At 65.8% G+C, this 54,955-nt stretch carries 57 protein-coding genes, 1 tRNA gene, 1 other RNA gene and 1 pseudogene (2 of these 60 cut by a window edge); 31 read left to right on the forward strand and 29 right to left on the reverse strand.

The window, feature by feature from the left end:
* A protein-coding gene (locus ACVMB0_RS03070; protein WP_461345278.1) for a glutathione binding-like protein crosses the window boundary here: on the forward strand, positions 1–60 show its 3' portion. 585 nt of this gene lie to the left of the window's left edge; only the last 60 of its 645 coding nucleotides appear in the window; its start codon lies off the left edge, out of view; its stop codon occupies positions 58–60.
* A gap of 187 nt (positions 61–247) precedes the next feature.
* Here ACVMB0_RS03070 and ACVMB0_RS03075 read toward each other — a convergent pair whose 3' ends face one another.
* The 7 genes from ACVMB0_RS03075 to ACVMB0_RS03105 form a co-directional block, all read right to left on the reverse strand.
* Positions 248–715, reverse strand: coding sequence for a nuclear transport factor 2 family protein (locus tag ACVMB0_RS03075; RefSeq protein ID WP_461345279.1), 468 nt, complete (start codon positions 713–715; stop codon positions 248–250).
* 83 nt (positions 716–798) lie between these two features.
* The gene (gene ybgC, locus ACVMB0_RS03080) at positions 799–1,248 is read right to left on the reverse strand and encodes a tol-pal system-associated acyl-CoA thioesterase (protein ID WP_461345280.1); all 450 of its coding nucleotides are present in this window, start codon (positions 1,246–1,248) and stop codon (positions 799–801) included.
* A gap of 122 nt (positions 1,249–1,370) precedes the next feature.
* Positions 1,371–2,288, reverse strand: a complete 918-nt coding sequence (locus ACVMB0_RS03085) for a metallophosphoesterase (protein ID WP_461345281.1) — start codon at positions 2,286–2,288, stop codon at positions 1,371–1,373.
* Between the two features lie 169 nt (positions 2,289–2,457).
* The gene (gene ruvB, locus ACVMB0_RS03090) at positions 2,458–3,507 is read right to left on the reverse strand and encodes a Holliday junction branch migration DNA helicase RuvB (protein WP_456752265.1); all 1,050 of its coding nucleotides are present in this window, start codon (positions 3,505–3,507) and stop codon (positions 2,458–2,460) included.
* Positions 3,504–4,121, reverse strand: a complete 618-nt coding sequence (ruvA, locus tag ACVMB0_RS03095; protein WP_456752264.1) for a Holliday junction branch migration protein RuvA — start codon at positions 4,119–4,121, stop codon at positions 3,504–3,506. Before ruvA ends, ruvB begins: the two co-directional genes overlap by 4 nt.
* 277 nt (positions 4,122–4,398) lie before the next feature.
* Positions 4,399–4,926 (reverse strand): crossover junction endodeoxyribonuclease RuvC, encoded by a 528-nt coding sequence (gene ruvC, locus ACVMB0_RS03100; protein ID WP_461345282.1) that lies wholly within the window; start codon positions 4,924–4,926, stop codon positions 4,399–4,401.
* Between the two features lie 217 nt (positions 4,927–5,143).
* On the reverse strand, positions 5,144–5,890 hold the full coding sequence (locus tag ACVMB0_RS03105) for a YebC/PmpR family DNA-binding transcriptional regulator (RefSeq protein ID WP_456752262.1): 747 nt from the start codon (positions 5,888–5,890) through the stop codon (positions 5,144–5,146).
* Between the two features lie 217 nt (positions 5,891–6,107).
* Between ACVMB0_RS03105 and ACVMB0_RS03110 the strand changes: the two genes are divergently transcribed.
* Both ACVMB0_RS03110 and ACVMB0_RS03115 read left to right on the forward strand, forming a co-directional pair.
* Entirely contained in the window at positions 6,108–7,883 is a 1,776-nt protein-coding gene (locus tag ACVMB0_RS03110) for a methyl-accepting chemotaxis protein (protein ID WP_461345283.1), read from the forward strand.
* 101 nt (positions 7,884–7,984) lie between these two features.
* Positions 7,985–9,409, forward strand: a complete 1,425-nt coding sequence (locus ACVMB0_RS03115) for a methyl-accepting chemotaxis protein (RefSeq protein ID WP_456752260.1) — start codon at positions 7,985–7,987, stop codon at positions 9,407–9,409.
* A gap of 127 nt (positions 9,410–9,536) precedes the next feature.
* Here the strand turns inward: ACVMB0_RS03115 and ACVMB0_RS03120 are convergent, their stop codons facing one another.
* The 5 genes from ACVMB0_RS03120 to ACVMB0_RS03140 all read right to left on the reverse strand — a co-directional run bounded on the left by ACVMB0_RS03120 (position 9,537) and on the right by ACVMB0_RS03140 (position 12,268).
* A complete protein-coding gene (locus tag ACVMB0_RS03120; RefSeq protein WP_456752259.1) occupies positions 9,537–10,361 on the reverse strand; it encodes a TIGR00282 family metallophosphoesterase in 825 nt (274 codons plus the stop codon).
* A gap of 2 nt (positions 10,362–10,363) precedes the next feature.
* Complete coding sequence (locus ACVMB0_RS03125; RefSeq protein WP_461345284.1) at positions 10,364–10,942, reverse strand: 5-formyltetrahydrofolate cyclo-ligase; 579 nt, start codon at positions 10,940–10,942, stop codon at positions 10,364–10,366.
* A 199-nt stretch (positions 10,943–11,141) separates the two neighbouring features.
* A non-coding RNA gene (gene ssrS / locus ACVMB0_RS03130) (6S RNA) lies at positions 11,142–11,302 on the reverse strand.
* 265 nt (positions 11,303–11,567) lie between these two features.
* Positions 11,568–11,951 (reverse strand): cell division protein ZapA, encoded by a 384-nt coding sequence (locus ACVMB0_RS03135; protein ID WP_050405741.1) that lies wholly within the window; start codon positions 11,949–11,951, stop codon positions 11,568–11,570.
* Positions 11,948–12,268 carry a DUF4164 domain-containing protein gene (locus ACVMB0_RS03140; protein ID WP_456756410.1) on the reverse strand — a complete coding sequence of 107 codons (321 nt, stop codon included), beginning with the start codon at positions 12,266–12,268 and terminating at the stop codon, positions 11,948–11,950. Before ACVMB0_RS03140 ends, ACVMB0_RS03135 begins: the two co-directional genes overlap by 4 nt.
* Before the next feature lie 322 nt (positions 12,269–12,590).
* Between ACVMB0_RS03140 and tkt the strand changes: the two genes are divergently transcribed.
* From tkt to ACVMB0_RS03180, 8 genes are all read left to right on the forward strand, one after another.
* Positions 12,591–14,573 carry a transketolase gene (gene tkt, locus ACVMB0_RS03145; RefSeq protein ID WP_456752257.1) on the forward strand — a complete coding sequence of 661 codons (1,983 nt, stop codon included), beginning with the start codon at positions 12,591–12,593 and terminating at the stop codon, positions 14,571–14,573.
* 160 nt (positions 14,574–14,733) lie between these two features.
* Positions 14,734–15,741, forward strand: a complete 1,008-nt coding sequence (gene gap, locus ACVMB0_RS03150) for a type I glyceraldehyde-3-phosphate dehydrogenase (RefSeq protein WP_461345285.1) — start codon at positions 14,734–14,736, stop codon at positions 15,739–15,741.
* 143 nt (positions 15,742–15,884) lie between these two features.
* Entirely contained in the window at positions 15,885–17,081 is a 1,197-nt protein-coding gene (locus ACVMB0_RS03155; protein WP_461345286.1) for a phosphoglycerate kinase, read from the forward strand.
* A 40-nt stretch (positions 17,082–17,121) separates the two neighbouring features.
* Positions 17,122–18,189 (forward strand): class II fructose-bisphosphate aldolase, encoded by a 1,068-nt coding sequence (gene fba, locus ACVMB0_RS03160; protein ID WP_461345287.1) that lies wholly within the window; start codon positions 17,122–17,124, stop codon positions 18,187–18,189.
* A gap of 191 nt (positions 18,190–18,380) precedes the next feature.
* Positions 18,381–19,406 (forward strand): class I fructose-bisphosphate aldolase, encoded by a 1,026-nt coding sequence (locus ACVMB0_RS03165; RefSeq protein ID WP_461345288.1) that lies wholly within the window; start codon positions 18,381–18,383, stop codon positions 19,404–19,406.
* On the forward strand, positions 19,407–20,096 hold the full coding sequence (locus ACVMB0_RS03170) for a thiamine phosphate synthase (protein ID WP_461345289.1): 690 nt from the start codon (positions 19,407–19,409) through the stop codon (positions 20,094–20,096).
* Positions 20,097–20,103: 7 nt separating this feature from the next.
* The gene (locus ACVMB0_RS03175; RefSeq protein WP_461345290.1) at positions 20,104–21,201 is read left to right on the forward strand and encodes a tetratricopeptide repeat protein; all 1,098 of its coding nucleotides are present in this window, start codon (positions 20,104–20,106) and stop codon (positions 21,199–21,201) included.
* Between the two features lie 223 nt (positions 21,202–21,424).
* The gene (locus ACVMB0_RS03180) at positions 21,425–22,219 is read left to right on the forward strand and encodes an inositol monophosphatase family protein (RefSeq protein ID WP_456752250.1); all 795 of its coding nucleotides are present in this window, start codon (positions 21,425–21,427) and stop codon (positions 22,217–22,219) included.
* 15 nt (positions 22,220–22,234) lie between these two features.
* Here the strand turns inward: ACVMB0_RS03180 and ACVMB0_RS03185 are convergent, their stop codons facing one another.
* The 3 genes from ACVMB0_RS03185 to ACVMB0_RS03195 form a co-directional block, all read right to left on the reverse strand.
* Positions 22,235–23,380 carry an AAA family ATPase gene (locus tag ACVMB0_RS03185; RefSeq protein WP_461345291.1) on the reverse strand — a complete coding sequence of 382 codons (1,146 nt, stop codon included), beginning with the start codon at positions 23,378–23,380 and terminating at the stop codon, positions 22,235–22,237.
* Between the two features lie 108 nt (positions 23,381–23,488).
* Positions 23,489–26,644 (reverse strand): multidrug efflux RND transporter permease subunit, encoded by a 3,156-nt coding sequence (locus ACVMB0_RS03190; RefSeq protein WP_461345292.1) that lies wholly within the window; start codon positions 26,642–26,644, stop codon positions 23,489–23,491.
* A gap of 6 nt (positions 26,645–26,650) precedes the next feature.
* Positions 26,651–27,856, reverse strand: a complete 1,206-nt coding sequence (locus ACVMB0_RS03195; RefSeq protein ID WP_461345293.1) for an efflux RND transporter periplasmic adaptor subunit — start codon at positions 27,854–27,856, stop codon at positions 26,651–26,653.
* Positions 27,857–28,376: 520 nt separating this feature from the next.
* On the opposite strand from ACVMB0_RS03195, the gene ACVMB0_RS03200 reads away from it, so the two are divergent.
* The 3 genes from ACVMB0_RS03200 to ACVMB0_RS03210 are packed head-to-tail and all read left to right on the forward strand — an operon-like array spanning position 28,377 to position 30,812.
* Entirely contained in the window at positions 28,377–29,375 is a 999-nt protein-coding gene (locus tag ACVMB0_RS03200) for a flagellar motor protein MotA (RefSeq protein WP_461345294.1), read from the forward strand.
* 15 nt (positions 29,376–29,390) lie between these two features.
* Positions 29,391–29,759 (forward strand): VOC family protein, encoded by a 369-nt coding sequence (locus ACVMB0_RS03205; RefSeq protein ID WP_461345295.1) that lies wholly within the window; start codon positions 29,391–29,393, stop codon positions 29,757–29,759.
* Positions 29,760–29,780: 21 nt separating this feature from the next.
* Positions 29,781–30,812 (forward strand): peptidoglycan -binding protein, encoded by a 1,032-nt coding sequence (locus ACVMB0_RS03210; protein WP_461345296.1) that lies wholly within the window; start codon positions 29,781–29,783, stop codon positions 30,810–30,812.
* A 244-nt stretch (positions 30,813–31,056) separates the two neighbouring features.
* Here the strand turns inward: ACVMB0_RS03210 and ACVMB0_RS03215 are convergent, their stop codons facing one another.
* Positions 31,057–32,049 carry an aldo/keto reductase gene (locus ACVMB0_RS03215; protein WP_461345297.1) on the reverse strand — a complete coding sequence of 331 codons (993 nt, stop codon included), beginning with the start codon at positions 32,047–32,049 and terminating at the stop codon, positions 31,057–31,059.
* Positions 32,050–32,158: 109 nt separating this feature from the next.
* Between ACVMB0_RS03215 and ACVMB0_RS03220 the strand changes: the two genes are divergently transcribed.
* The 3 genes from ACVMB0_RS03220 to ACVMB0_RS03230 all read left to right on the forward strand — a co-directional run bounded on the left by ACVMB0_RS03220 (position 32,159) and on the right by ACVMB0_RS03230 (position 35,608).
* On the forward strand, positions 32,159–33,052 hold the full coding sequence (locus ACVMB0_RS03220) for a LysR family transcriptional regulator (protein WP_456797179.1): 894 nt from the start codon (positions 32,159–32,161) through the stop codon (positions 33,050–33,052).
* 157 nt (positions 33,053–33,209) lie between these two features.
* Complete coding sequence (locus tag ACVMB0_RS03225; protein ID WP_461345298.1) at positions 33,210–33,494, forward strand: hypothetical protein; 285 nt, start codon at positions 33,210–33,212, stop codon at positions 33,492–33,494.
* 482 nt (positions 33,495–33,976) lie between these two features.
* A complete protein-coding gene (locus ACVMB0_RS03230) occupies positions 33,977–35,608 on the forward strand; it encodes a hypothetical protein (RefSeq protein WP_461345299.1) in 1,632 nt (543 codons plus the stop codon).
* Here ACVMB0_RS03230 and ACVMB0_RS03235 read toward each other — a convergent pair.
* Positions 35,536–35,856, reverse strand: a complete 321-nt coding sequence (locus ACVMB0_RS03235) for a PilZ domain-containing protein (protein WP_456752239.1) — start codon at positions 35,854–35,856, stop codon at positions 35,536–35,538. The genes ACVMB0_RS03230 and ACVMB0_RS03235 overlap by 73 nt on opposite strands.
* A gap of 365 nt (positions 35,857–36,221) precedes the next feature.
* Between ACVMB0_RS03235 and ACVMB0_RS03240 the strand changes: the two genes are divergently transcribed.
* The 4 genes and pseudogenes from ACVMB0_RS03240 (at position 36,222) to ACVMB0_RS03255 (ending at position 40,549) form a co-directional block, all read left to right on the forward strand.
* The gene (locus ACVMB0_RS03240) at positions 36,222–37,739 is read left to right on the forward strand and encodes an AMP-binding protein (protein WP_456752238.1); all 1,518 of its coding nucleotides are present in this window, start codon (positions 36,222–36,224) and stop codon (positions 37,737–37,739) included.
* Positions 37,740–37,883: 144 nt separating this feature from the next.
* Positions 37,884–38,857 (forward strand): annotated as a pseudogene (locus tag ACVMB0_RS03245) (S1C family serine protease).
* A gap of 23 nt (positions 38,858–38,880) precedes the next feature.
* Positions 38,881–39,948 (forward strand): carboxylesterase family protein, encoded by a 1,068-nt coding sequence (locus ACVMB0_RS03250; RefSeq protein WP_456752236.1) that lies wholly within the window; start codon positions 38,881–38,883, stop codon positions 39,946–39,948.
* 394 nt (positions 39,949–40,342) lie between these two features.
* A complete protein-coding gene (locus ACVMB0_RS03255) occupies positions 40,343–40,549 on the forward strand; it encodes a hypothetical protein (protein ID WP_456752235.1) in 207 nt (68 codons plus the stop codon).
* 9 nt (positions 40,550–40,558) lie between these two features.
* Here the strand turns inward: ACVMB0_RS03255 and ACVMB0_RS03260 are convergent, their stop codons facing one another.
* Positions 40,559–40,861 carry an AzlD domain-containing protein gene (locus ACVMB0_RS03260; protein ID WP_456752234.1) on the reverse strand — a complete coding sequence of 101 codons (303 nt, stop codon included), beginning with the start codon at positions 40,859–40,861 and terminating at the stop codon, positions 40,559–40,561.
* The gene (locus tag ACVMB0_RS03265) at positions 40,854–41,579 is read right to left on the reverse strand and encodes an AzlC family ABC transporter permease (protein ID WP_461345300.1); all 726 of its coding nucleotides are present in this window, start codon (positions 41,577–41,579) and stop codon (positions 40,854–40,856) included. The genes ACVMB0_RS03260 and ACVMB0_RS03265 overlap by 8 nt, the downstream gene beginning before the upstream one ends.
* A gap of 26 nt (positions 41,580–41,605) precedes the next feature.
* Between ACVMB0_RS03265 and ACVMB0_RS03270 the strand changes: the two genes are divergently transcribed.
* Entirely contained in the window at positions 41,606–42,208 is a 603-nt protein-coding gene (locus tag ACVMB0_RS03270; protein ID WP_461345301.1) for a CGNR zinc finger domain-containing protein, read from the forward strand.
* A gap of 16 nt (positions 42,209–42,224) precedes the next feature.
* Here the strand turns inward: ACVMB0_RS03270 and ACVMB0_RS03275 are convergent, their stop codons facing one another.
* From ACVMB0_RS03275 to ACVMB0_RS03300, 6 genes are all read right to left on the reverse strand, one after another.
* A complete protein-coding gene (locus ACVMB0_RS03275; RefSeq protein WP_456752231.1) occupies positions 42,225–42,902 on the reverse strand; it encodes a DsbA family protein in 678 nt (225 codons plus the stop codon).
* Positions 42,903–42,938: 36 nt separating this feature from the next.
* Positions 42,939–43,676 (reverse strand): sulfite exporter TauE/SafE family protein, encoded by a 738-nt coding sequence (locus ACVMB0_RS03280; RefSeq protein WP_456756409.1) that lies wholly within the window; start codon positions 43,674–43,676, stop codon positions 42,939–42,941.
* Between the two features lie 134 nt (positions 43,677–43,810).
* Positions 43,811–44,533: an LrgB family protein gene (locus tag ACVMB0_RS03285; protein ID WP_461345302.1), complete on the reverse strand. Its 723-nt coding sequence runs from the start codon at positions 44,531–44,533 to the stop codon at positions 43,811–43,813.
* Positions 44,530–44,916, reverse strand: coding sequence for a CidA/LrgA family protein (locus ACVMB0_RS03290; RefSeq protein WP_461345303.1), 387 nt, complete (start codon positions 44,914–44,916; stop codon positions 44,530–44,532). Before ACVMB0_RS03290 ends, ACVMB0_RS03285 begins: the two co-directional genes overlap by 4 nt.
* A gap of 269 nt (positions 44,917–45,185) precedes the next feature.
* The gene (locus ACVMB0_RS03295) at positions 45,186–45,632 is read right to left on the reverse strand and encodes a PaaI family thioesterase (protein WP_456756408.1); all 447 of its coding nucleotides are present in this window, start codon (positions 45,630–45,632) and stop codon (positions 45,186–45,188) included.
* A gap of 5 nt (positions 45,633–45,637) precedes the next feature.
* Positions 45,638–46,072 (reverse strand): acyl-CoA thioesterase, encoded by a 435-nt coding sequence (locus ACVMB0_RS03300; protein WP_461345304.1) that lies wholly within the window; start codon positions 46,070–46,072, stop codon positions 45,638–45,640.
* 94 nt (positions 46,073–46,166) lie between these two features.
* Between ACVMB0_RS03300 and ACVMB0_RS03305 the strand changes: the two genes are divergently transcribed.
* On the forward strand, positions 46,167–46,724 hold the full coding sequence (locus tag ACVMB0_RS03305; protein ID WP_461345305.1) for a TetR/AcrR family transcriptional regulator: 558 nt from the start codon (positions 46,167–46,169) through the stop codon (positions 46,722–46,724).
* 66 nt (positions 46,725–46,790) lie between these two features.
* On the opposite strand, the gene ACVMB0_RS03310 is transcribed toward ACVMB0_RS03305, so the two are convergent.
* Positions 46,791–47,282 (reverse strand): hypothetical protein, encoded by a 492-nt coding sequence (locus ACVMB0_RS03310; protein ID WP_456752226.1) that lies wholly within the window; start codon positions 47,280–47,282, stop codon positions 46,791–46,793.
* A gap of 219 nt (positions 47,283–47,501) precedes the next feature.
* Between ACVMB0_RS03310 and ACVMB0_RS03315 the strand changes: the two genes are divergently transcribed.
* Together ACVMB0_RS03315 and ACVMB0_RS03320 are read left to right on the forward strand one after the other, a co-directional pair.
* Entirely contained in the window at positions 47,502–47,786 is a 285-nt protein-coding gene (locus ACVMB0_RS03315) for a PsiF family protein (RefSeq protein ID WP_456752225.1), read from the forward strand.
* 149 nt (positions 47,787–47,935) lie between these two features.
* Positions 47,936–49,021 carry an AbrB family transcriptional regulator gene (locus ACVMB0_RS03320; protein ID WP_461345306.1) on the forward strand — a complete coding sequence of 362 codons (1,086 nt, stop codon included), beginning with the start codon at positions 47,936–47,938 and terminating at the stop codon, positions 49,019–49,021.
* A 136-nt stretch (positions 49,022–49,157) separates the two neighbouring features.
* Here the strand turns inward: ACVMB0_RS03320 and ACVMB0_RS03325 are convergent, their stop codons facing one another.
* Complete coding sequence (locus ACVMB0_RS03325; protein ID WP_461345307.1) at positions 49,158–49,730, reverse strand: disulfide bond formation protein B; 573 nt, start codon at positions 49,728–49,730, stop codon at positions 49,158–49,160.
* 157 nt (positions 49,731–49,887) lie between these two features.
* Here ACVMB0_RS03325 and ACVMB0_RS03330 point away from each other — a divergent pair.
* A tRNA-Leu gene (locus tag ACVMB0_RS03330) sits at positions 49,888–49,972 on the forward strand.
* 107 nt (positions 49,973–50,079) lie between these two features.
* On the opposite strand, the gene ACVMB0_RS03335 is transcribed toward ACVMB0_RS03330, so the two are convergent.
* Positions 50,080–50,349: a hypothetical protein gene (locus tag ACVMB0_RS03335; protein WP_461345308.1), complete on the reverse strand. Its 270-nt coding sequence runs from the start codon at positions 50,347–50,349 to the stop codon at positions 50,080–50,082.
* 123 nt (positions 50,350–50,472) lie between these two features.
* On the opposite strand from ACVMB0_RS03335, the gene ACVMB0_RS03340 reads away from it, so the two are divergent.
* From ACVMB0_RS03340 to ACVMB0_RS03360, 5 genes are all read left to right on the forward strand, one after another.
* Positions 50,473–50,988: an inorganic diphosphatase gene (locus ACVMB0_RS03340; RefSeq protein WP_456752179.1), complete on the forward strand. Its 516-nt coding sequence runs from the start codon at positions 50,473–50,475 to the stop codon at positions 50,986–50,988.
* A gap of 286 nt (positions 50,989–51,274) precedes the next feature.
* The gene (locus tag ACVMB0_RS03345) at positions 51,275–51,604 is read left to right on the forward strand and encodes a hypothetical protein (RefSeq protein WP_461345309.1); all 330 of its coding nucleotides are present in this window, start codon (positions 51,275–51,277) and stop codon (positions 51,602–51,604) included.
* 92 nt (positions 51,605–51,696) lie between these two features.
* The gene (locus ACVMB0_RS03350) at positions 51,697–52,602 is read left to right on the forward strand and encodes a DUF6328 family protein (RefSeq protein ID WP_461345310.1); all 906 of its coding nucleotides are present in this window, start codon (positions 51,697–51,699) and stop codon (positions 52,600–52,602) included.
* A complete protein-coding gene (locus tag ACVMB0_RS03355) occupies positions 52,589–53,191 on the forward strand; it encodes a cysteine hydrolase family protein (RefSeq protein ID WP_461345311.1) in 603 nt (200 codons plus the stop codon). The genes ACVMB0_RS03350 and ACVMB0_RS03355 overlap by 14 nt, the downstream gene beginning before the upstream one ends.
* Positions 53,192–53,273: 82 nt before the next feature.
* Positions 53,274–53,630: a PRC-barrel domain-containing protein gene (locus tag ACVMB0_RS03360; protein ID WP_456752175.1), complete on the forward strand. Its 357-nt coding sequence runs from the start codon at positions 53,274–53,276 to the stop codon at positions 53,628–53,630.
* Between the two features lie 83 nt (positions 53,631–53,713).
* On the opposite strand, the gene ACVMB0_RS03365 is transcribed toward ACVMB0_RS03360, so the two are convergent.
* Positions 53,714–54,955 carry the 3' portion of an excinuclease ABC subunit UvrA gene (locus tag ACVMB0_RS03365; protein ID WP_461345312.1) on the reverse strand. Its footprint extends 1,287 nt past the window's final position, so 1,242 of the gene's 2,529 nt are visible here — the last part of the coding sequence; its start codon lies beyond the right edge, outside the window; its stop codon occupies positions 53,714–53,716.

A 54,955-nucleotide genomic window follows, 5' to 3' on the forward strand; every position in this document is an offset into this window, starting at 1 on the left:
GTCGCGGAAGAGTTCGAGCTCTACAAGGCCGAGATCGCGCGGCACAAGGCGGCGGCGTAAGGCACATTCTCGTTTCGAACGTGACGGCCTCCGAGCGGGGCCGTCCATCCTTCGAGGCTCGCTCCGCTCGCACCTCAGGATGACGAAACTGCTCGCAGCAAATCTAGCACCTTGCGAATATCAATCACCCGTCATGCTGAGGAGCGCGGAACGCGCGTCTCGAAGCACGACGGCCCACCTCTCGCCGTCAGAACGGCTCCTGCCCCAACCCCGGCACATCGGCCGGACGCGGGCCCGGCGCAGGCCAGTGGAAGCGGCGGTCCTTTTCTGCAATCGCGATATCGTTGATCGAGGCCTCCCGGCGGCGCATCAGGCCGTGCTCGTCGAACTCCCACTGCTCGTTGCCGTAGGAGCGAAACCAGTTGCCACTGGCATCATGCCATTCGTACTGGAAGCGCACCGCGATGCGGTTGCCGTCGAACGCCCAGAGATCCTTGATCAGGCGGTAGTCCTGCTCCTTCTCCCATTTGCGGGTGAGGAAGGCGACAATCGCCTCGCGGCCCTGAAATACCTCGGAACGATTGCGCCAGCGGCTGTCCTCGGTATAGGCGCCGGCGACCCGAACGGGGTCGCGCGAATTCCAGGCATCTTCGGCCATGCGCGCCTTCTGCGCGGCGGTCTCGCGGGTGAAGGGCGGCAGCGGCGGACGTGACATCGGCGATCCCTCGCGGTTGTTGGTCACGCAAATCTATCGCCGCGGGATCGAGAGTCGATGGGGCGTTTCCTATTGCCCGATAATTATGCCAGATCGGCCTTCATCAGCATGCGGATGGATTTCGGGATCGGCTGCGCGCGGCCGCCGCTGACGAAGGCGACGCGCACCTGCGCCTTCACAAGCACGTCATCGCCGCGCCTGACCTCCTGCGCCAGCATGATGGAGGCGCCCTTCACCGCGACCGGCCAGGTCACGACGTCGAGCATGTCGTCCATCCGCGCGGGCTTGAGGAAGTCGAGCGTCATCGAGCGCACCACAAAGGCGAAGCCGCCGGTCTCGGCCTCGGCCTCCTCGAACAGCGCGTTCTGCTCGGCGCCCATCAGGCGGAGATGATTGGTGCGCCCGCGCTCCATGAAGCGCAGGTAGTTGGCGTGGTAGACGATGCCGGAAAAGTCGGTGTCCTCGTAATAGACGCGGACCTGCATATGGTGGCGGCCGTCGCGGATCGCGCCGTCGATATGGGGGAAGGTCAATTGCGGCCCCTCGATTGAGGTCGTTTGAGCATGATCTCTTCGGAAAACCGCTGCGCACTCTTCCGGATCATGCTTTGGAACAACAATCGTGTTGCGCAAATTGCGCGATCACGCAAGCGCGGTCAGGACACCACCGGCCCTTTTCCGCCGAGCGTGACCTGCACGATCTCGGGCGGCACGCCGAGGCGGAACGGCATGATGCTGCAGCCGAGGCCGCCGGAGACGACCACGTCGCATTTCAGCTTGATGTGGCCGTAGGCGAGCCGCATGCCGTGCTTGACCGGCACCGCCGGCGACCAGCCGAGCAACCGGACCTGGCCGCCATGGGTGTGGCCGGAGAGTTGCAGCGCGACACGCGAGGGCACGCGGAGCGCAACGTCGGGCTCGTGCGCGAGCAGGATCACCGGCGCGTCGTCGGTGACCTTTGCGAGCGTCCCGTTGAGATCGTCGACGCCGATCCGCCTGATCTCGCGGTAGCGCCGCGCCGCCATGAAGGCGAGCTGGTCGCCGAGACCGGCGAGCCAGAACGGGCGACTATCTTTGACGAGCCGCACCGCGTCGTTCTCGTAGACCGGGATGCCCGCGCGCTCCAGCGCGCGGCGTGCGACCGGCACGCCCTGCCCTTGCCGCTGCACCGTCTTGTCGTCCCAATAGTCGTGATTGCCGAGCACCGCATGCACGCCGAGCGGCGCCTTCAGGCCCTTGAGCACCGCGGCCCATTCGGACGCCGGAATGAAGCGCGTGACGTGACGCAGTCCCGCGACATAATCGCCGAGCAGCACGATGATGTCGGGGTTGAGCGCATTGGCGCGCTCGACGATCTCGGCGATGCGATCGAGCGACATCCAGGGATCGCAAGCATGAATGTCGGCGAGCGCGACAATCCTGAGCGGAAAGTCCGCCGGCCATTGCCGCGGCGACAGATCGTAGCGCGTCAGCGTGAGGCGGACGACCGGCTCGCTCAGGCCATAGGCCGCGGTCGAAGCGGAGGCGGCGGTCAATCCGCCGGCGGTGCGCAGAAAGTTTCGACGGGAAATCATGGACGTGTGATCGGTGATGCCTGAGCCAGGATAGGCCCTTGATTGGAGCGAAATTTGGCCCCGTTTGTGCAGACGGCCTGCAGAGCTGCAGCGATGGTTAGCGCGCAAGGTTACCGGCAGCGCAATGCGCTGCACCAACACGCCTGTTCACGTCTTCGAGAGCTTAGCCTTAGTCCTCGTCGCCATTGCCGCCGAACAGGCCGAACTGCGAAGGGTCGCGGTTCGGCTCGGCGAGGCCGAGATGGCGGAAGGCGTGCGAGGTCAGCAGCCTGCCGCGCGGAGTGCGCTGCAGATAACCGCACTGGATCAGATAAGGCTCGATGATGTCCTCGATCGCATCGCGCGGCTCCGACAGTGCCGCCGCCATGGTCTCGACGCCCACCGGCCCGCCGCCATAGTTCAGCGCGATGGTGGTGAGATAGCGCCGGTCCATCGCATCGAGCCCGGCGCTGTCGACCTCGAGCGCGCTCAGCGCGCGATCGGCGATGCCGCGATCGACGGAATCGGCGTCGGCAGCGGAGGCGAAATCGCGCACCCGGCGCAGCAGGCGGCCGGCGATGCGCGGCGTGCCGCGGGCGCGGCGCGCGATCTCGTTGGCGCCATCGGGGCTCATGCCGATGTTGAGCACGCGGGCGCCGCGGGTGACGATCTTCTCCAGCTCCTCAACGGTGTAGAAATTGAGCCGGATCGGAATGCCGAAGCGGTCGCGCAAGGGATTGGTGAGCAGGCCGGCGCGGGTCGTCGCGCCGACCAGGGTGAATTTCGACAGCTCGATCTTGACCGAGCGCGCCGCGGGGCCTTCGCCGATGATCAGGTCGAGCTGAAAATCCTCCATAGCCGGATAGAGCACTTCCTCGACCGCCGGGCTGAGACGATGGATCTCGTCGATGAACAGCACGTCGCGCTCTTCGAGATTGGTGAGCAGCGCCGCGAGATCGCCGGCTTTCGCGATCACCGGGCCCGAGGTGGCGCGGAAGCCGACACCGAGCTCGCGCGCCACGATCTGCGCCAGCGTGGTCTTGCCGAGGCCGGGGGGACCGACGAACAGCACGTGATCGAGCGCCTCGCCGCGCTTCTTGGCGGCCTCGATGAAGATCGAGAGATTCTTGCGCGCCTGCGCCTGCCCGACGAACTCGGTCAGCGACTGCGGACGCAGCGCGGTGTCGCCGACATCGTCGGAGCGGCGTTCAGGCGAGACCATGCGCGAGGGCGGGTTCACTTCGACAATTCCTTCAAGCCCAGCCGGATCAGCTGCGCGGTCTCGGCTTTCTCGCCGGCGCTGCGCGAGGCGGCGGCGATGGCGGCGGCGGCCTGCGGCTGGCCGTATCCGAGATTGACCAGCGCGGAGATCGCATCCGTCACCGGGCGCGGCGCGCGGTTGTTGTCGATCGCGCCTGACAGCTGCACCACCGCGGGATCGACATCGGCAAAGCCCGGCGCCTTGTCCTTCAATTCGCTGACGATGCGCTCGGCGACCTTCGGCCCGACCCCCGGGGTGCGCGCCACCGCCGCCCTGTCGCGCAGCGCGATGGCGTTGGCGAGGTCGGTCGGCGGCAGCGTGCCGAGCACCGCAAGCGCGACCTTGGCGCCGACGCCCTGCACGGTCTGCAGCAGGCGAAACCATTCGCGCTCGTGATCTGACCGAAAGCCGAACAGCTTGATCGCGTCCTCGCGGACATAGGTCTCGATCGACAGCACCGCCGCGCCACCCGGCGACGGCAATGCCTGCAGCGTGCGGCTCGCGCAATGCACCTGATAGCCGACGCCGCCGACGTCGAGGATCACGTAGTCCTCGCCGTAGGAATCGATCAGCCCCTTCAGCTTGCCGATCATCGCACGCCCCCGCTTTCGCATCCGTCGGTAAGGGACGCACCGGCGGACGGGTTCCCTCCCCCCTTGCGGGGGAGGGTTAGGGAGAGGGGTGCCGCTGGCTCCGTTGTCCGACGCTTCGCGCGAACAACGTTTGCACCGCGCTCAATTGGCTCGCGAACTTCATTGATACATCGTCGTCGCACATCACTGGTCGGAGCGCGGGGCTTACCCCTCTCCCCAACCTTCCCCCGCAAGGGGGGAGGGAGCCTGAACAGCGTGCCCTCCTCACATTGCAGGATCATAGGTTCGCCACCCTGAGCCGCAGCGCGGTGCTCTGGCGGTGATGGGCGTGGGTGATCGCGATCGCGAGCGCGTCGGCGGCATCGGCGGATCGCGGCTCGGCCTTCGGCAGCAGGATCTTCAGCATCACCTGGATCTGGTTCTTCTCGGCGTGGCCGGCGCCGACCACGGTCTTCTTGACCTGGTTCGGCGCGTATTCGGCGACCGAGATACCGAACATTGCGGGCGCCAGCATGGCGACGCCGCGCGCCTGGCCGAGCTTCAGCGTGGCGACGCCGTCCTTGTTGACGAAGGTCTGCTCGACCGCGGCCTCCGCCGGCCTGAAGTCGCCGAGCACGGCGGCGAGCCCCTCATGGATCGCCAGCAGACGGCTCGCCAGCGGCAGATCGTCCGGCGGCTCGACCGAGCCGCAGCCGACATAGACCAGACGGTTGCCTTCGGTCTCGATCACGCCCCAGCCGGTGCGGCGGAGGCCGGGATCGATACCGATGATGCGGACAGGAGAGCGAATCGGCTGCGATGTCATGCGGTAGTGATACCGCCTGGCCTGCGAGAACGAAACACAAACGGCAGTCCATCCCCGGCTCTGTCGCGGCCGGCCCGCTGATCATTCCGCCTCTGCTCGTCATCCCCCGCGAAAGCGGGGGATCCAGTACGCCGCGGCTTATCGGCTCAAGTACTACGGCCTCTGGAATACTGGATCGCCCGGTCGAGGCCGGGCGATGACAGCGGAGAAAGCGGCCTCAGCCGCCCATCTTCGCGAGCAGCGCGTCGGACACCTCGAAATTGGCGTACACGTTCTGGACGTCGTCGTGCTCGTTGAGCAGGTCCATCAGCTTCAGCAGCTTCTCGCCGGTCTCGTCGTCGACCGCGACGGTGTTCTGCGGCTTCCACGTCAGCGCCGCCTTGCGCGGCTCGCCGAACTTGGCTTCCAGCGCTTTTGCCACGTCGCGGAAAGAGTCCTGCGAGGCGTAGACCTCGTGGCCGGCCTCGCTGGAGACCACGTCGTCGGCGCCGGCCTCGATCGCGGCATCCAGCATGGCGTCGTCGGAGGCGACCTTGGCGTCGTACTCGATGATGCCGGTGCGGTCGAACATGAAGGCGACCGAGCCGGTTTCGCCGAGATTGCCGCCCGATTTGGTGAAGAACGAGCGGATGTCGGAGGCGGCGCGGTTGCGGTTGTCGGTCAGCGCCTCGACGATCACGGCGACACCGCCGGGGCCATAGCCCTCGTAGCGGATCTCGTCATAATTCTCGCCCTCATTGCCCGCTGCCTTCTTGATGGCGCGGTCGATATTGTCCTTGGGCATGTTCTCGGCGCGGGCCGCGACCACGGCGGCGCGCAGCCGCGGGTTCATCGCCGGGTCCGGGGTGCCGAGCTTGGCCGCCACGGTGATTTCGCGGGCCAGCTTGCCGAAAAGCTTCGACTTCTGGGCATCCTGCCGGCCCTTGCGGTGCATGATGTTCTTGAATTGGGAATGGCCGGCCATGCGACGTCTCTTCGGAGCTTAGGGTCTGAACGGGGATGGAAAACGCGGCCTTATAGGCCCCTCACGGTCAAAATCAAAGGATCGGCGAGGCCATCCGGCGGAGGAATACTACCGCATGCCGGAATATGAGGCACTTGTTAACCATGACTTCATGCCCGGATGCGAGGATCGCGCCCGTCCCCGCCGCAACTTTCCAATAGCCCGCAAAAGAGCTCCCATGGCGTTCGGTTTGTTTCGCAAGCAAGTGCCGGAGCCGGCCGCGCCGGCCGTCGCGCCGCAGGTTCCGGCTGAAGCCGCGACCGCGACTGATTCGGCCCAGGATTCGTCCAAAGATTCGTCCGGAGACTCCTCGAAGGAGATCCTGGAACTGCTGGAACTCGAGCTCGGCGCGATGATCCGCCAGCTCGAGCGCGCCGCAGGCTCGGTGGCCGACGGCGCCGAGGCGACGGCAGCCAAGCTTGCCGCCATCCGCGCCCGCACCGATGCGCTGACCGGCCACAGCAGCGACGCACAGAGCACCGCGACGACCTTCTCCGAGGCCGCCGACCGTTTCACCCATTCCGCCGAGGGTATCGGCCAACAGGTCCGCAGCGCGAGCCAGCTCGCCGACGACGCCGCGGCCGCGGCGCGCGAGGCCACCGCCAATGTCGACCGCTTGCGCGAATCCTCGGCCGCGATCGGCAACGTCGTCAACCTGATCGCCCAGATCGCGCGGCAGACCACGCTGCTGGCGCTGAACTCGACCATCGAAGCGGCGCGCGCCGGCGCCGCCGGCAAGGGCTTTGCGGTGGTCGCCACCGAAGTCAAGGCCCTCGCGGTCCAGACCCAGAGCGCGACCGAGGAGATCACCAAGAAGATCGAGGCGTTGCAGAAGGACGCCACCGGATCGGCCGATGCCGTGCATCGCATCTCGGAGGCGATCGACAAGATCCGTCCGGTGTTCGACAACGTCAACAGCGCGGTCGCCGAGCAGAACCAGATCACCGGCGAGATGGGCCAGAACGCGGCCTCGGCCTCGACCTTCATCGTCTCGGTCGGCACCAGCGCCGGCGAGATCGACAGCGCAACCCGCGAAGCCGCCGCGCATGGCGACGATGTCGCCAAGGCCGGCAAGGCGGTGACCGCGTTCGCGCAAAAGCTCAAGGCGCGCTGCGCGGTGCTGCTGCGCCAGGACGAGCGCGGCGATCCGCGCAAGGACGAGCGGCTGCCTTGCAGCCTCACCATCGAGATCACCACCGCGCGCGGCACCGTCACCGCGCCGGTCTACGAGCTCGCGATGGACGGCATCTTGATCGGCGGGCCCGACGTCGAGAAGCTGCCGGTGCAGGAGACCCTGAGCGCGACCTTGCAGGACATCGGCGCGTGCCGGATCAGGATCGCCGACCGCGCCAAGGCAGGCGTCCAGGCGCGCTTCGAGGCCGCGACATCAGCGCTGCGCGAGAAGATCGAAGACCGGATGTGGGCGATCCACGAGGAGAACGCCGAACTGGTCACCCGGGCGATGGAAGCCGGCCACGCGCTGAGCAAGATCTTCGAGAGCGGGCTTGCCAGCGGCGCGATCACGCTCGACGATATGTTCGACACCGACTATGTCGAGATCGCCGGCACCAACCCGGTGCAGTACCGCACCAAAATGCTGGACTGGGCGGATCGCGCGCTGCCCGCGCTGCTCGAGGCGTTCCTGGCCAAGGACAAGCGGCTGGCATTCTGCGCAACCGTCGACCGCAACGGCTATCTGCCGGTCCACAACAAGATCTATTCGCATCCGCAGCGACCGGGCGACGTCGCCTACAACACCGCCAATTGCCGCAATCGCCGCATCTTCAACGATCCGGCCGGCCTCGCCGCCGCGCGCAATCAGCGCGCCTATCTGGTGCAGAGCTACGCGCGCGACATGGGCAACGGCACCACCGTGATGATGCGGGAGATCGACGTGCCGATCCGGGTCCGCGGCCGGCACTGGGGCGGGTTCCGTACCGCCTACAGGCTGTGAGTGCACGCTCAGGCAAGACTGCCTTCGCGAATCACGCTCTGGATCGGATGGGGAATGCTGCGGCGGCTTGACGGGCCGCTGTGACGGGAGGACGTGCTGACATGTCGGCTGCGCAGCTTGCAGTGCTGGATACATCATCGAACCGGACGCTGGCCGAACGGCTGGTCGACCAGCTCGCCGACCGCATCGGCGGCCTCGGGGTCGAGCTTGCCGACATTGCCGGCAACGTCCAGGAGGTCGCGAACCGGGTCAGCAACCAGTCGGAGCGATTCCACCATTTGCAGAAGACCGCCGAGATCATGGTCTCGGCCAATCACGACATCGCCAACGCCTCGCAGGCGGTGCAGACGACCGCCTCCGCCGCGGTCGGCCAGATCGCCGAGTCGCGCGACGTGGTCGAGACCGCGGTGAGCCACATCGCCGAGCTCGTCGCCGCGGTCGGGCGCATCGAGGCACGGCTTGCCGCGGTCGGCTCCGCGCTGAGCCAGGTCGCCAAGGTCTCCGGCTCGATCGAGGCGATCGCCAAGCAGACCAATCTCCTGGCGCTCAACGCCACCATCGAGGCGGCGCGCGCCGGCAATGCCGGCCGCGGCTTTGCGGTGGTCGCGAGCGAGGTGAAGAACCTCGCGGAGGCGACCCGCCAGGCGACGCATCAGATCTCCGACACCGTGCGCGATCTCGACGGCCAGATCGGCAGCCTGATCGGCGAAAGCAGCGATGCCTCGCTGCGCGCCAAGAGCGCCGGCGAAGGCGCCCAGCAGATTTCCGGCATCATCAGCCGCGTGCAGGACGGCTTCTCGTCGGTCGGCGCCGAGATCGGCAATGTGGCGCGCGCCGCGACCTCCAATCTCGGCCATTGCGACAGCGTGATCAGCGAGCTCAACGAGCTCGCCAAGGGCGTCGACCTCTCCTCGCGCGACCTCAAGCACGCCGACAGCCGCGTCGCGAAGCTGCTCGAGCTCTCCGAGAGCCTGATCGTCACGATCGCCGACAGCGGCGTCGAGACGTCAGATACGCCGCTGATCCGCGTCGTGATCGACACCGCGAAGCAGATCTCCGAGCTGTTCGAGACTGCGATCGCGCGCGGCGAGATCACGCTCGCGCAATTGATGGACGAGAACTACCGTGAGATCGCGGGTACCAATCCGAAGCAGTATCTGACCGACTATGTCAGCTTCACCGATCGGGTGCTGCCCGCGATCCAGGATCCGATCCAGAAGACCGATCCGCGCATCGTGTTCTGCGTCGCCTGGGCGCGTAGCGGCTACCTGCCGACCCACAATCCGAACTACCGGCTGCCGCAGGGGCCGGACCCGGTCTGGAATAACGCCAATTGCCGCAACCGCCGGCTGTTCAACGACCGCGCGGTGAGCAAGGTCGCGGCCAACACCAAGCCGTTCCTGCTGCAGACCTATCGCCGCGACATGGGCGGCGGCAATTTCGTGCTGATGAAGGATGTGTCATCGCCGATCGTCGTCAACGGCCGCCACTGGGGCGCGTTCCGGATGGGGTTTAGGCAATCGTGACCGGTAGCCCGGATGGAGCGCAGGGCAATCCGGGGATGTCGCAAGTCGAAAGAATGGCCCCGGATTTCGCGGAGCCTGTCATGGGCGCGCGTTCGCGCGACCCATTGGCTGCATCCGGGCTACAACATCAAATCCAGAACCCCGGCGCCGCGGGCTCGAGCCGCCCGCCGGCGCGGACCGGCGCGACCTTGACGGCAAGCCCGGTCCCATCGTCGGTCTCGACCGCGATGCCGCTCAGCGTCGCGACGCCGCCTGCCGGCTCGAAACGGCCGGAGGGAATGCCGGTGAGGAAGCGCTGCAGCGGCTCCTCCTTCTGCATGCCGATCACCGAATCGTAGTCGCCGGTCATGCCGGCGTCGCTCATATAGGCAGTGCCGCCCGGCAGCACCTGATGATCCGATGTCGGCACATGGGTATGCGTGCCGACCACGAGGCTGACGCGGCCGTCGCAGAAGAAGCCGACCCCCTGCTTCTCGCTGGTCGCCTCGGCGTGGAAATCGAGCACGATGGCGTCACAGCCCTCGCGCAACGGGCAGGCCTCGAGCTCGCGATCGATCGCGCTGAACGGATCGTTCGAGGACGGCTCCATGAAGACGCGGCCGATCGCGTTGAGGACCAGCGCGCGCTTGCCGTTCTTGGTGTCGACCAGCGTGGCGCCGCGGCCGGGCGAATGGCGCGGGAAATTCAACGGGCGGATCAGGCGCGGCGCGCGCTCGATGAAGACCAGCGCCTCCTTCTGATTCCAGGCGTGGTTGCCGAGCGTGATCGCGTCGGCACCGGCATCGAGCAGCTCCTGATAGATCGCCTCGGTGATGCCGAAGCCGCCGGCGGAATTCTCGCCATTGACGACGACGAGATCGAGCGACCAGTCCCTGATCATGCCGGGAAGGTGGTCCGAGATGGCGGTGCGGCCGGTCCGGCCGACGACGTCACCAACGAAAAGGATACGCAAGGCTAGCTACTCCGGAAATCGAACGTCTTGCGCTCCGTTAGCACATAATCGAGCGGGACGTCGTGCGACAGCGCCGGAATGGCCTTGGTTTCCTGTGCAGCAAAGGCAATCCCGACCCCGATCACATGCTTGGTCTTGCGCAGATGCGCGAAGGTATAGTCGTAATAGCCGGCGCCATAGCCGATGCGGTGGCCGAGCTTGTCGAATGCCGCAAGCGGCACCAGCATCACGTCGGGTTGCACCTCGGCCGCGGCCGGCGACGGCTCGGGAATGCCGAGCGGCCCGAGCATCAGGCGATCGTGCGGCGACCAGCTGCGGAAGGTCAGCGACTGGCCGCGCGCATTGATGCAGGGCAGCGCGAGCCGCGCGCCCTTCTCGGCCAGCTTCTTCATCAGCGGCACCGGATCGAGCTCGCTGCGGATCGGCGCATAGCCGGAGACCATCATGCCCTGTGCGATCTCGAACGGCGCGCCGCGCTTGGCGAGCGCCTCGGCCGCGGTCGCGCGCTGCTCGTCGCTCAGCGCATCGCGCTTGGCGAGGGCAAGCGCCCGAAGCTCGGCCTTCGATGGAGATGCGTGCATGATCCATCTTCCGCTGTCGTCGTCCGCGACAACGGACGATCCATCATTCAGAGACGCAAGCATTCAGAGACGCAAGCATTCAGAGACGCAAGCATTCAAGGGCCAGGCCGCGGCGCACTGGACGCCCTGCTTCGCAGGGGACAGCGCTGCACCACAATCGAACCGCCGCCGCGCGACGACCAGGCAACAGCAAAAATAGTGCGAAGCCGCAGAGGCCGTTGGAGCGCTCGATCCCGGAGTTCCCTACGAAAGTAGGTGGGCACCATATGTCCGGGTCCACGGACCCGGCCAGGGACAGTTCCCTAAAGGATCGATAAGGCCCCGGGGATATATGGCTCCTGACGCACGACGCAGCTTCGCGGGGCTAATCTAGCCATCGTTGCCGCAATCCGCCAGCGGTAAGGAAGACGCAGTCCACGCTCGTATGATCTTGCTCCCCCCTGCCCCGCAGCGGCGCACTGCCAAAACAGCGAAAACAACCCCATGCAAAGGAGCCGGCAGCGTGCCGGCACCCGACATGGCAACTTGACATGTCGGGCAGATCAGCCGCAGTATTCTATAATTCAGAAATCGGTTGGCTCACCGCACCCGGCAGGATTGCGATGCGGCCGTAGCCATATGCGCATCACCCGATCGCGATGCCGCCGCCGATGGTGCGGTTGAGCACCTGCGTGGTGCGCTCGATCCGCTCGGCGGCGGCGTTGAGCGCGTTGGAGACCGCGGTCTGGGTCGCGCGGGCGCGGTCGGCTGCGGCGGTGCGGGCATTGCGCAGCTGCTCGACCTCTTCCTCGAGGCTGCGGATGCGCGCGCTGGCATCGACCAGTTCGTCGCAGGCGGTGAGCGCCGCCATCACCGTGAGCCTGGCATCGCCGATCTCGCCGAACTTGCCGCGCAGCGATTCGACGCGCTGCTGGAGGTTTTCCGCGAGCTTCAACAGCCGCACCTCCTGGCCCTCCTCGCAGGCCATCCGGTATTGCCGGCCATTGATGGTGACGTTGATGTGGCTCATCGACCTTCTCCGCCCTCGAGCACGGCGCGAATGCTGCCGATCGCCGCGTCGAGCCTTTCCGCGATGTCGCGATTGACGCGCTCGAGCTTGCGCGTCTTCACCAGCGATCCGTCGAGTTCGTCGGCCAGGCGAGATCGATCGGCGCCGAGCGCCTGGATCCGACTCGCCAATTCGTTCTCGTCGCGGTCGGCCTCGCGGCGCCGCTCCACCGAGCTTTCCAGCGCATCAAGTGCTGCCATCAGCCGCTTTGTCGCAGCATCGATATCGGCAAGCGGTGCCTCGGTATTGCCAGACCCGTTGGCGAGACGATCACTCATGACGTGCGGCGTGGACCCCTCGATCAGGCCTGCTGGAGATGGCTGCCGCACGGCAAAACTGGCGGTTCGGCAAGCGTTTACGGGACGAAATTTACGTGGCGAGCGAGCCAAGCGCAACGGCGGCGCGAAACTATGCACCGTTCAATGAAATAGGGCCATTTCGAGCAACTTTTCCCCGTTTTGGGGCGTTTCATCGCCTTGGACTTGCGGAATTGAGGTGCTAATCCACCCTCCAACCCGTAAGGCCATCCACGCACGCATCGCGGCTGCCCGCCCCGATGCGTTCAGCACTCAGCTCCTCATTCCAGGCGGACTTTTCATCATGACGCAGGTCGATCACACCCGTATGGCCAATGCGATCCGTGGCCTTGCCATGGACGCCGTCGAGAAGGCGAATTCCGGCCATCCCGGCCTGCCGATGGGCGCCGCCGACATCGCGACCGTGCTGTTCACGAAATTCCTGAAATTCGATGCCGCCGACACGGCGTGGCCCGACCGCGACCGCTTCGTGCTGTCGGCCGGCCACGGCTCGATGCTGCTCTATGCGTTGCTGTACCTCACCGGCAACAAGGACATGACGCTCGACCAGATCAAGCATTTCCGCCAGCTGGGATCGCTGACGCCGGGACATCCCGAGAATTTCCACACCAAGGGCATCGAGACCACCACCGGTCCGCTCGGCCAGGGCATCGCGACCGCAGTCGGCATGGCGCTCGCCGAGAAGATGCTGGCCGCCGAGTTCGGCAAGAAGATCGTCAACCACCACACCTATGTGCTGGCCTCCGACGGCGACCTGATGGAAGGCATCTCGCAGGAAGCGATCGCGCTCGCCGGTGTCTGGCGCCTCAACAAGATGATCGTGCTGTACGACGACAACGGCATCTCGATCGACGGCCCGACCTCGATCTCCGACTCGGTCGACCAGGTGAAGCGCTTCAAGTCCGCCGGCTGGGCTGCCGAGCTGATCGACGGCCATGATCCGCAGGCGATCGCCGCTGCGATCACCCGCGCGCAGAAGTCCAACAAGCCGTCGATGATCGCCTGCAAGACCACGATCGGATACGGCGCGCCGCACAAGGCCGGCACGGCGAAAGCCCATGGCGAGGCGCTCGGCGCCGACGAGCTCAAGGCCGCCAAGGAAAAACTCGGCATCTCGCTCGAGCCGTTCTCGGTGCCCGACGACGTGCTGAAGGCCTGGCGTGAGGCGGGTGCCCGCGGCGCCGCCGCGCACAAGGCGTGGGACGAGCAGTTCGCGCAGCTCGGCAACCGCAAGCGCGCCGAGTTCGAGCGCCGCATCCGTCACGAGCGGCCGCAATCGCTCGCCAAGGGGCTGCGCGCCTTCAAGAAGGGCCTGCTGGAAAATCCGCTCAACGTCGCCACCCGCAAATCCTCCGAAGCCGCGATCGAGGTGATCGCTGCCGCGATGCCGATGGAATTCGTGGCCGGCTCCGCCGACCTCACCGGCTCCAACAACAACAAGGCGAAGTCTGCGACCGCGTTCGGCGCCAAGACGCCGAAGGGCCGCTTCATCCATTACGGCATCCGCGAGCACGGCATGGCGGCGTGCCTCAACGGCATCTTCCTCCATGGCGGCTTCGCGCCGAACGGCGCCACCTTCCTGGTGTTCACCGACTATGCGCGCGGCGCGATGCGGCTGTCGGCGCTGATGGGCGCCGGCGTCGTCTATGTCATGACCCACGACTCGATCGGCCTCGGCGAGGACGGCCCGACCCACCAGCCGGTCGAGCACCTCTCCGCGCTGCGCGCGATGCCCAACATGCGCGTGTTCCGGCCCTGCGACGCGGTCGAGACCGCCGAGTGCTGGGAACTGGCGCTCAACCGCATCGACGGACCGACGGTGCTGGCGCTGACCCGCCAGAACCTGCCGCAACTCCGCACGTCAGCACCGAACGACAACCCGTGCAGCCACGGCGCCTATGAGCTGGTCGCGGCCCAGGGTGACGCAAAAGTGTCATTGTTCGCCTCCGGTTCCGAGGTCCAGATCGCGGTCGAGGCGCAGAAGCAGCTCGCCGGGCGCGGCATCGCGACGCGGGTGGTCTCGGTGCCGTCGCTGGAATTGCTGCTGGCGCAGCCCGCCGAGCGGCAAAATGCCATTATCGGCAAGGCCCCGGTCAAGATCGCGATCGAGGCCGCGGTGCGCTGGGGCTGGGATGCCGTGATCGGCCATGATGGCGAATTCATCGGTATGCACGGATTCGGCGCCAGCGCGCCGGCGAAGGACCTTTTCCCGCATTTCGGCATTACCACTGAAGCCGTCGTTAACGCTGCCACCAAGCGCGTCTGACGCTGGCCTGACACCAGCAGGCCGCGGTTGAGCTTGTCGTAAAAAAGGATTACCAAAGCTCCATCTTTTCCGTACGCGCCCGGCTGAACCGGGCGTTCCGCCGTAAGAACCTCGTGGGAGCCCTCCCGCGGGGCTGACAACAGCTTTAGAGGAGACGAGCATGGCAATCCGCGTCGCGATCAACGGGTTTGGGCGTATCGGCCGCAATGTGTTGCGCGCCATCGCCGAGTCCGGCCGCAAGGACATCGAGGTGGTCGGCATCAACGACCTCGGCCCGGTCGAGACCAACGCACATCTGCTGCGCTTCGATTCCGTGCACGGCCGCTTCCCGGGCACCGTGACCGTCGACGGCGATGCGATCAGCCTCGGCGACAACAAGATCAAGGTTTCGGCCGAGCGCGATCCCTCCAAGCTGCCGTGGAAGGCGCTGGGCGTCGATGTCGCGCTGGAATGCACCGGCATCTTCACCGCCAAGGACAAGGCCTCGGCGCATCTCGCCGCCGGTGCCAAGCGCGTGCTGGTCTCGGCGCCCGCCGACGGCGCTGACGCCACCATCGTCTACGGCGTCAACCACGACACGCTGAACAAGGATCAGCTGGTCGTCTCCAACGGCTCCTGCACCACCAACTGCCTCGCGCCGGTCGCCAAGGTGCTGAACGACACCGTCGGCATCGAGACCGGCTTCATGACCACGATCCACGCCTATACCGGCGACCAGCCGACGCTCGACACCCTGCACAAGGACCTCTATCGCGGCCGCGCGGCGGCGATGTCGATGATCCCGACCTCGACCGGCGCCGCCAAGGCGATCGGCCTGGTGCTGCCGGAACTGAAGGGCAAGCTCGACGGCGTCTCGGTCCGCGTGCCGACCCCGAACGTCTCCGTGATCGACCTCAAGATCGTCGCCAAGCGCGCCACCGACGCCAAGGAGATCAACGAGGCGATGAAGTGCGCCGCCGAGCAGCAGCTCAAGGGCATCCTCGGCTACACCAACGCGCCGAACGTCTCGATCGACTTCAACCACGATCCGCACTCGGCCACCTTCCACATGGACCAGACCAAGGTGCAGAACGGCACGCTGGTGCGCGTGATGGCCTGGTACGACAATGAGTGGGGCTTCTCGAACCGCATGGCGGACACCGCCGTCGCGATCGGCAAGCTGATCTGAGTTCGACTGTTCGCGATGCCCGGCCCAAAGCCGGGCATCTGCGTCTTTGCCCTCCGCATCCGTGGCCCCGACGGCCGCGACATCGGCAAGCGAAAGCTGCGCCGTCCGCCGGACGGCAGCGTCCGGCCGCACAGGAAACGCTCATGACAAAATCGTTCCGTACCCTCGACGACGTCAACGTGAAGGGCAAGCGCGTGCTGCTGCGCGTCGACCTCAACGTCCCCATGGAAGGCGGCCGCGTCACCGACGCCACCCGGCTCGAGCGCGTTGCCCCCACCATCACCGAGATTTCCGACAAGGGCGGCAAGGTGATCCTGCTCGCCCATTTCGGCCGCCCCAAGGGCCGCGATCCCAAGGAGTCGCTGAAGCCGGTCGCTGAGGCGCTGTCGAAGGTGATCAAGCGCCCGGTCGGCTTCGCCGAGGACTGCATCGGCGAGGCCGCGGCCAATGCGGTTGCGGCCCTCAAGGACGGCGACATCCTGTGTCTCGAGAACACCCGCTTCCACAAGGAAGAGGAGAAGAACGACGCCGGCTTCGTCGCGGAGCTCGCCAAGCTCGGCGACATCTGGGTCAACGACGCCTTCTCCGCCGCGCACCGCGCCCATGCCTCGACCGAAGGCCTCGGCCACAAGCTGCCGGCCTATGCCGGCCGCACCATGCAGGCCGAGCTCGACGCGCTGGGCAAGGCGCTGGAAGCCCCGACCAAGCCTGTCATCGCGATCATCGGCGGCGCCAAGGTCTCGACCAAGATCGACCTGCTGGAAAACCTCGTCAGCAAGGTCGACGCGCTGGTGATCGGCGGCGGCATGGCCAACACCTTCCTGCACGCGCAGGGCGTCGCGGTCGGCAAGTCGCTGGCCGAGAAGGACCTCGCGGCGACGGCGCTGCGGATCATGGAAAAGGCCAACGCCGCCAATTGCGCGATCATTCTCCCCGTCGATGCCGTCGTCGCCAGCCAGTTTGCCGCCAACGCGCCGTCGCATGCCTATGGCCTCGACGCGATCCCGGCCGACGGCATGATCCTCGACGTCGGCCCGCAATCGATCGCGCGCATCCATGCCGCGATCGACGATGCGGCGACGCTGGTCTGGAACGGACCGCTCGGCGCCTTCGAGCTGACGCCGTTCGACCGCGGTACTGTGGTATCGGCCAGGCATGCCGCCGAGCGCACCAAGGCCAAGAAGCTGATCTCGGTCGCCGGCGGCGGCGACACCGTCGCGGCGCTGAACCAGGCGGGCGTGGCCGGCGATTTTTCCTACGTCTCGACCGCGGGCGGCGCGTTTCTTGAATGGATGGAAGGCAAGCCGCTGCCGGGCGTCGAAGTTTTGAAACACGGTTGAATGAGTTCAAATCCGAACGCGCTTTAGAGGGAGAAATGGAATGGCTCGCATCACGTTGCGGCAACTGCTCGATCACGCGGCCGAGCACGACTACGGCGTACCTGCCTTCAATATCAACAACATGGAGCAGGCGCTGTCGATCATGGCGGCGGCCTCCGAGGTCGACGCGCCGGTCATCATCCAGGCCTCGCGCGGTGCGCGGTCCTACGCCAACGACGTCATGCTCAAGCACATGATGGACGCCGTCACCGAGATCTACCCGCAGATCCCGGTCTGCGTACATCTCGACCACGGCAACGAGCCCGCCACCTGCATGACCGCGATCCAGGCCGGCTTCACCTCGGTCATGATGGACGGTTCGCTGAAGGCCGACGGCAAGACGCCCGGCGACTGGGACTACAATGTCGGCGTCACCAAGACGGTGACCGGCATGGCCCATCTCGGCGGCATCTCGGTGGAAGGCGAGCTCGGCGTGCTCGGCTCGCTCGAGACCGGCATGGGCGACAAGGAAGACGGCCACGGCGCCGAGGGCAAGCTGTCGCATGACCAGCTGCTGACCAATCCGGACGAAGCCGTGAAGTTCGTCAAGGAGACCAAGGTCGACGCGCTGGCGATCGCGATGGGCACCTCGCACGGCGCCTACAAGTTCACCCGCAAGCCGGACGGCGACATCCTCGCCATGAACGTGATCGAGGAGATCCATCGCAAGCTGCCGAACACGCATCTCGTCATGCACGGCTCCTCGTCGGTGCCACAGGAATTGCAGGAGATCATCAACGCCAATGGCGGCAAGATGAAGCCGACCTGGGGCGTGCCGGTCGCCGAGATCCAGCGCGGCATCAAGAACGGCGTGCGCAAGATCAACATCGACACCGACAACCGGATGGCGATGACCGGCCAGATCCGGAAGGTGCTGAAGGACAATCCGGAAGAGTTCGATCCGCGCAAATACCTGAAGCCCGCGATGGATGCGATGACCAGATTGTGCAAGCAGCGCCTGCAGGAATTCAACACTGCGGGCCAGGCCAGCAAGATCAAGAAGGTGCTGACCACGGCCGAGATGGCCAAGCGCTACGCCGCGGGGCAGCTCGATCCCAAGGTTGCGTAACAAGGTTGCCTGACAACTTATCGCCTGAATCATTAAGGCGGGACACCGGCTCTGACGCAGTCGGAAACGGTGTCCCGGAGGCTTGATCGCCGGCCGCGGCAAACGCTGGCCGCGACGAACGTTTTCTAGGCATTTGCCCGAGAACCGCCTATTTTGGTTTGCAAAGGCAATGGCTCTGGAGGACGCTTCCGATGAACCTCGCTGACCTCAACAAAATTGCGCTTGCCATGGTCACCCCGGGCAAGGGCCTGCTCGCGGCCGACGAATCCTCCGGCACCATCAAGAAGCGGTTCGACGCCATCAAGGTCGATTCGACCGAAGACAACCGCCGCGACTATCGCGAGATGCTGTTCCGCTCGCAGGAAGCGATGAGCAAGTACATCTCCGGCGTCATCCTCTACGACGAGACGATCTGGCAGAACGCCAAGGACGGCACGCCGCTGGTCAAGCTAATCGAGCAGGCGGGCGCGATCCCCGGCATCAAGGTCGACGAAGGCACCCAGCCGCTGCCGAATTGCCCCGGCGAACTCGTCACCGTCGGCCTCGACAAGCTCGCCGAGCGGCTGAAGAAATATTACGAGCGCGGTGCGCGCTTTGCGAAGTGGCGCGCGGTGATCGATATCGGGCCGCGAATCCCGACCCAGACCGCGGTCCGCGTCAACGCCCATGCGCTGGCGCGCTACGCCGCGCTGTGCCAGGCCGCGCAGATCGTGCCGATCGTCGAGCCCGAGGTGCTGATGGACGGCGATCACGACATCGACCGCTGCTATGAGGTGACGCAGCGCGTGCTGAACCGCACCTTCCAGGAATTGCGGGTGCAGCGCGTTGCGCTCGAAGGCATGATCCTGAAGCCGAACATGGCGATCTCGGGCAAGAAGTGCCCGAAGCAGGCCTCGGTGCAGGAAGTCGCCGAGAAGACCATCCGCCTGCTCAAGAGCTGCGTGCCGGCCGCGGTGCCCGGCATCGCCTTCCTCTCCGGCGGCCAGAGCGACGAGGAAGCGACCGCGCATCTCGACGCCATGAACAAGATCGGCCATCTGCCCTGGCGGCTGACCTTCTCCTATGGCCGGGCCTTGCAGGCCGCGCCGCAGAAGGCGTGGTCCGGCAAGCCCGACAACGTCCCCGCCGGCCAGCGCGCCTTCTCGCATCGCGCCCGGATGAACGGGCTCGCGAGCACCGGCAATTGGGAAGCCGGTCTCGAAAAACAGGCGGCATAATTGGCCAGCAAGCCCGTTCCGCCGCGGCCGGCGCCGCGCCTCTATCTGGCAACCCCGCCGGTCGACGAGCCGTCACGGCTCGCGGCCGAGCTCACCGAGCTGCTGGCTGCGGCCGATATCGCCGCCGTGCTGGTGCGGCTGCGCGAGACCGATCCGCGCAGCATGATCTCCTACGTGAAAGCCCTGGCGCCCGCGATCCAGAACGCCGGTGCGGCGCTGTTGATCGACGGCCATGCCGACATCGTGGCCCGGGCCGGTGCCGACGGCGCGCATCTGACCGGCCTCGTGGCGATGGAAGAGGCCGCGCCCGCGCTGAAGCCCGACCGCATCACAGGCGTCGGCGGGCTCGTGACGCGCCACGATTCCATGGCCGCGGGCGAGGCCGGCGCCGACTATGTGCTGTTCGGCGAACCCGACGCCAGGGGACAGCGGCCCTCGCTTGAGGCGATCGCCGAGCGGCTGGAATGGTGGGACGAATTGTTCGAGCCGCCCTGCATCGGCTTTGCGGCCTCGCGCGAGGAGGCCGAGGCGTTTGCGGCGGCCGGCGCGGATTTCGTGCTGGTCGCAGATGTCATCTGGGCCGATCCGCGCGGCGCCAAGGCGGCGCTGGTCGAGATCGGCACCGCGATTGCGCAGGCCCATGCCGGCGCATTCGGCAAGGCCAAGGTCGAGGGAAAGACCGAGGGATGACGGCGGAATGAAATGCCTGCGTCCGATAGCTGTTGCGCTCGGCTGCACGATGCTGGCGAGCGGCGCGATGGCGCAGCTCTCGATCACGCCGCCGGCCCAGACGCCGCCGCCTGCCAAGAAGGAGGCGCCGAAAGAGAAGCCGAAGGTGCATTCGCCGGTCGCAAAGAAGCCGACGCCGAAGCCTGCCGCGTCCGCGACGCCAAAGCCTGGCGCATCCGCGACGCCGACCCCGACGCCGTCGGCAACCCCGATGCCGGACGATCCCAATGTCGACATCGTCTACGGCGCCTATCAGCGCGGCATGTACAAGAGCGCGTTTGAGCTCGCCACCATCCGCGCGCAGAACAACAACGACCCCAAGGCCATGACGATGCTGGGCGAGCTCTATGCCAACGGGCTCGGGGTCAAGCGCGACTACGCCAAGGCCGACGACTGGTACAAGCGCGCCTCCGACGCCGGCGACCGCGAGGCGATGTTCGCGCTCGCCATGATGAAGATCGCCGGCCGCGGCGGCACCGTGGACAAGGATGGTGCGGTCAAGCTCCTGGCATCGGCGGCCAAGCTCGGCGAGCCGAAGGCGGCCTATAACCTCGCGCTGCTCTATCTCGACGGCCAGACCCTGCCGCAGGACCTCAAGCGCTCCGCCGAGCTGCTGCGGATGGCCGCCGACGCCGGCAGCCCCGAGGCGCAATACGCGCTGGCGACCTTCTACAAGGAAGGCACCGGCGTGCCGAAGGACCTCGAAAAGGCGGCGCGGCTGCTGCAGGCCGCCTCGCTGGCCGACAATGTCGATGCCGAGGTCGAATACGCCATCGCGCTCTACAACGGCTCCGGCACGCCGCGGAACGTGCCGGCGGCGATCGCGCTGCTGCGCAAGGCTGCCCGGCAGAACAGCCCGATCGCGCAGAACCGCCTCGCCCATGTGCTGGCGACCGGCGCCGGCGCCCCGGTCGACAAGGTCGAGGCCCTGAAATGGCACACCGTCGCCAAGACCGCCGGCAAGGGCGATCCCGATCTCGACGACATCCTCGCCGATATGACCCCGGAAGACCGCGCCAAGGGCGAGGCAGCCGCGCGAAAATGGATCGGAAACAACGTCAAATGACGCCTTGACGGCGCCACTTCCAGAGGGCACCCAGTCCGGAAATCCGGTGCGGCCATGCCGTCCACTCTTGACCCGTCATCCTGAGGAGCGCGTAGCGCGTCTCGAAGGATGAACGGCCCGGTCCGGGGCCGTGCACCCTTCGAGGCTCGCTGCGCTCGCACCTCAGGATGACGGGATTGGATTTGAACCCGCAGCCAGCCTAATCGCATAAGAAATCATCCTCATGCTCTACTCCGCCCTCATCAATGTCATGGTCAAGGCCGCGCGACGCGCCGGACGCAGCCTCAAGCGCGACCTCGGCGAGATCGAACATCTCCAGGTGTCGCTGAAGGGGCCGGCGAATTTCGTCTCGCTGGCCGACAAGCGCGCCGAGGAGATGCTCTACACCGACCTCGAAAAGGCCCGGCCCGGCTACGGCTTCCTCGGCGAGGAAGGCGGCAAGCGCGAAGGTTCGGACAAGACCCACACCTGGATCGTCGATCCGCTCGACGGCACCACCAACTTCCTGCACGGCATCCCGCAATTCGCGATCTCGATCGGGCTGCTGCGCGAGGATACCGTGATCGCCGGCGTGATCTACAATCCCGCCAATGACGAGCTCTATATCGCCGAGCGCGGCAAGGGCGCGTTCCTCAACGACCAGCGCCTGCGCGTCGCCGGCCGCCGCCAGCTCAACGAATGCGTGGTGGCCTGCGGCCTGCCGCATATCGGCCGCGGCAACCACCAGCTGGCGCAGCAGGAGATGGCCGCGCTGCAGACCAAGGTCGCGGGCTTCCGCCGCTTCGGCGCCGCCTCGCTCGATCTCGCCTTCGTCGCCGCCGGCCGCTTCGACGGCTATTGGGAGCGCAATCTGCAGCCCTGGGACATCGCGGCCGGCCTGTTGATGGTCCGCGAAGCCGGCGGCACGATCTCCGGCATTCAGGGCAATGACGACCCGCTGCAGACCGGCCATGTGGTCTGCGGCAACGAGTTCGTGCACGGCGAGCTGATCAAGGTCCTGAAGCCGCTCGGGCAATGACGCGACGACGACGTTCTAATCGTCGTCATCGTCGTCATCCTCGTCTTCGTCGTCTTGCCCGTCACGAAACTCGCCGCTGAGGGTCAGGCCCTCGATGGCGGTGGCGCCCTTTGCCTTGATCACCCGGCGCAGCGGCACCGAGCTCTCGCTGCGCAGCGCCTCCATCAGCTGTTCCGAATGGGTGACGATCCAGATGTCGGCGCGGCGCGACGCCTTGGCGATCAGCCTCGCCAGCGGCGCCAGCAGCGACGGATGCAGGCTGGTCTCGGGCTCGTTCAGCGCGATGAACGGCGGCAGCCGGTAGCCCATGAACACCGCGAGCAGGCAGATATATTTCAGCGTGCCGTCGGAGAGTTCGTGCGCCTTGAACGCACGCGGCATGTCCGCCTGCCGCAGCTCGAATTCGCACCGCCCGTTGTCTTCCCATGCACGGAGCTCGGCGCCCGGGAATGCATCCTCGATCGCATCCTGCAGGTCGACGGCATCCTGCCGGATCGCGCTGAGCGTTGCCAAGGCGGCGGCCAGATCGCTGCCATCGGCGCTCAGCGACGGCGTGGTGATCGCCAGACACGGCTTGCGGATCGGCGATGCCGGATCGGTGCGGAAGTCGTGATAGAAGCGCCAGCTCTGCAACGCGTTCCTGATCAGGCCGACTTCGGGACAGCTCTGGCCGTCGACGAAATCGGCGAGCGCGGTTTCCGACGGCAGCACCGCATTCTTGTACTCGCTCCAGGCGCCGCTCTCGCCGCGGACGCTGACGTGCGAATTGGTCCGCTCCATCATCAGGACCTTGCGCTTGCCGTGGATCGCCTCGATGCGTTCGGACTTGATCATCGGCTCGCCGGGAAACGCCGCCTCCACCGGGCCGGGATGTCCGAGTTCGATCGCGTAATTGACGTGCTCGAACCTGACCGCCAGTCGCAGCCGCGCATCCTCGCCCCGCCGGCGGATGCCGGACCAGCAGACCGAGTTCAATCCGCCCTCGTCGGCGATCGTGCGAGTGATCCGGCCCGTGGCCGCGTCGCGCAGCAGCGACAGCGACTTGTAGAGATTGGATTTGCCGACGCCGTTCTCGCCGATGAAGACGGAGAGCGGTTGAATGGGCATCGAGAGCCGCCGGATCGAGCGATAGTTCGAGATCGCAATATCGCTCGGCCGCATCACATGCTCTCAGTCCTCGGGTTGCCTGCTCGCCACCCGTTCAATCCAGAGCTGTAATCTGGATTGACTGGCTTGCGAAAGCAAGCCGGAGGCGTCGCCGACGGGACCTCAGTGGCCTCCCCTCGCCGGCGCAGGCGGACCGTAGACTTCGGCGCTCTCCGCGGTCTTCTCGCGATCCCCCGCCAGCACGCGTTGCACGCTGACGAAGAACACCGGCACCAGGAGCAGCGCGAGGATCACCACCGCGATCATGCCGCCCATGACCGAGGTGCCGAGCGCCTGCTGGCTGGCACCGCCGGCGCCGGTCGCGATCGCCATCGGCAGCACGCCGCAGACGAAGGCGAGACCGGTCATCAGGATCGGGCGGAATCGGAGACTGCACGCCTCGATGGTCGCCTCGACCAGCGGCTTGCCCTGCGCCCGCAGATCCTTGGCGAACTCGATGATCAGGATCGCGTCCTTCGCCGCAAGGCCGATGATGGTGATCAGGCCGACGGTGAAATAGACGTCGTTCGGCAGGCCGCGCAGCGTCGCCGCCACCACGGCGCCGAGAATGCCGAGCGGCACGGTGAGCAGCACGGCGAGCGGAATGGTCCAGCTCTCGTAGAGCGCGGCAAGCAGCAGGAACACCACCAACACCGACAGGGCGAGCAGGAACGGCGCCTGCGAGCCCGACATCTTCTCCTGCAACGACTGGCCGGTCCATTCATAGCCGAAGCCGCGCGGCAGCTTGTCGGCGAGCCGCTCCATCTCTGATATCGCATCGCCCGAGGTGAAGCCCGGCTTCGCCTCGCCGGAGATGCGCACGGCCGGATAGTAGTTGAAGCCCGCGATCTGCGTCGGCCCCTTGGTCCATTCGATGGTGGCGAAGGCCGAGAACGGCACCAGCTGGCCGCGGCTGTTCTTGACGTTGTAATTGAGGATGTCGTCCGCGTTCATGCGGCTTCCCTTGTCGGCCTGCACGATGACGCGCTGCATGCGCCCGCGGTTCGGGAAGTCGTTGATGTAGTTCGAGCCGAGATTGGTCGAGATCGTGTTGTTGATGTCCTCGAAGGTGAGGCCGAACGCACCGGCCTTCTCGCGGTCGATCATCAGATTGACCTGCGGCGCCGGCGGCAGGCCCTCGACATAGACCTTCTGCAGGATCGGGCTGGCATTGGCCTCCGCGATCAGGCGGTCGCTTGCTGCGATCAGCGCCGCATAGCCCTTCTGGCCGCGGTCCTGCAGGCGGAACGAGAAGCCCGACGAGTTGCCGAGATTGTCGATCGGCGGCGGCTGCAGCGCCGAGATCCTGGCGTCGCGGATCGACGACAGATCGCGGTTGATGTCGGCGACGATGGCGGCGGCGGACTCCTTCGTGCCGCGCTCCGACCAGTCCTTCAGCGTGATGAAGGCCTGCGCGGTGTTCATGCCCTGGCCGAGGAAGCTGAAGCCGGTTAGGAACGTGACGTTCTCGATTCCGGCGCGGTCCTTCAGGTATTTCTCGACCTGTTCGACCGCGGCCTCGGTGCGCGCATAGGACGATTCCGACGGCGTCTGCACGTCGGTGGTGATGAAGCCCTGGTCGTCGACCGGCAGGAAGCCGCCGGGCAGCCGCACGAAGCCGTAGGCGACGCCTGCGAACAGCACCAGATAGATCAGCATCAGCCGGCCGGTGCGCTTCAGCGAGCCCTGCACCGTGCGCGTATAGCCGGAACGGCTGGTATCGAGCACGCGGTTGAACCAGCCGAACACGCCCTTGCGGGCATGGCCGTGGCCCTGCTCGACCGGCTTGAGCAAGGTTGCGCACAGCGCCGGCGTCAGCGACAGCGCGAGCAGCGCCGAGAACGCGATCGCCGCCACCATGGTGACCGAGAACTGCCGATAGATGATGCCGACCGAGCCGGGGAAGAACGCCATCGGCACGAACACCGCCATCAGCACCAGCGTGATGCCGACGATGGCGCCGGTGATTTGCGACATCGCCTTGCGGGTGGCTTCCTTCGGCGGTAGGCCTTCGTCGGCCATGATGCGCTCGACGTTCTCGACCACGACGATGGCGTCGTCGACCAGGATGCCGACCGCCAGCACCATGCCGAACATGGTCAGCATGTTGATCGAATAGCCCACCGCCATCAGCGTGGCGCAGGTGCCGAGCAGCGCCACCGGAACCACGATGGTCGGAATGATGGTGTAGCGGATGTTCTGCAAAAACAGGAACATCACGACGAACACCAGCACCACCGCCTCGACCAGCGTCATCAAGACCTTCTCGATCGAGGCCTTCACCACGGGCGTGATGTTGTAGGGGATCTCGTAGGAGATGTTGGCCGGGAAGAAGCGCGACAGCTCCTGCATCTTGGCTTCGACCGCGCTCGCGGTCGCCAGCGCGTTGCCCTTCGGCGACAGCAGCACCGAGAGGCCCGCCGTCGGCTTGCCGTTGACGCGGGTGTTGAACTGATAACTGAGGCCGCCGACCTCGATCCGCGCGACGTCGCGCAACCGGACCGTCGAGCCGTCGGGATTGGCGCGCAGGATGATGGCGCCGAACTCGTCCGGCGAGGAGAGCTGGCCCTTGACCAGCACCTGCGCGGAAATCTTCTGCGTGTCGGTGCTCGGCTCGGCGCCGATGCTGCCGGAGGCGACCTGGGCGTTCTGCGCCGTGATCGCCTTGTTGACGTCGTCGGCCGACAGGCCGTAGCCGACCAGCTTGGCCGGATCGATCCAGATGCGCAAGCTGCGCTCGGTCGAATACAGCGTGGCGCGGCCGACGCCGGGGATGCGGCGCACCTCGCCCAGCACGTTGCGGATCATGAAGTCGCCGAGGCCCACTTCATCGAGCGAGCCGTCGGTGGAGTTCAGCGTGATGATCTGCAGCACGGCGGACGAGGCCTCCTCGACCAGGATGCCCTGCTGGATCACGGCGCGCGGCAACCGCGCCTCGACGCGCTTGAGGCGGTTCTGCACCTCGACCGAAGCCTGGCTGGTGTCGGTGCCCGGCTTGAAATTGGCGATGATCTCGACCTGTCCGAGCGAGTCGGAGGTCGATTCGAAGTTCAGGATGTTGGCGGCGCCGTTGAGCTCCTCCTCGATCAGCCGCGTCACGCTGTTGTAGAGGTTCTCCGGCGACGCGCCGGGATAGCTCGTCGAGATCGAGATCGAGGGCGGCGCGATGATCGGGTACTGCGCCACCGCAAGCAGCGGAATCGAGATCGCGCCGACCAAACAGATGAACAGCGCGACGACCCAGGCGAAGATCGGCCTGTCGATGAAGAAGCTAGGCATGGCGGGTCACGGCTTCGCGTGGGCGGTCTGCTGCGAATCCGACTGTGTTGCAGCAGCATCGACCTCGCGCCAGGCCAGCGGCCGGACCTTGTCGCCGGCGGCGAATTTCTGGAAGCCCTCGACCACGACCTTGTCGCCGGCCTTCAGGCCCTCGGTCACGAACCAGGTGCCGCCCTGCAGCGAGCCGGTGCGCACCGGCTGCACCGCGACGAGATTGTCGTCCTTGACGACGAACACCTCGCTGCCGCCGCCGCCATTGCGCTGGATCGCCTGCTGCGGCACCGCGATCGCGTCCGAGTCGATGCCCTGCTCGATCTGCACGCGGACATACATGCCCGGCAGCAGGATGCGATGCGGGTTCGGGAACTCGCCGCGCAGGGTCACCTGCCCGGTATAGGCGTCGACCTTGGCGTCGGAGAACAATAGCTTGCCCGGCAGCGGATAGATCGAGCCGTCGTCGAGCACGAGGCGAACCTTCATCGCGTCGGGCGCGATGCGGTCGAGATCGCCGCTCTCGAAGGCGCGGCGGAGCTGGTTCATTTCGGTCACCGACTGCTGGAAGTCGGCATAGATCGGATCGAGCTGCTGGATGGTGGCAAGGCTGGTGGGGTCGTTCTGCACGACGAGCGCGCCCTCGCTGATCACCGCAGCGCCGATGGTGCCGTCGATCGGCGCACGGATGGTGGCGTAATCCAGATTGAGCTTGGCGCGCGCGACGTCGGCCTCGCGGCCCTGCACGTCGGCTTCGGCCTGCTTCAGATTGGCGATCGCCTTCTCGTTCTCGGCCTCCGAGGTCGCGCGCTGATTGGTGAGGGTCGCGATGCGGCGGGCCTGCAGCGCGGTCTGCTCGAGCACCGCCTTGGCACGCGCCAGCGCCGCCTCGGTCGACTGCAATTCGACCTCGAACGGCCGCGGATCGATCTGGTACAGGGGATCGCCGACCTTCACCTCGCTGCCCTGATGGAACATGCGGTTGACCACGATGCCGGAGACGCGCGGGCGCACCTCGGAGACGCGGGTCGGCGCGATGCGGCCCGGCAGCTCGCGCACCATCGCGCGGGCCTGCGGCTTCACGGTGACGACACTGACGTCCGGCTCGGGCGCTTGTACGGCGGCGGTTGCGGTGGTCGGCTCGTCGCAGCTAGCAAGCAGTGGCGCCGTCACGGCCAGCATCAGAGCAATGCATGCCGATTGCGCGCGAAGTCCAGACATTGAGATGGTCGCCCCTGTGGTTGGTTGGGAATAAACAAACGGCGGCGCCACACCGGCACCGCTCCTGCCGCCAAAAATAAATCCTGCTTGCTGCGACGCAATGCGTTTGTCGGGCGGCTCAATGTCACACAAACCTATCGTTCTGATTTCGCGGCATGTTTTGTCGACTCACCGGATTGTGAGCGGGTTCCATCGCAGGCTGTGGGCATGCGTTAAGGACTGCGGGAGCGGGAACGCGGCCTTTGCCTGCGCAGGAATGTCGCAGATTGCGAACGCGCAAATCCGCGGCGCAGGCATCGCGGATCGCCCCGCCCCCCTTGAGTCCGTCTCGCGATCTGCGGGGATTGGCACCTTCTGCACACGCCGGTGCGCCGGCGCCCCGGAAAGCCGCGCAATGCGGCAACACTTCGCTCCGGATCAACCCCAGGTTCTGCCGGCAGCCTTTGGATTCGGCTTTCCTCACTGCGCCGCTGTGCCATATTGCTGGCAGATGCGGCCTTCGCGAACGGATGACCCGGCAATGCCCCCTTCCCGCTCCGACATGGAGATCGAACTGAGCAAGCTGTCCTCGCCCAGGATCTTCCTGGTGCGGATGCTGGTGTTCCTGGTGCTGTGCGGCCTGGTCGGGGTGGTGTTGTACAAGCAGATCGTCACCGCCTTCTTCGCCAATCCCGGGCTGAACGCCCTGATCGGCGCGGTGCTCCTGATCGGCGTCATCCTGGCGTTCCGCCAGGTGATCCGGCTCTATCCCGAGGTCGCCTGGGTCAATAATTTCCGCATCGCCGACCCCGGCCTTGCGATCGACCGCCGCCCGACGCTGCTGGCCCCGATGGTGGCCATTCTCGGCGGCGAGCGCAGCGGGCGGATGTCGATCACGCAGCAGACCATGCGGCATCTCTTGGATTCGATCGCAACCCGGCTCGATGAAGCCCGCGACATCTCGCGTTACATGACCGGACTTCTGGTGTTCCTCGGCCTGCTCGGCACCTTCTGGGGCCTGATCGAGACGGTGGGCTCGGTCGGCAAGGTGATCGACGGGCTCAAGGTCGGCGGCGACGCCGGTGCGCTGTTCGACACGCTGAAGGAGGGCCTCGCCGCCCCGCTCGGCGGCATGGGCATCTCGTTCTCGTCCTCGCTGTTCGGCCTCGCCGGTTCCCTGATCCTCGGCTTCCTCGATCTGCAATCGAGCCAGGCCCAGAACCGCTTCTACACCGACCTCGAGGACTGGCTCGCCACCACTGTGCGCGGCATTTCCGGCGACGAGGCCGGCGCTGGCGGCGCCGAGATGCAGGGCGCGATTGACCGGCTGCGTGCCACGCTCGAGGAAGGCGGCGGCGGCGCGGGCGGCCGCAACACCACGGCGGCGATGGCCAACCTTGCCGAGGCGATCCAGGGACTGGTCGCGCATATGCGCACCGAGCAGCAGATGATCCGCGAATGGGCCGACGGCCAGGGCGAGCAGAACCGCGAGATCAAGCGGCTGCTCGAGCGCCTCGCCCGCCAGCCCGAGAAGAGCTGAGCCACGGAGGCCGATGTGCTGGACCACGTGACCATCGGCAGCAGCGATATCGAGCGGTCCAAGGCCTTCTATGATGCGGCTTTGCGTTCCCTCGGCATCAGCCGCCTGTATGCGGAGGGTGCCGGGTTCGCCGGCTATGGCGTGCATCCGAAGGCCTTCTTCTGGATCGGCCGGCGCGGCACGCCGCAGAGCGGCGCCCACATCGCCTTCACGGCAAATGATCGCGCCACCGTCGATCGGTTCTACGAGGACGCGATCAAGGCCGGCGGCAGGGACAATGGGCGGCCCGGAATTCGGCCGCACTATCATGCAAACTACTACGGTGCTTTCGTGTTCGACCCCGACGGCCACAACATCGAAGCCGTCTGCCACGCGCCGCACTGACAGGAACTAAAGGGAAACCAGATGGCCCTCGCCCGCTCGCGCCGCAGCGAATCCGGCTTCAACTACTGGCCCGGCTTTGTCGACGCGCTGTCGACGCTGGTGCTGTCGATCGTGTTCCTGCTCTCGGTGTTCCTGGTCGTGCAGTTCTTCCTGTCGCAGGAGGTCACGGGCAAGGACAAGGCGCTGGAGCAGCTCACCGCCAAGATCGCCCAGCTCAACGAGCTGCTGTCGCTGGAGAAGCTCAGCAAGCTGACGCTCGACGACCAGGTGTCGCAGCTGCGCGCCGGCCTTGCCTCCGCCGAGAGCGAGCGCGACCGCATGAAGGGGCTGTATGAGGGGCTCGCCAATTCCGGCAACGACGCACAGGGCCGCGCCACCGAGCTCAACAAGGCGCTGGAGTCCGAGAAGAGCGTGTCGTCGCGCGCGCTGGCGCAGATCGAGGTGCTGAACCAGCAGATCAGCGCGCTCCGCCGCCAGCTCGCCGCGCTCGAGGAGGCGCTCGACGCCTCCGAGAAGCGCGACAAGGAATCGCAGAACCGGATCGCCGATCTCGGACAGCGCCTCAACGTCGCGCTGGCGCAGCGGGTGCAGGAACTGTCGAAATACCGTTCGGAATTCTTCGGCCGGTTGCGCGCGATCCTCGGCAACCGCCCCGATATCCGCATCGTCGGCGATCGCTTCGTGTTCCAGTCGGAAGTGTTCTTCGACACCGGCCAGGCGACCTTGCTGCCGGAGGGCAAGACCGAGCTCGATACGGTCGCAAACGCGCTGATCGATCTCGACAAGCAGATCCCAGCCGAGATCGCCTGGGTGCTGCGCGTCGACGGCCACACCGACGTGCGGCCGATCACCAACAGCCCGCTGTTCAAATCGAACTGGGAATTGTCCTCGGCGCGCGCGATCTCGGTGGTGCAATATCTGATCTCGCGCGGCGTGCCGGCGCAGCGCCTGGTCGCCGCCGGTTTCGCCGAATTCCAGCCGCTCGACACCGCGCAGACCGAAGACGCCTACAAGCGCAACCGCCGCATCGAGCTGAAGCTGACGGAACGGTGAGGCCGCGAGGCGGGGGTGGCCCCGGCCTCTTGCGACAACGAGCATTGCGATGGCGGTGGATGGTTCCCGGCTCAAGATGTCAAACAACGCGGTGTCATCACCCGCGAAAGCGGGTGATCCAGTATTCCAGAGGCGTCAGTGCTGGAGCAGAGAGGCCGCGGCGTACTTCCTCGCCCGGCTCGAGCCGGGCGATGACAGGTGTAGCTGGGGACGCAGGCGCGCGTCCCGCGACGACGGAAAGCGCTTAACGCCCGACCAACCCGAGCAGTTGCTCCGGATAGCGCGCGCCCTGGACTTCGACTGCGGTGACGGCGCTGCCGATGTCGGCGAGGTCGGCGGCGGTCAGCTCGATGTTCGCTGCGCCGATGTTTTCCTCGAGCCGATTGAGCTTCGTGGTGCCCGGGATCGGCACGATCCACGGCTTCTGCGCCAGCAGCCAGGCCAGCGCGATCTGTGCCGTGGTCGCGCCCTTGCCGGCTGCGATCCGGCCGAGCTGATCGACCAGCGCCTGATTGGCGCGGCGAGCCTCCGGCGTGAAGCGCGGCACCAGGTTGCGGAAATCGTCGCCGGCAAACGTCGTGGACGCGCTGATCGCGCCGGTGAGAAAACCACGGCCCAGCGGGCTGTACGGCACGAAGCCGATGCCGAGCTCTTGCAGCACCGGCAGGATTTCCGCTTCCACCCCGCGCTCCCACAGCGAATACTCGCTCTGCAAGGCCGTCACCTTCTGCACCGCATGCGCGCGGCGAATGGTTTGCGCGCCGGCCTCCGACAGGCCGAAATGGCGCACCTTGCCGGCGGCAATCAGGTCCTTGACGGTGCCGGCGACGTCCTCGATCGGCACCGCGGGATCGACCCGATGCTGATAGAACAGATCGATGATGTCGATCTTCAGCCGCTTCAGCGAGGCATCCGCGACCGCCCTGATGTGCTCGGGCCGGCTGTTCAGCGACCGGTGCCGCTCGGCCATCGAGCCGAGATCGAAGCCGAACTTGGTCGCGATCACGACCTGGTCACGGACCGGCGCCAGCGCCTCGCCGACCAGTTCCTCGTTGACGTAGGGGCCATAGACCTCCGCGGTATCGAAGAAGGTGATGCCGCGCTCGACCGCGCCGCGGAGCACCGCGATACCCTGTGCCTTCTCGAGCGCCGGGCCGTAGGCGAAGCTGAGGCCCATGCAGCCGAGGCCGATTGCCGAGACCTCGAGGTTGCTGCTGCCGAGTTTACGTTTCTGCATGATGTCTCTCCACGTCGATGACCGGAATTCGTCGTCGCGGGATTTAGGGCGTGCATCGGCGGAGCATTAGACGTAAAAATCAGGATGGACTTATGAGCAGGGCTCATGAATGCCGCGGCACGACGTCAACGACCTGATCGCCTTTCTTGCGGTGGCGCGCGAGCGCAGCTTCACCCGCGCCGCAGCGAGGCTCGGCGTGTCGCAGTCGGCGCTGAGCCATACCCTGCGCGCGCTGGAGGAACGGCTGGGCGTGCGGCTTCTGACCCGCACCACGCGCAGCGTCGCGCCGACCGCGGCCGGCGAACGATTGCTGCAAGGCATCGGCCCCCGTTTCGAGGAGATCGACGCCGAACTATCAGCGCTCAGCGCCATGCGCGACAAACCCGCCGGCACCATCCGCATCAATGCCGGCGAGCACGCGGCCGAGACGATCCTGTGGCCGGCGCTGGAAACGTTCCTGCCGCGCTATCCCGACATCAAGGTGGACCTGACCGTCGACAACGGTCTCGCTGATATCGTGGCGGAACGCTTCGACGCCGGCGTCCGGCTCGGCGAACAGCTCGCCAAGGACATGATCGCGGTGCGGATCGGGCCGGATTTCCGCATGGTCGTGGTCGGTGCTCCCTCCTATTTCAAGCGGCGCGAGCGCCCGAAGCGGCCGCAGGACCTGACCCAGCATGCCTGCATCAACATCCGCCTGCCGACCCATGGCGGCATCTATGCCTGGGAATTCGAGCGGCGCGGCCGCCCGCTCAAGGTCCGCGTCGACGGACAATTGGTGTTCAACAGCACGACCTTGCGGATCAAGGCGGCGCTGGCCGGGCTGGGACTGGCCTATATCGCCGAGGATCAGGTGCGCACGCAGCTCGCCAAGGGCCAATTGATCCAGGTGCTCGACGACTGGTGCGCGCCGTTTCCCGGCTATCACCTGTATTATCCAAGCCGCCGGCAATCCGCGCCGGCCTTCGCCCTGCTGGTCGATGCGCTGCGCTATCGCGGCTGATAGTCGCCGAGGCCCGACACACGCAGATGTGCATCACGGTTGAGCGATGGCCCTTGCAACCGGAGCAACACGTCCGACGTTATCGGTGATATCATCGCGCGGGCTTGACGGACGTCACATCTTCCGCCGCGGCTGTCGCGCCATCCCGGACCGGATCATGCGCAAGACCACATTCGCCATCATCGTCGCCGCCGGCCTCACCCTCGCGCCGGCCCAGCTTCTCGCCCAAGGCGCGGGCGGCTCCCCGCTGCCGCCGCGTCCCGGCGACCGCGCCGCGCCGTCGGGTAGCGCGCTTCCGACCCAGAGTGGCCAGCGCTATGCACCGTCATCCGGCGGCAATTTCAGTGCAGCGCCGGCGCTTCCGGGCTCGACAACCGGCAATGCCGGCAACACCAACAACGCGGGGGACGCCGTGCAGCCGCCTGCTCGCGTGCGCCGTTGAAGGCGCACTGATGCGTCCGGCGACTTCACGTCGAACTCGACTTTAGTCGCGAGCTAGCGCACAGATCGCGGCACCCGCATAATTTGAGGGTGCATTTTTCCAAATCCACAGGTTGTATGTTACCTAATCGATCCAACCGTAACTGAATGTTAACGGCCCCCACGCGACATGGCCGTGTGACAACCACAGGTAAATTAGCGGAACACCACAACCGCAGCCGAAGTCTCGGCGCGATGTCCGCGAAGTTTCCCGCGGTCAACCTCGTCGCGAGCGGGTTCCGCATCCGCTTCATCCGGGTGTTCCTGAATGCCGCAGCCTGGCTTCCGATCTGGTCCAGCTGGAGCATCGGGCACGCATTCCAAATGCACTGCGCGCGAGCGGACGGACAGGACTAGCCGCCGATGCACGCGCCCCTGGTCAAGACGGCTGCCACCCACGTTCAATCGATGCGTGAGGCGGCTTGGCGGTGGCTGGCGACGGCGGTGGCGCTTGCGATCGTGTTGCTGGCTCCGCTTCTCGTCATCGACGTGCCGCCGCTCACGGACTATCCAAATCACCTCGCGCGGTTCTTCATCCTGGCCCATCCGGACGACCCGGTCCTCTCGAAGATGTATGCGCCACACTGGACGATCCTGCCCAATCTCGGCATGGACGTTATCGGGGCAGGGCTGCTGCGCATAACCGATCCCCACACGGGTGGCCGAATATTGCTGGCGCTGTGCCTGCTCGGCCCGGTCGGCGGCGCGGTCGTGTACCACCGGGTCGCTTTCGGCTGCCGTTCCTACTGGCCGCTGGCGTCGGGCCTGGTCGCCTACAACGCAGCCTTCTTCATGGGCTTCATGAATTTCCTGCTCTCGCTGGGCCTTGCGCTGGTCGGTGCGGCCGCCTGGGTTGCGCTGCGCCGGCGGAATCGTTCCGGATGGAAAACGCTGGCCGGCGCGACCGCCGCGGTCGCGACCTTCTTCACCCACATCTTCGGGCTGGCCTTTCTATTCCTCCTGATCGGTGCGGAAGAGGCAGCGGAGGTCCGGAAACGCTGGTCATCGGGCACGGTCACCGTACACGATGTCATGCAGGCCGCGATCCCGATCCTGGTCGCGCTCGCTCCGGCGGCCGTGTTGTATCGACTCAGTCCGTTCGGCGACGCCGCCACGTCGCTCGGCGCGTGGCATGCGATCGTCAAATTGATGAGGCTGTTCAGCGCGTTCACGATACCGGGCTTTAACGTGACGATCGTGACTGCCGTCGCCTTCGTCGTCGCGCTGTTCGCCATGCGTCGTCATCTCGCATTCGCTCCGGGAATGCGGCTTGCGATTGCCGTGCTGGCAATCGTCTACATCGCCGCGCCGCTGCGGATGAAGGGAGGCTCCCACATCGATCTGCGGGCTGCGGTGATAATCGGATTGCTGCTGTTCGCGGGCGTGCAGCCGCGGATCGCGCGGCGCGAGGCAATGATGTTCGGCGTCGTCTTTGCAGCCTTGATTCTCGTCCGCTCGGCCTATGTCGCTGCGACGTGGATGGACAGCCGGGACGACCTTGCCGATCTGCGCGCGGCGATCGCCGGCGTCGAGCCCGGTGCGCGCGTGCTGGCCGCGACGGGATCGACGGAAGAACGGACGATGGCGCCTCCGGCGCGACGCACGCTGCCCTGGATCTACCGGCTGACCTACCACCTCCCGGCGTTGCTCCTCATCGAGCGCAGAGCGTTCTGGCCATTGTTGTTTGCCGACCCGGCGCAGCAGCCGGTGACCATTCTGCCGCCGTTCGATCGAATGTCTCACCCGCTGACGGAGCCGATCGACTGGAAGGTGCTGGCCAACGAACCGTTCTCGGCGAAAACCCTGCGATGGGCGCGCTACCTGGTCGACTGGCGTTCGAACTTCGACTATGTGCTGCTGATCGATCCAAAGCCTGGATTTCAGCCGATCGAGAAGCTCACGCCGCTCCATGACGGCGAATTCGCAAAGCTCTATCGGGTGGAACGGCCGGACGGGCTCGCGCCGCATCGAACCGGCAGCCAGACGGCGGCAGAACCTTTCGGCTATACGGCGCCGGCAGGCTCCGCGGCCGGCTCATCCGGCTCGGCTTCTGCCATCACGAATTTGAGCCCGTAGGTGTTGCCGCGACGCCAGACCACCTCGCAGGGATAGCGCTTGGCATGATCGGCGAGCAGCGTCAGCGCAAGGCGGTCCTTGACCTCGAACGCGACCTCGGTGGTGATCTTGGCGCCGCCGGGCGAAATATCGACCACCGCGCATTCGTTCTCGGTGGCGCCATCATCGACCGTGATCCACGCCGCACGGTTGTTGAGCTGGCGCCGCGGCTCGCGACTGACCTTGATCCGTGCTCCATTGCTCGCCATCGTCGTCGTCCTTGAAGACATTGGTCCTTGAAGACATTGGTCCTTGAAGACATTGGTCATTGAAGACATTGGTCATTGAAAACTGGAATCCGCGCACGCCGATCGGCGTGCCGGCACAGAACCGCACCGGTCACAATGCCGTCCCCCCGTAAAGTCCGGCTTAGCGTGATCGCTTGAACTTTACCGGAATCTTGACGGGGCTTTTAGCGAACCGGGATTCCACAATATCATCAGCAGGATATCGGCTGCGCGAGCAGCCGTCGGCTTGACATCGAGACCACATAATTGGTGAAGTGGCGGCCGTGGCCCTCGCCACATCCCTGCAACAAGAGCGCTTCAAGCCGCCTTTCCGACGGAAACGACCCATGCTTCTCCCCCTCGCCGACGTGCCGCGCTGGTATGCCGAACGCAAGCCCGCTGATGCGATCGCGATCAGTCATGGCGCGGAGACGCTGACATGGCATCAGCTCGAGCGCCGCGCCAATGCGCGGGCGCGCGCCTTCGCCGCGAAAGGCGTCAAGCCCGGCGACTTCGTCGCGATCGGGCTGCCCAACAGTAACGCATTCTTCGAGACCAGTTTCGCGGTGTGGAAATGCGGCGCGACGCCGACCTCGCTGTCGTGGCGGCTGCCGCGCGGCGAGGCAGCCGCCGTGCTCGAGATTCTCAAGCCGTCGTTGGTGGTCGGCGGCGAGGCCGACTGGAATGCGCCGAACTCGCTGCCGGTGAATTTTGTGCCGGAAGGATTTTCCGAAGAGCCGCTCGATGCGCCGGTCGCGCGCTACTGGAAGGCGATGACCAGCGGCGGCTCGACCGGGCGGCCGAAGGTGATCCTCGATCACAACCCCGCGGTGATCGAGACCACGACGCCGCTGATGCTCGGGATTCCGCATCAGGCCTCGCTGCTCAACCCGGGGCCCCTCTATCACAACGCGCCGTTCATCCTGGCGCACTCCGCGCTGTTCGGCGGCGGCAAGCTGACCGGCATGGTGAAGTTCGACGCCGAGGAAACGCTGCGGCTGATCGAACGCGAGCGCGTGCAATGGGTCAATTTCGTGCCGACCATGATGCACCGGATCTGGGCGCTGCCCGACGAGGTGCGCAAGCGCTACGACGTCTCCAGCCTGCAGATCGTGTTTCACATGGCGGCTCCGATGCCGCCCTGGCTGAAGGAGAAGTGGATCGAGTGGCTCGGCCCGGAGCGGGTGTGGGAGCTCTATGGCGGCACCGAGCGGCAGGGCGCCTGCGTGATCTCGGGCGTCGAATGGATGGCGCACAAGGGCTCGGTCGGCAAGATCGGCGAGACCGCGAAGCTGCGCATCATCGGCGAGGACGGCAACGACGTTAAGCCCGGCGAGACCGGCGAGATCTATTTCCTGCCCAATGACGGCGCCGGCTCGACCTATCACTATCTCGGCGCATCGCCGAAGCGGCGGCCGGACGGCTGGGAATCGCTCGGCGATATCGGCCGGCTTGACGAAGAGGGCTATCTCTATCTCGGCGACCGGCTCGCCGACATGGTGCTGCGCGGCGGCGCCAACATCTATCCGGCCGAGGTCGAGGCCGCGGTCAGCGAGCATCCCGAGGTGCGTTCCTGCGTCGTGGTCGGATTGCCCGATCCGGAATTCGGCCAGCGTGTGCATGCGATCCTCGAACTCGCCGAGACTGCCGATGCGCAAGCGATCGCCGACGGCATGGGCGATTTCCTGAAAGACCGGCTCAGCCGCTACAAGCATCCGGAAAGCTTCGAGCGCGTCGGCACCGCGCTGCGCGATGATTCCGGAAAGGTCCGCCGCACCATGCTGCGCGACGAGCGCGCCGCCTGGATCAAGGACAACCGCGCCTTCCGCATCATGCCGGCACGTGCGGCAACAAAAACCGAATAGATTCGTTTGATCTTGCGAGGGGCAGGTCTGCACGCCAGATGAGCTGTGCAGGCCGCCGCGCAGGGTATATCATTCCATCTTCCCTGCCGGCAGAACCTCGCACTACTATGAGGTTCCAGCACGCTGCGCGCCAGGAGATCCCTAATGCCCTCCACCACCGAATGGAAAGTGCCAGCGGCCTTTCAGCCCCGCCCCGAGGATTATCGCTATGACCTCGATCGTGCACTGATGAGCGTGGTCGGGCTGCATTCGATCATTCCGCCTGACGCGTTCAGTGCCGAGACGCTCGGCACCGAGCGCACCGGCAACGGCGTGGTGATCGACCGCGGGCTGGTGCTGACGATCGGCTATCTGATCACCGAAGCCGCCACCGTGTGGTTGCATCTCGGCGACGGCCGCGCGGTCGAGGGCCATGCGCTCGGCTTCGATTTCGAATCCGGCTTCGGCCTGGTGCAGGCGCTGGGACAACTCGACATCGATCCGCTGCCGATCGGCTCGTCGGCGGCAACCCAGGTCGGCGACAATGTCGTGCTCGGCGGCGCCGGCGGCCGCACCCGCTCGGTCGCAAGCCAGATCGCGGCCAAGCAGGAATTCGCCGGCTATTGGGAATACCTGCTCGACGAGGCGATCTTCACCTATCCGGCGCATCCGAACTGGGGCGGCACCGGACTGATCAACAAGGACGGCGAGCTGATCGGCATCGGCTCGCTGCAGCTCGAACGCGAGCGCTCCAGCCGTTCCGAACATGTCAACATGATCGTGCCGATCGATCTGCTGCGCCCGGTGCTCGGCGATTTGCGCAAGTTCGGCCGCGTCGACCGGCCGGCGCGGGGCCGTGGCTCGGCATGTACACGACCGAGATCGACAACCGCCTGGTGGTGGTCGGCGTCGCCAGCAAGGGACCGGCGGCGCGCGCCGAGTTGAAGACCGGCGACGTGATCCTCGCCGTCGACGGCGACAAGGTGACCGGCCAGACCGGCTTCTATCGCAAGCTCTGGTCGCTCGGTTCGGCCGGCGTCGACGTGCCGCTGACCGTCTACCATGAGGGCGTCACCTTCGACGTCACGCTGACCTCGATCGACCGCATGAAGCTGTTGAAGGCGCCGCGGCTGCACTAGGCAAGAAAGAAGAGGCAGTGGCGATGAGCGAGGCCGTGGTCGACGACATCGTGGCCGTGCTGCCGCCGCTGTTGCAAACGCTGGAATCGCTGGCCTTCGTCGCGCGCAACCTCAACCCGCCGGACTTCGATCGCGTGATGCAGATCGCGGGCGAGCCGGAGCAAGCCTTGCAGGCGGTGCAGCCGCGGCTCGCCGATTGGCCGGAAAAATTCGCGCACATCAAGGTCGCGCTGGAGGCTGCGATCGAACCGGCGCTGGCCGGCTATGCGGGGCTGCGCGCGGTGCAGAACGGCCAAGGCGACCTCGTCAGCGTGTTCCGCGCGCTGCGCCATCTGCCGCGCGCGCAGGAGGCGCTCTATCCGCTGACCGAATTGCCGCCGGTCAGCGGCTTCTTCATGGCGCCGGATTTGCGCGAGGATGCCGGGCTGCAGGCGAAGCTCGCGGCCAAGCCCAACGCCGACACCGGCATCTTCCACGAGCGCAACGAACCGGGCAGCCGCGGCGGCTTCTCGATGTATGTGCCGGAATATTACACGCCCGACCGCGGCTGGCCGCTGGTGATGGCGCTGCACGGCGGCAGCGGCAACGGCCGCGGCTTCCTGTGGAGCTGGCTGCGCGACGCGCGCAGCCGCGGCGCCATCCTGGTGGCGCCGACCGCGACCGGCCAGACCTGGGCGCTGATGGGCGACGACAGCGACACGCCGAACCTCAACCGCATCCTCGACCAGGTGCGCGAACGCTGGAAGATCGACGAGACGCGCATGCTGCTGACCGGGATGAGCGACGGCGGCACGTTCAGCTATGTGAGCGGCCTCGATGGCGCCTCGCGCTTCACGCATCTGGCGCCGGTCGCGGCGACCTTCCATCCGCTGATGGCCGAGATGGCCGATGCGGACAGGCTGCGCGGCCTGCCGATCTTCATCACCCACGGCAAGCTCGACTGGATGTTCCCGGTGCAGACCGCGCGGCAGACGCAAGGCTTGCTGTCGGCCGCCGGCGCCAAGGTGACCTATCGCGAGATCGACGACCTCAGCCACACCTATCCGCGCGAGATCAATGCAGAGATCATGCAGTGGCTGAATGGTGGGTGAGCCGACGGCACTTGAACTCACCTCTCCCCGTCACCCTGAGGAGCACAAAGCGCGTCTCGAAGGGTCGACGGCCCGGCTGCGGCTGGCTCCGGTTGCGTCGAGGCCGTGCATCCTTCGAGGCTCGCAAGCGCTCGCACCTCAGGATGACGTGTGAGAAATTGTAGCGAGCAGCCTCGCCACGCCGTCGTCCTGGCGAAAGCCAGGACGACACTGAACACATTCACACTCTCTCAGGATGACGGTCATGGATTGGCCGTGAATAGAACAACACAACTCATGCGCCTGCGGCTTGCAAGGCCGCAACCGGGAAGACGGTTGACGATGCGGCGCACCGAGCGCTGGAACCACAGCGAACCCTCCAACGTTATCCTGCCGACAGCGGAGGGATTAAGCGATGCGGACGTTTTTCGGCATGATCTTGGGCGCGCTCCTGCTGGTTTGCGGCGTCTATGTGGCCGATTCGATGCGGACATCGAGCGTGGCCAATGGCGAGGTCGCGCAAGACACCCGCACCATCGTCAATTGGGACGTCGCGGCCCATGACTGGAATCTGCTGAAGGCGCGTACCCGCGAGCAGTGGGACAAGATCGCGTCGAAGTAATCGCTGCCGTCACCATCCGATCGTGGACGCCGCCAGCGCAGCGCCGAACCCGGCTCCCAGCGCGGCCCATTCCCGCGCCGTGATCGCCATCGTCACCAGCGCGACCACGGTCCCGATCAGGCCTGCCGGCCCGCCCGACAGGCAGCCGCCGACAATGAATGCAATGAACAGATTGCCGGGCGCGAGCCGGAGAAACCGCGCGGCGATGCCGTCCTCGCGCATCGATGCGGCGAGAACGTATCCGCCGGCGCGCATGGCATAGCAGGTGATGCCGAGGATGCAGATGACGCCGAGGACCTGCAAGTCATGCATCGCTCGGCTCCATCATGCTCACGAGCGTGCCGCAGCCGCCTCCGATCAGCATCGACCAGCTGGGATCGACAAAGCGGGCGACGAGCAACGCGGCAACGGCCGAGGTCAGCCACGGCCAGGGCGATCGCGCGTTCTTCCATTGGCTCGGAATAAGAGTCGCGATGAACATCGTCGGCAGCAACGCGGCGGCAAGCCTGAGCGGTCCGTTTGCCGCGAGCGGGGCGGCATAGGCGAGCGCGGTGCCGCCGACCCAGCCGACCGCCATCGGGATGCTTGATCCCAGCAGATAGCCTGCATCAGGTCCGTTGCGGTCGGCGTCCGCGCTCGTCATCAGCCACGACGCATCCGCGAGCAGAAACAGGCTGGGCAGCATCTTCCGGGGCGCCAATCCGCCAAACAGCTGGCGCAGATGGGCGCCCATCAGTAAGTATCGTGAATTCGTGGCGATGCAGGCAACCACCATGGCAACGACCGGCAGCGGACTGGCCCACATGCTCAGCGTGATCGCCTGCGCCGTGGCGGAGTAGACCAGCAGGCTGAACAGGATTGCATGCGCCGCCCCCAGCCCAAGCCCCTTGTAGGTCAGCCCCATCACGAGGCCGGCGGCACCGTTGCTGAGCAGGAAAGGCAGCGCCGCGACCAGGCCCCGCCTGAATCCGGCTGTCGTCATCGTGGGGACGCGTTGAAACTGTCGGGCACTTGTAATGGTCATGACCATTAGATTAGACTTGGTGAGAGGCCGTGATGTCAAGAGACCCCGCGCGGGCAGCGACGCAGTTCTTCGGCGGACGGGTCTGCCTTGACTTCGCCAACACGCTGGACTGGCGCACCTCCAACGATCCGCAGGAGCTGATCCCGGATTATGCGGCGCTGTTGGCCTGGAGCGAACGCCGCGGGACCTTGCCGCTTGCTGCGGCCACAAAGCTGAAAGCGCGTGCGGCAAGCAGCGAGGCCGCTCGCGCGATGCAGACGGCGTATGAGCTGCGCCGCGACATCTGGCGCATCTCGGACGCGCTGCGCGGCGGCCGCGCCGTGAATCTTGGTCTCGTCAATCGATTGCTCGCAGCGGCGCCCCGGCAGCCCGACCTCGTGCGGCAGGACCGTGGCTATCGCCATGCGCTGGCAGGGACCGATTTGACGGAGCCGTTATGGCCGGTGCTGTGGTCGCTGACGGCCCTGCTGGCGTCCGACGACGCCAGCCGCATCGGATGCTGCGAGGCCGATGGCTGCGGCTGGTTCTTTGTCGACGAGAGCCCGAACCGAACCCGCAGATGGTGCTCGAGCGAGGTGTGCGGCAATCGCGAGCGTGCGCGGCGCGCCTATGCCAAGCGCAAGGGCTCCACGTGATTGAATGCCAAGGGACTTAGTTCTGCTCGGTCTTGCGGCCCATATTGGCCTTGCGCGCGTCGGCGATCACCTGCTCGAACTGATCCATGCTGAGCACACCGGGCACCCGATACTTGCCGACGATGAATGACGGCGTGCCGTTGAAGCCGAACGCCATCGCCTGCTCGTTGTTGCGCGACAGGATCGCGTCGATCGCCTTGGCGTTGGTGTCGAGATCCTTCTTCAGCCGGTCCATGTCGAGCCCGGCGCCCGAGAGCAGCTCGGCGATGCGCGGCTCGGTGATGCGCGAATTGACCGAGATCATCGCCTCATGCGCGGCCTCGAACTTGTCCTGGTACTTCGCCGCCAGCGCCATCCGCGCCGCCACCTTGGAGACCGGCCCGAGGATCGGCCAGTCCTTCAGCACCAGACGAACCTTGCCGTCGTCCTGCACCACCTGACGCAGCTCCGGCGCGAGCTTGCGGCAATACGGGCAGTTGTAATCGAACCACTCGACAATGGTGATGTCGCCCTTGGCATTGCCGATCACAGGAATATCCGGATCGCGCAGCACCTGCTCCTCGGTCAGGACCTTGTCGTCCTCGGCGCGCGCGCCGCCCGCGGCCAAGAGCGCGATGCCGGCACCGATCAAGCCGAGCGCACCGCGCCGGGTGGCAGCGGCGTCGATCAGGGGTGATGTCGTCAGATGGTTCATGGCTGGCTTCCGGAAGGGCCCTTCGCCCTTCTACGTTCAGGACACGTTGATGTTACGCAGCAGCATATAGATCGCCACCACGATAATCACAGTCGCAAAGACAATATTCAGGGCGCCGCGGCGTTCCGACAGGTGCCGGGCACTGCGGGTGCCCAACAGGCCGCCCGCGATGCCACCGGCGACGAATAGCCCCGCCAGGCCCCACGACACCAGCCCGGACCACGCATAGCTCAGGGCCGTGGTCATGCCGAAGGCGGTGACGGCCACCAGCGAGGAGCTGACCGCGTTCATGATCGGCATCCCGGTCGCCAGCATGAGCGCCGGCACGATCAAGAAGCCGCCGCCGATGCCGAAGAAGCCCGACATGGTTCCGGTCGCAAGGCCAAGGCCGATGATCGCCGGCATGTTGGACATCGAGATCTTGACGTCGGTCAACCCGACCCGTGCGCGGGTCTTCAGCATCAGGCCCGCGATCACCAGCATCACGATCGAGAACAACGCGAGCAGCTTCTGGCCCTCCAGCATCTTGCCGAGGATCGAGCCGCCGAACGCCCCGAGCATGCCTGACAGCGCGAACACCAGCGCGCAGGACCAGATCACGGTGCCGCCGCGGGCGTGGTTGGAGAGATTGATCGCGGCGTTGGCGGCGACCGCGATCGCCGATGTACCGATCGCGACATGCGGCTCGGGCACGCCGACCACATAGACCATCAGCGGCACGGCCAGGATCGACCCGCCACCGCCGACCAGGCCCAGCGAAAAGCCGACCAGCATGCCCGATGCCAGCCCAAGCAGGCTTTGAGTTGCAGAGAAGACCAAGGGAGACAGACTCGCGTTTGCGGCGGCACCCTAGAAGGATTTGCTAGCTGATGCCATACCGATAGCACAAAACCGCCATGCAGCCGGCATCAGCGCAGCAAATATGTCACGGCCAGCGGTACCAGCAGCGAGGTGACCAGCGCGTTCAGGCTCATCGCGATGCCGGCAAAGACGCCGGCGACCTCGTCGACCTGGAAGGCGCGGGCGGTGCCGATGCCGTGCGCCGCGATCCCGGCGGCAAAGCCGCGGCCGCGGAAGTCGGTAATCCCTGTGAAGTTCATCAACGGCGTGACGATGATCGCCCCCATGATCCCGGTGAGGATCACCGACACCGCGGTCAGCGACGGATCGGCATGCAGGGATTCGCTGATGCCCATCGCGACGCCGGCCGTCACCGATTTCGGCGCCAGCGACAGGATGATGTCGCGCGGCAGGCCGAACGCCCGCGCCAGCAGCACCACCGAGACGATCGCCGTCAGCGAGCCGACCGCGAGCGCGACCAGCATCGGCAGCACCGCGGCCGCCACCCGCTTGCGGTTCTCGTAGAGCGGCACCGCCAGCGCCACCGTCGCCGGCCCGAGCAGGAAGTGCACGAACTGCGCGCCGGCGAAATAGGTGGTGTAGGAGGTTTTGGTCAGCAGCAGGAAGGCGCCGATGATCCACAGCGAGTGCAGCACGGGATTGGCGAGCGGATGCCGCCGCGTCTTCAGCGACACCGCATCGGTCGCGGCATAGGTCAACAGCGTCACCGTCAGCCAGAGCAACGGCGACTGCGAGAGGTAGACCCAGAGCGAGAACGGGTTGTCGCTCACGGCGCCTCCTCGTCGCGCGAGAACAGGCTGCTCGCCGCGACGAAGGTCGCAACCGTCGCCAGCAGCGTGACGATCACCGATACCGCGAGGATCACCAGGATCGCCGTGCCGTGTTCGGCGAGCAGATCGAGCTTCTGCACCACGCCGACGCCGGCCGGGATGAACAGTAGCGACAGATTGGCGAGCATGCCGCGGCTGGCGCTCTCGACGCCGTCATTGCCGAGCGGCCCGCGCGCCAGCGCCGCATACCGGTCGCGCGCCAACAGCAGCAACAGCAGCAGCACCAGCCCGACCACCGGACCCGGCACCGGCACGGCGAGCGCACGCACCGCAACCTCGCCGACGAGTTGGCAGAGCAGGATCAGACTGAGGCTGGCGATCATGGCAGGGCGCTCGCGCGAAGTATCCTCGTATCAGGTCGGTGTGGCGATGGCTTGTCAATGCGCGGGACTTGAACGCGTGCGCAGATGCTAGGCACTCTGGTCGCTGATCCGTTGCGCCTTTCTCAAACCCGTCATCCTGAGGAGCGCGGAACGCGCGTCTCGAAGGATCGACGGCCACCAGCCGGGCCGTACATCCTTCGAGACGCGCGCAAGGCGCGCTCCTCAGGATGACGGAACAGAGGCTGCGTACGCTTTTATTGCACGCGCCTCTATTGCTCCCGTCTTTGCAACGCCATCAGCGTCCCGCTCATGGTCGCGACCAGCGTCTCGAGGCCGTCCTGCACGGCGTAGGCGCGGCCGTCGCAGACGGTCAGCGTCCGGCCGGGCTTGATCACAGTGCCGCGGAACACGAACCGCTCGCCGCGGGCCGGCGCCAGCAGGTTGGTCTTGAACTCCACGGTGAGGATGTCGGAGCCTTCGGGCATCAGCGTGAAGGCCGCGATCCCGCAGGCATTGTCGAGACCCGCGGTGATGATGCCGGCATGCACGAAGCCGTTCTGCTGGCAAAACTCCGGCGCATAGGGCATCGCGAGATCGACTTCCCCCGGCTCCATCCGCGCGATCGAGATCCCGAGCGTCTGCATCGCGCGCTGGCGTGCGAACGTATCGGCCGCGACCGCGCGAAAATCGGGATTCTTCGGCTCGAAGCGGGGCATCGCGGTCACGCGCTCACCGGTTCTGACGGCACGAGATGCGGCATCGCGGCGTAGCGGATCGCCGGCGCGAACGGTGCCGCCTTGCGCGCGGCGCGGTCGATATGCACGGCCGTGATCTCGCAGGTCGCGGCGACCTCGCCGGCTTCGGCGTTGCGCATCTCGTGCAGGATGCGGATCGACTTGTCGCGGAACTCGACCAGCCGGCTCTTGATCTCGACGAGATCGCCGGCGAGCAGTTCGCGCTTGTAGGAGATAGTCTGCTGCACGGCGGCCATGCCGCGGCCGGACTCGCGCAGATAGCTCGGCGTCAGGCCGAGCCGCGCGAACATGTTCCAGCTCGCCTCGTCGAACTTGCCGACGTACCACATGACGTTCATGTGGCCGATGTGATCGCAGTGCCAGGGATAGACCGTGCCGCGATAGGTCGCCTCGCCCTCCATGGTACCCCTCCCTCGATTTTTGATACGGTAGCGTATCAAGGACCAGGCAGGCTAGCAATACGGTACCGTATCAGACCCGCTCCGCGGAGATCACATGACTGAAAGCAAGGGCGACGCCTGGGTCGCGGCCGGCTTTGCCGAACTTGCGCATAGCGGCATCGACGGCGTCCGGGTCGAGGTGCTGGCGAAGAATCTCGGTGTCACCAAGGGCGGCTTCTACCGCCGCTTCAGGGATCGCGCCGCGCTGCTCGAGGCCATGCTGGTGCGCTGGCGCGACGGCCGCATCGCCGCGATCGAGAAGCAGACCGCGCTCGACGGCGCCAGCGCGCGGGAGCGGCTGAAGGCGATCATCACGCTCTATTCGGAGCGCATGAACGCCGAGGCGATGGCGGTCGAACTCGCGATCCGGCAATGGGCACGCACCGACGAGGCCGCCGCCACGGCCGCCGCGAGCGTCGATGCCGCGCGGCTGAAGCAGGTCGGCCAGCTCTACCGCGCCACCGGGATGTCGTCTGAAGAGGCCGATGCGCAGGCCTTCCTGTTCTACTGCTTCATCTTCGGCCAGAGCCTCTTGTTTCTCGAGCACGGCGCGCGCAAGCGCGCGCAACTGCTGGCGCAATCGGCGGACAAGCTGCTGGCGGAAGGCCAGTAGCAATGGCGTCAAAGAAAAGCGGCCGGCTTGCGCCGGCCGCTCGTCAAACGTCAGCTCCGGCCGGGCTCAGGCGCCCTTGAGCTTCTTGTTGCATTCGCTGTAATAGCCGCCGCCCTTCTGGATCCACTTCATGCCGCCATTGCCGCCCGTGGTCTTGTTGGCGTTGTACTGGTCGAGGCAGCTGTGCATGCGCTGCTTGCCTTCGGTCTCCTTGGCGTATTTGGGATCGACCGCGTTCGGAAACACGGCGGGTCCTGACGGGGCGGCCGGTGCCGCGGCGGGAGCGGCTTCCCGCTTGGCTTCCTTCGGTGCAGCCGGAGCAGGTGCGGCAGCAGTGGGCGGCGGAGCGGCGGGCGCCGCAGCCGGGGTCGCATCGGCGCTGCACTGGGCCTTGCGGAAATCATTCCACTTCTGGCCGTTGAGGGTGCCGGCCGACTTGGCCGCTTGGTACTTGGCGCTGCATTCCTGCGCGGTCAGGGCCTGTGCCGGCGCGCTCGCCGCAAAGGCTGCAAAGCCCGACACCGCAATCACGCACAACAATCTGGTCTGAATGGTCATCCCTAGTCTCCCGTCATCCCTGGTTTCCCGTTGGTTTCCCTTTGGGGCTTGCCTTGGGGGGCATTGGCGTAAGACCATTATCCTAGCGCAACCCCGACTTGCGACAACGTGCGGGCGCGCCTGGGCGCTAAAATATTGTGGCGGCAGGACGTCGGCATGTTCATCCACGGTTCAGCATCGCCGCGCAACGTTTCGGCTCCTTTCCTCACGAGGTGCCCCATGAAGACGATTACCACGTTCGCGACCGCGACTGCCGTTGCCTCCCTGCTGCTGATGGGCGGGGCTTTCGCGCAGACTGCCGCGCCCGCCGCCAAGGACGCCGCTCCGGCGGCCACTGCGGCCAAGGCGCCCAAGGAAGCCAAGCCGCGCACCGCCGAGTCGCTGGAATGCTCGAAGGAAGCCGACGCCAAGGGCCTGCACGGCAAGGAGCGCAAGAAATTCCGTTCCGAGTGCAAGAAGAACGCGGCGGGCGGCGGTGCCGCCGCGCCCGCGGCGACGAAGTAACGCGCGGATAGACCTCGACGTGTCCCTCACCCTCCCCAACCGGGGAGGGTGAAAATCTGTGCGCCGCGCGAGTCGCTCGCGTTTTCCGGCGCAATGCTGCAATCGCGAGATGCATTTGTCCCGCGGTTGCGGATTTGCCATAAGGCGGCGTGACCCTGATCCGCGCTTCGATGGCGTCAGCCATTCCCGACCGCAGCAAAGTTCTGAACGGGCTCGAGACCCTCGTCATCGGCGCCGGCGGCGGCTTGCTGTTTTTATGGGCGGAATTGCCGGGCGGCCTGATCTCGGGCGCGATGGTGGCGGTCGCGCTCGCCGCATTGGCCGGCCGGCCGCTCGCGGTGCCGCCGGTGCTGACGCAATCGGTGCTGCTGCTGCTCGGCATCTCGCTGGGCTCGCTGATGTCACAGCAATTGCTGCAGCACATGAGCTCCTATCCGCTGACCATCGGCCTGTTGGCGCTGGCGACGTTCTGCTCGACCTTCGGATCGAGCCTCTATCTGCAACGCGTCCATGGCTGGGACCAGACCTCGGCCTTCCTCGCCGGCAGTCCCGGCGCGCTGTCGCAGATCACGATCCTGGCCGCGGAAAAGGGCGCCGACGTCGCGGCGATCGCCGTGGTGCAGACCATGCGCGTCATCATCCTGACCGCGGCGCTGCCGCTGGTGCTGGCACTGACCGGGGTGACGCATGCCGCGCCGCCGCCCCTGCCGACCACGGTCGCCTCGCCATTCGGCCTCACAGCCCTGGTCGCCTTGTCGATCGGCGTATCGCTGCTGCTGCGCTGGATCAAATTCCCCGCCAGCTGGATGTTCGGCGCGATGCTCGCCTCCAGCCTGCTGCACGGCTCGGGCCTGATCGATGGCGGCCTGCCGCCCTGGCTCCGCAACATCGCGCTGGTCGGCATCAGCGCCATTATCGGCACCCGCTTCGCGCGGATGAAGACCTCGACCCTGCTGAGCCACGTCAATGCCGGGCTCGGTTCGTTCGCGATCGCGATCCTGATCTCAGCCGTGTTCGTCGCGGTGATCGGCTTCACCACCCATGTGCGGCTCGCCGACGTCGTGGTCGCCTTCGCGCCCGGCGCGATGGACGCCATGCTGGCGCTGGCGCTGACGCTGCATATCGACCCGATTTTCGTCGGCGCGCATCATCTGTCGCGCTTCCTGTTCGTCACCATCTCGACGCCGGGCATCATCCATCTGTTCGGCCGACCGCAGGACGACGTCGACGATTAGAAGCTCTCGGTCCCGTCATCCTGAGGTGCGAGCGGAGCGAGCCTCGAAGGATGAACGGCCCGGCCGGTGGCCGTGCATGCTTCGAGGCGCGCTACGCGCTCCTCAGCATGACGGATCACGGGAAGCGGCCGCGACCTCAGGCCTTCGCGGCCCGCATCACGCCCCAGCCCGCGATCGCGGCCATCAACAGCGAGATCAGCACGTTGTAGCCGGCGAGCGAGATGCCGAGGAAGCGAAACTGCACCTCATCGCAGCGGACCACCTTGACCTTGTCGAGCTGGTCCAGCAGCGAGCCGGCCTTGCCGAAATCCACCATCGGGCCGGTGCAATCGGTCGGTCCCGGCCAGAATCCCCATTCGACGCCGGCGTGATAGCTGCCGAGCCCGGCATTGGCGAGCGCGGCAAGACCGAGGATCGCAAGGCCCGCCAGCAGCACCGGACGCGGCGCGCCGCGGGCGGCGGCGAGCGCCACCACGGCGCCGAGCGGGACCGCGAGGTAATAGGCGTAGCGCTGCTCGAGGCAGAGCGGACAGGGCATGATCTCCAGCACGAGCTGGAAGAACCAGGCGCCGACCAAGGTCGCCGCCGCGATCACGGCAATCGCCAGGGCCGAGGTCAGCGCGGGATTGCCGCTCGCCGAAGCATGCGACGGATGGGCGGTGGCAATCGTCACGTCGGTCCTCCTGGGAGCGTCATTCGGGAGGGTCATGGCCCTGCTCCATGCTCGATTGCGGTCGTATCGCGCGAAATTACCGCTGTCGAGGCGCCGGACATTCACATCCGCGCGGGTTGACCGTGACGGGCCGCCCGCTATAGTCCGCCGCGCTTCGCGACCCCGGCCGTTCCCGGTCTGGACCATCGCGAATGCCCCTGTGGCGGAACTGGTAGACGCGCTCGACTCAAAATCGAGTTCCGCAAGGAGTGCTGGTTCGATTCCGGCCAGGGGCACCACGCTTCACCCTTGCGGGCTTCGCGTGGCGCAGCCATGCCCAGACCGCAAGGGCGAAGCGTGTCCGGCGAAGCGAGAGCGAAGACGGGCTGGCGCTCCTAACCACCCCTCACTGGTTCAGGATCGGCGGAATGTCTTTTGCGTCGCGCCGCCCCGGCAGCGAGCTGAGATAGGCGTGGATGTCGGCGATGCCCCTGTTCAACAGCACGTCGGCGGAGAACGACGGTATGGCGTGCGGCGCCTCGCGCAGGACGGCGATGAGGGACGCCACAGGCAGCGGGATCGCGCCGGCGTCAAAGTTATGTTCGCCACTTCCAAGGAAGCCCTCCTTGCCGCCATCGTCCTCGTTGCAAGGTTGGTGACGGCGGCGAAATCGCATGCAGGAACGATAGATTGGCCCCGCCGTTTGGTTTGACCAACCGCAGCAGGACGATCAAGCGGCTATGGAGAAAGAGGCGCCCGCGGGCGGCCCGCAGGCGCATATGCTCGTAGGCGACCAATTATGACGAATCTCGCCAAGCTCCCGACCTGGGCGGACGATAAGCACGTCTTCGCCGTCATCGAGACTCCCCGCGGGAGCACATGCAAGCTCGAGTTCGACCCCAAGCTGGGGACCTTCACTTTGGCAAAGCCCCTGATGACAGGACTCAGCTATCCGTACGACTGGGGCTTCATCCCGTCCACCAAGGCGGAGGATGGCGACCCTCTCGACGTGCTGGTCATTCACGACGCCAAGACATATCCAGGCGTTGTTCTCAAATGCAGGCCGGTCGGGGTGCTGGAGATCGAGCAGAAGAGCAAGGGTAAAAAAGAGCGTAACGATCGCGTCTTCGCCGTGCCGGACCGCTCCCCACTCGAAACAGATCTAAGGGATATCCGCCATCTTCCCTCGCGCGCCTGCGAGGAGCTCGAAGCGTTCTTCCGCGCCACCAACGCTCTCGAGAGCAAGGATCTGACTTTTTTGGGCTGGCGTGGGCCAAGCCATGCGGCCAAGGCGATCAAGCGCGTTTCAAAGTAGGTCGTCCGAGCTGTATAGCAAATCGCACACATCGGACGTGGAGCAGTCCGTTGGTCATCCAAAAGAAACGGCCCCAGCAACGAGCAATCGCTGGGGCCGTTCTTATTCCAATGCTCACGCCGAACCGCCGGTTCCGATAATAGGCGGCCCTTCTGGGCCGTAAATTTGATCTTGATGAAATAGCCCTGCCCAGTGCCCGGATGATTCGCGGAATACGCGGTTCGAGAAATAACACGTGTGAATCTCATCCAAATAAATTGCCGATTCTTCCCGGTGCCCAGCTTTCATGGACGCTTCGTCCATTTTAGTTCCAGGCCTGCGAAAATTTTTTACTCGTCAGAAATTATCCTATGTTGCTGAAAAACAGCAAGATCATTGGTCTGTTCCTCACCGCAGTGGAACGAGGAAGGCCGTGGGAAAGAAGCGCAACCGGGTTAAGCAAACGACCTCGCTCACGTTCAGGCTAGGTCAGCTGGCAGAAGCGGCGCGAGCTCGAGCCTCGATCTTACCGCCGGGGGCGGAGCGCGAGCGCATGCTGCGGAAGGCGCGCGAAGCGGAGAGCGCTATCGCGATCGAGAAACTGGTCACAAGTCCGGGGACCGAATTACCCACCTAAAGACCGCCCCGATTGCCCTTTGCGCGCGTCCAGGACAGCACCCAAATTGATATTGGAACCGGCAGGGGCCGAAAAAGGTTCATCGCGTTGCGATGACGAAAGAACTCGACGCCAAGCTCAAGACTGCCCTCGACGAGTCCCGCCTCCTTATCCTTGGCGCACAGGTTCTGTTCGGCTTCGCCTTTCAAGGTGCATTTCAGGAGCTTTTCCAGGACGCGTCGCCAGCCGGGCATACGCTTCAATGCGCGGCGCTGGTGCTGCTGTGCGGCAGCATTTGTCTCCTGATTGCGCCCTCCATGTATCACCGCATTGCCTGTAGTGGCCAAAGCCGGCACCGAGCATTGCACGTCACGACAAACCTTACCGGCTGGAGCCTCCTGCCACTGACGCTTGGCCTTGGCGCATCCGTCTTCGTTGTTTTCGATTTTCTCGTGGGGCCGGGACTTGGCGCAGCCATGGGAGCGGGGCTGGCCGTAATCGGGCTCGGCTTGCTCTTTGGCCTCGGGATGGTTTTGCGGCACAAGGCCAAGCCGCTGCCCCCGGAGAGCGGCACGCCGCTCAAAACCAAGATCGAACAGCTCCTGACCGAAGCCCGCGTCATCATTCCAGGCGGACAGGCGCTGCTGGGCTTTCAGTTCGTGGCGGCGCTGACAAGGTCCTTTCAGGCCTTGCCCGGCTGGATGCAAACCGTCCATGCGGCGGGGCTTCTGGCCGTGGCGTTTTCGGTTCTTCTCCTGATGACCCCTGCATCGCTGCATCGCCTCGCCTATCATGGCGAGGATGATCCGCAATTCTTCCGGATCGGCTCCGCGCTCGTGATTGCGGCCGTGCTTCCCCTTGCGCTCGGGATCGCCGCCGACATCACGGTCGTGCTTTACATCGTCAGCGAGAACGCAGGTCGTGCCATCGCGATCGGCACGTCCGCGTTCGTTGCCCTCCTGACGGCATGGTACGGTTTTCCGCTCTGGCATCGGGGAGCCGGTCATGGGGCGGCTTAAAGCCCCACCCGGCGATCGCGCCGTGCATCTCTGCATCGACATGCAGCGTCTGTTTGCCGCGGACGGCCCATGGCCCACGCCATGGATGCCGCGCGTTGTACCGGTCATCCGGGAGCTCGTGGCCCGCGCACCCGAACGCACCATCTTCACGCGCTTTATTCCGCCGATTGAGCCCAGGGATGCAGCCGGCATGTGGCGCGCCTATTATGAGAAATGGCCGAAGGTGACGCGCAGCACAATGGATCTCAATCTGTTGCGCCTGGTGCCCGAGCTTGAGGGCTTCGCGCCGCCCGCACATTGCATCGACAAGCCGGTCTATTCGGCGTTCGCAACCGGGGCGCTGCAGACCTACTTGCAGGAGAAGCACGTCGATACGCTGCTCGTGACCGGCTCCGAGACGGACGTCTGCGTGCTCGCATCGGTGCTCGATGCCGTCGACGTCGGCTACCGCGTCATCGTGGTGAAAGACGGCCTGTGCTCCTCGTCCGATGCGGCGCATGAGGCCTCTCTTCACCTCTACGCCCAGCGCTTCGATGTCCAGATCGAGCTGGCGGAAGCCGGCGAGGTGCTGGATGCGTGGCGGCCATAATCTGCCGCAGCGCTTTCAATATTAGGAACGGGCTTATCGGGCCCGCGTTTGACGTTCTGACCATGCACCCCAGGAGAGAGCTATGGCAGAACGAGAGACAGGGAATCTGATCGCCAGCGACAAGGTCGAAGGCACCGCCGTCTATGGAGCCGACCAGCAGAAGATCGGCAGCGTCGAGCGCGTCATGATCGACAAGGTGTCGGGCAAGGTCGCCTATGCGGTTCTGAGCTATGGCGGCTTCCTCGGCATCGGCGATGATCACTATCCGACGCCGTGGTCAAGCCTGACCTATGACACCAATCTCGGCGGATACCGGACCAACATCACCAAGGACCAGTTGGACAAAGCACCGCGTTACACCAACGACAATGACTGGAGCTGGACTCGCGACAACGACCGGCGCGTCTACGACTACTATCGAGCCTCGCCCTACTGGTGAGCCGAGACCACTGCGCTTACGAGAGCCCGGTGCTGAACGCGCCGGGCCGGAAGTGCGGCGTGTCAAATCCGGTCCTGGCCTGCTCAATTCATAGCTTTTAGAAGATATCCGGCGGTTCGGCTGCCGATCGCGCGCGCAACCTGTCCCGGCGTACCCGACGCAACGATGCGGCCCCCCTCCTCGCCCGCTCCCGGTCCGACGTCGACGATGAAGTCGCTGCTTGCTGCGACCGACATGTCATGCTCAATGACAATCACGGTATTTCCGGCCTCGACCAATCCGTCGAGCTGCTTCAGCAGCTTTGCCACGTCGGCCGGATGAAGACCGGTCGTCGGCTCATCGAGCACATAGAGTGTCCCGCCTCGCTGCGCGCGCTGCAGTTCCGTGGCGAGCTTGACGCGTTGCGCTTCGCCGCCCGACAACTCCGTGGCGGGCTGTCCGAGCCGGATATAACCGAGACCGACCTCGCGCAGTACGCCGAGCGATCGGCGCAGGGACTCATCATCTGCAAAGAACTCGAACGCTGCGTCGACGTTCATGGCAAGCACGTCGGCGATTGAATTGTCCCGGATCTTGATCTCGAGCGTCTTGGCATTATAGCGAGCACCCTTGCATGTTGGACACGGCGCATAGACGCTCGGCAGAAACAGGAGCTCGACGCAGACATAGCCTTCGCCCTGGCAGGTCTCGCACCGGCCCTTCGCGACATTGAACGAAAATCGACCGGCGTCGTATTTCCGGGCTCGCGCCTGCTTGGTCGCCGCAAACAATCGCCGCACATGATCGAGCAGGCCGGTGTACGTCGCGAGGTTCGACCGTGGAGTTCGCCCGATCGGTTTCTGATCGACCACTACCAGTCGCTTCACCTGGTCCAGTCCCTCGGTGATCTTGCCACCGAGCGTTTCGATCGCGGCCTCCAGAACGTCATCGTCCGCATCAGGCTCCCGGCGGTGTCCCAACTCGTCGCCAACGGCTTCGACCAGGAACTGGCTGACCAGACTCGACTTGCCCGAACCCGAGATCCCCGTGACACAGGTAAAAACGCCCAATGGTAAATCGACGTCCAGTCGGTGCAGATTGTTGCGGGTCACACCGCGCAGCCTCAGCCATCCTTGCGCCGCACGGCTGCTCCGGGAAGCTTCCGCTCCCTCACCGAACAGATAGCGTCGTGTCTGGGATTCCCGGACATCAACCAATCCCGGCAGCGGCCCACTGTAAAGAATCCTGCCGCCATTCTCTCCCGCCGCGGGCCCTACATCGACGATCCAGTCTGCCTGACGCACCACATCGAATTCGTGCTCGACGACGAACAGCGAGTTGCCCGC

It is taken from the genome of Bradyrhizobium sp. USDA 4451 (assembly GCF_054822585.1).

Excerpts from the sequence above, each read along its gene's own strand:
- ACVMB0_RS03075 (WP_461345279.1), bottom strand. The coding sequence starts at position 715 with ATGTCACGTCCGCCGCTGCCGCCCTTCACCCGCGAGACCGCCGCGCAG.
- ACVMB0_RS03085 (WP_461345281.1), bottom strand. The coding sequence starts at position 2,288 with ATGATTTCCCGTCGAAACTTTCTGCGCACCGCCGGCGGATTGACCGCC.
- ruvA (WP_456752264.1), bottom strand. The coding sequence starts at position 4,121 with ATGATCGGCAAGCTGAAGGGGCTGATCGATTCCTACGGCGAGGACTAC.
- ruvC (WP_461345282.1), bottom strand. The coding sequence starts at position 4,926 with ATGACATCGCAGCCGATTCGCTCTCCTGTCCGCATCATCGGTATCGAT.
- ACVMB0_RS03105 (WP_456752262.1), bottom strand. The coding sequence starts at position 5,890 with ATGGCCGGCCATTCCCAATTCAAGAACATCATGCACCGCAAGGGCCGG.
- ACVMB0_RS03110 (WP_461345283.1), top strand. The coding sequence starts at position 6,108 with ATGGCGTTCGGTTTGTTTCGCAAGCAAGTGCCGGAGCCGGCCGCGCCG.
- ACVMB0_RS03115 (WP_456752260.1), top strand. The coding sequence starts at position 7,985 with ATGTCGGCTGCGCAGCTTGCAGTGCTGGATACATCATCGAACCGGACG.
- ACVMB0_RS03125 (WP_461345284.1), bottom strand. The coding sequence starts at position 10,942 with ATGCACGCATCTCCATCGAAGGCCGAGCTTCGGGCGCTTGCCCTCGCC.
- ACVMB0_RS03135 (WP_050405741.1), bottom strand. The coding sequence starts at position 11,951 with ATGAGCCACATCAACGTCACCATCAATGGCCGGCAATACCGGATGGCC.
- ACVMB0_RS03140 (WP_456756410.1), bottom strand. The coding sequence starts at position 12,268 with ATGAGTGATCGTCTCGCCAACGGGTCTGGCAATACCGAGGCACCGCTT.
- tkt (WP_456752257.1), top strand. The coding sequence starts at position 12,591 with ATGACGCAGGTCGATCACACCCGTATGGCCAATGCGATCCGTGGCCTT.
- gap (WP_461345285.1), top strand. The coding sequence starts at position 14,734 with ATGGCAATCCGCGTCGCGATCAACGGGTTTGGGCGTATCGGCCGCAAT.
- ACVMB0_RS03155 (WP_461345286.1), top strand. The coding sequence starts at position 15,885 with ATGACAAAATCGTTCCGTACCCTCGACGACGTCAACGTGAAGGGCAAG.
- fba (WP_461345287.1), top strand. The coding sequence starts at position 17,122 with ATGGCTCGCATCACGTTGCGGCAACTGCTCGATCACGCGGCCGAGCAC.
- ACVMB0_RS03165 (WP_461345288.1), top strand. The coding sequence starts at position 18,381 with ATGAACCTCGCTGACCTCAACAAAATTGCGCTTGCCATGGTCACCCCG.
- ACVMB0_RS03175 (WP_461345290.1), top strand. The coding sequence starts at position 20,104 with ATGAAATGCCTGCGTCCGATAGCTGTTGCGCTCGGCTGCACGATGCTG.
- ACVMB0_RS03180 (WP_456752250.1), top strand. The coding sequence starts at position 21,425 with ATGCTCTACTCCGCCCTCATCAATGTCATGGTCAAGGCCGCGCGACGC.
- ACVMB0_RS03185 (WP_461345291.1), bottom strand. The coding sequence starts at position 23,380 with ATGCGGCCGAGCGATATTGCGATCTCGAACTATCGCTCGATCCGGCGG.
- ACVMB0_RS03190 (WP_461345292.1), bottom strand. The coding sequence starts at position 26,644 with ATGCCTAGCTTCTTCATCGACAGGCCGATCTTCGCCTGGGTCGTCGCG.
- ACVMB0_RS03195 (WP_461345293.1), bottom strand. The coding sequence starts at position 27,856 with ATGTCTGGACTTCGCGCGCAATCGGCATGCATTGCTCTGATGCTGGCC.
- ACVMB0_RS03200 (WP_461345294.1), top strand. The coding sequence starts at position 28,377 with ATGCCCCCTTCCCGCTCCGACATGGAGATCGAACTGAGCAAGCTGTCC.
- ACVMB0_RS03210 (WP_461345296.1), top strand. The coding sequence starts at position 29,781 with ATGGCCCTCGCCCGCTCGCGCCGCAGCGAATCCGGCTTCAACTACTGG.
- ACVMB0_RS03215 (WP_461345297.1), bottom strand. The coding sequence starts at position 32,049 with ATGCAGAAACGTAAACTCGGCAGCAGCAACCTCGAGGTCTCGGCAATC.
- ACVMB0_RS03220 (WP_456797179.1), top strand. The coding sequence starts at position 32,159 with ATGCCGCGGCACGACGTCAACGACCTGATCGCCTTTCTTGCGGTGGCG.
- ACVMB0_RS03225 (WP_461345298.1), top strand. The coding sequence starts at position 33,210 with ATGCGCAAGACCACATTCGCCATCATCGTCGCCGCCGGCCTCACCCTC.
- ACVMB0_RS03235 (WP_456752239.1), bottom strand. The coding sequence starts at position 35,856 with ATGGCGAGCAATGGAGCACGGATCAAGGTCAGTCGCGAGCCGCGGCGC.
- ACVMB0_RS03240 (WP_456752238.1), top strand. The coding sequence starts at position 36,222 with ATGCTTCTCCCCCTCGCCGACGTGCCGCGCTGGTATGCCGAACGCAAG.
- ACVMB0_RS03250 (WP_456752236.1), top strand. The coding sequence starts at position 38,881 with ATGAGCGAGGCCGTGGTCGACGACATCGTGGCCGTGCTGCCGCCGCTG.
- ACVMB0_RS03255 (WP_456752235.1), top strand. The coding sequence starts at position 40,343 with ATGCGGACGTTTTTCGGCATGATCTTGGGCGCGCTCCTGCTGGTTTGC.
- ACVMB0_RS03260 (WP_456752234.1), bottom strand. The coding sequence starts at position 40,861 with ATGCATGACTTGCAGGTCCTCGGCGTCATCTGCATCCTCGGCATCACC.
- ACVMB0_RS03265 (WP_461345300.1), bottom strand. The coding sequence starts at position 41,579 with ATGGTCATGACCATTACAAGTGCCCGACAGTTTCAACGCGTCCCCACG.
- ACVMB0_RS03270 (WP_461345301.1), top strand. The coding sequence starts at position 41,606 with ATGTCAAGAGACCCCGCGCGGGCAGCGACGCAGTTCTTCGGCGGACGG.
- ACVMB0_RS03275 (WP_456752231.1), bottom strand. The coding sequence starts at position 42,902 with ATGAACCATCTGACGACATCACCCCTGATCGACGCCGCTGCCACCCGG.
- ACVMB0_RS03280 (WP_456756409.1), bottom strand. The coding sequence starts at position 43,676 with ATGCTGGTCGGCTTTTCGCTGGGCCTGGTCGGCGGTGGCGGGTCGATC.
- ACVMB0_RS03290 (WP_461345303.1), bottom strand. The coding sequence starts at position 44,916 with ATGATCGCCAGCCTCAGTCTGATCCTGCTCTGCCAACTCGTCGGCGAG.
- ACVMB0_RS03295 (WP_456756408.1), bottom strand. The coding sequence starts at position 45,632 with ATGCCCCGCTTCGAGCCGAAGAATCCCGATTTTCGCGCGGTCGCGGCC.
- ACVMB0_RS03300 (WP_461345304.1), bottom strand. The coding sequence starts at position 46,072 with ATGGAGGGCGAGGCGACCTATCGCGGCACGGTCTATCCCTGGCACTGC.
- ACVMB0_RS03305 (WP_461345305.1), top strand. The coding sequence starts at position 46,167 with ATGACTGAAAGCAAGGGCGACGCCTGGGTCGCGGCCGGCTTTGCCGAA.
- ACVMB0_RS03310 (WP_456752226.1), bottom strand. The coding sequence starts at position 47,282 with ATGACCATTCAGACCAGATTGTTGTGCGTGATTGCGGTGTCGGGCTTT.
- ACVMB0_RS03315 (WP_456752225.1), top strand. The coding sequence starts at position 47,502 with ATGAAGACGATTACCACGTTCGCGACCGCGACTGCCGTTGCCTCCCTG.
- ACVMB0_RS03325 (WP_461345307.1), bottom strand. The coding sequence starts at position 49,730 with ATGACCCTCCCGAATGACGCTCCCAGGAGGACCGACGTGACGATTGCC.
- ACVMB0_RS03335 (WP_461345308.1), bottom strand. The coding sequence starts at position 50,349 with ATGCGATTTCGCCGCCGTCACCAACCTTGCAACGAGGACGATGGCGGC.
- ACVMB0_RS03340 (WP_456752179.1), top strand. The coding sequence starts at position 50,473 with ATGACGAATCTCGCCAAGCTCCCGACCTGGGCGGACGATAAGCACGTC.
- ACVMB0_RS03345 (WP_461345309.1), top strand. The coding sequence starts at position 51,275 with ATGGACGCTTCGTCCATTTTAGTTCCAGGCCTGCGAAAATTTTTTACT.
- ACVMB0_RS03350 (WP_461345310.1), top strand. The coding sequence starts at position 51,697 with ATGACGAAAGAACTCGACGCCAAGCTCAAGACTGCCCTCGACGAGTCC.
- ACVMB0_RS03355 (WP_461345311.1), top strand. The coding sequence starts at position 52,589 with ATGGGGCGGCTTAAAGCCCCACCCGGCGATCGCGCCGTGCATCTCTGC.
- ACVMB0_RS03360 (WP_456752175.1), top strand. The coding sequence starts at position 53,274 with ATGGCAGAACGAGAGACAGGGAATCTGATCGCCAGCGACAAGGTCGAA.